Annotated in this window: 48 protein-coding genes, 1 tRNA gene, 1 other RNA gene and 1 pseudogene (2 of these 51 cut by a window edge); 26 read left to right on the top strand and 25 right to left on the bottom strand. The window is 71.0% G+C overall.

What is annotated here, in order from left to right:
• Positions 1-457 carry the 3' portion of an SRPBCC family protein gene (locus EV187_RS10735; RefSeq protein ID WP_130353021.1) on the top strand. It extends 2 nt beyond the left edge of the window, so 457 of the gene's 459 nt are visible here — the last part of the coding sequence; its start codon straddles the left edge of the window (only 1 of its three bases is visible, at position 1); it ends in the stop codon at positions 455-457.
• A gap of 123 nt (positions 458-580) precedes the next feature.
• Here EV187_RS10735 and EV187_RS10730 read toward each other — a convergent pair whose 3' ends face one another.
• Positions 581-1,579, bottom strand: coding sequence for a LacI family DNA-binding transcriptional regulator (locus tag EV187_RS10730; protein WP_130353020.1), 999 nt, complete (start codon positions 1,577-1,579; stop codon positions 581-583).
• Positions 1,580-1,721: 142 nt separating this feature from the next.
• Between EV187_RS10730 and EV187_RS10725 the strand changes: the two genes are divergently transcribed.
• The 4 genes from EV187_RS10725 to EV187_RS10710 all read left to right on the top strand — a co-directional run bounded on the left by EV187_RS10725 (position 1,722) and on the right by EV187_RS10710 (position 9,914).
• On the top strand, positions 1,722-3,065 hold the full coding sequence (locus EV187_RS10725; protein WP_130353019.1) for an MFS transporter: 1,344 nt from the start codon (positions 1,722-1,724) through the stop codon (positions 3,063-3,065).
• A 54-nt stretch (positions 3,066-3,119) separates the two neighbouring features.
• Entirely contained in the window at positions 3,120-8,261 is a 5,142-nt protein-coding gene (locus tag EV187_RS18910) for a family 78 glycoside hydrolase catalytic domain (RefSeq protein ID WP_341272755.1), read from the top strand.
• Positions 8,258-8,398: a hypothetical protein gene (locus EV187_RS18350; RefSeq protein ID WP_165391160.1), complete on the top strand. Its 141-nt coding sequence runs from the start codon at positions 8,258-8,260 to the stop codon at positions 8,396-8,398. Before EV187_RS18910 ends, EV187_RS18350 begins: the two co-directional genes overlap by 4 nt.
• 76 nt (positions 8,399-8,474) lie before the next feature.
• Positions 8,475-9,914, top strand: coding sequence for an NAD-dependent epimerase/dehydratase family protein (locus tag EV187_RS10710; RefSeq protein WP_130353018.1), 1,440 nt, complete (start codon positions 8,475-8,477; stop codon positions 9,912-9,914).
• Positions 9,915-9,929: 15 nt separating this feature from the next.
• Here EV187_RS10710 and EV187_RS18540 read toward each other — a convergent pair whose 3' ends face one another.
• Entirely contained in the window at positions 9,930-10,109 is a 180-nt protein-coding gene (locus tag EV187_RS18540; RefSeq protein WP_207221800.1) for a hypothetical protein, read from the bottom strand.
• Between the two features lie 124 nt (positions 10,110-10,233).
• Here EV187_RS18540 and EV187_RS10700 point away from each other — a divergent pair, with 124 nt between their 5' ends.
• From EV187_RS10700 to EV187_RS10685, 4 genes are all read left to right on the top strand, one after another.
• Positions 10,234-10,953, top strand: a complete 720-nt coding sequence (locus EV187_RS10700) for an ABC transporter ATP-binding protein (RefSeq protein ID WP_207221799.1) — start codon at positions 10,234-10,236, stop codon at positions 10,951-10,953.
• Complete coding sequence (locus tag EV187_RS10695; RefSeq protein ID WP_130353016.1) at positions 10,950-11,282, top strand: hypothetical protein; 333 nt, start codon at positions 10,950-10,952, stop codon at positions 11,280-11,282. The genes EV187_RS10700 and EV187_RS10695 overlap by 4 nt, the downstream gene beginning before the upstream one ends.
• Positions 11,279-11,710, top strand: coding sequence for a hypothetical protein (locus EV187_RS10690; protein WP_130353015.1), 432 nt, complete (start codon positions 11,279-11,281; stop codon positions 11,708-11,710). Before EV187_RS10695 ends, EV187_RS10690 begins: the two co-directional genes overlap by 4 nt.
• Before the next feature lie 305 nt (positions 11,711-12,015).
• Positions 12,016-14,778 (top strand): ATP-binding protein, encoded by a 2,763-nt coding sequence (locus EV187_RS10685; protein ID WP_130353014.1) that lies wholly within the window; start codon positions 12,016-12,018, stop codon positions 14,776-14,778.
• A gap of 47 nt (positions 14,779-14,825) precedes the next feature.
• Here EV187_RS10685 and EV187_RS10680 read toward each other — a convergent pair whose 3' ends face one another.
• From EV187_RS10680 to EV187_RS10655, 6 genes and pseudogenes are all read right to left on the bottom strand, one after another.
• Positions 14,826-15,770 (bottom strand): NADP-dependent oxidoreductase, encoded by a 945-nt coding sequence (locus EV187_RS10680; RefSeq protein ID WP_130353013.1) that lies wholly within the window; start codon positions 15,768-15,770, stop codon positions 14,826-14,828.
• Positions 15,770-16,966 (bottom strand): epoxide hydrolase family protein, encoded by a 1,197-nt coding sequence (locus EV187_RS10675; RefSeq protein ID WP_130353012.1) that lies wholly within the window; start codon positions 16,964-16,966, stop codon positions 15,770-15,772. Before EV187_RS10675 ends, EV187_RS10680 begins: the two co-directional genes overlap by 1 nt.
• 296 nt (positions 16,967-17,262) lie before the next feature.
• Positions 17,263-17,964, bottom strand: coding sequence for a response regulator (locus EV187_RS10670; RefSeq protein WP_130353011.1), 702 nt, complete (start codon positions 17,962-17,964; stop codon positions 17,263-17,265).
• Complete coding sequence (locus tag EV187_RS10665) at positions 17,961-20,444, bottom strand: ATP-binding protein (protein ID WP_130353010.1); 2,484 nt, start codon at positions 20,442-20,444, stop codon at positions 17,961-17,963. Before EV187_RS10665 ends, EV187_RS10670 begins: the two co-directional genes overlap by 4 nt.
• A 10-nt stretch (positions 20,445-20,454) precedes the next feature.
• Positions 20,455-20,655, bottom strand: a pseudogene (locus EV187_RS10660) (potassium-transporting ATPase subunit C); the annotation flags it as partial.
• Between the two features lie 45 nt (positions 20,656-20,700).
• Complete coding sequence (locus tag EV187_RS10655) at positions 20,701-22,680, bottom strand: APC family permease (RefSeq protein ID WP_130353008.1); 1,980 nt, start codon at positions 22,678-22,680, stop codon at positions 20,701-20,703.
• A gap of 428 nt (positions 22,681-23,108) precedes the next feature.
• Between EV187_RS10655 and EV187_RS10650 the strand changes: the two genes are divergently transcribed.
• The 6 genes from EV187_RS10650 to EV187_RS10625 all read left to right on the top strand — a co-directional run bounded on the left by EV187_RS10650 (position 23,109) and on the right by EV187_RS10625 (position 27,171).
• The gene (locus EV187_RS10650) at positions 23,109-23,327 is read left to right on the top strand and encodes a hypothetical protein (protein ID WP_130353007.1); all 219 of its coding nucleotides are present in this window, start codon (positions 23,109-23,111) and stop codon (positions 23,325-23,327) included.
• 178 nt (positions 23,328-23,505) lie between these two features.
• On the top strand, positions 23,506-24,336 hold the full coding sequence (locus EV187_RS10645) for a DUF4397 domain-containing protein (RefSeq protein ID WP_130353006.1): 831 nt from the start codon (positions 23,506-23,508) through the stop codon (positions 24,334-24,336).
• Between the two features lie 14 nt (positions 24,337-24,350).
• Positions 24,351-25,022 carry a class F sortase gene (locus tag EV187_RS10640; RefSeq protein WP_130353005.1) on the top strand — a complete coding sequence of 224 codons (672 nt, stop codon included), beginning with the start codon at positions 24,351-24,353 and terminating at the stop codon, positions 25,020-25,022.
• 5 nt (positions 25,023-25,027) lie between these two features.
• On the top strand, positions 25,028-25,696 hold the full coding sequence (locus EV187_RS10635) for an RNA polymerase sigma factor (RefSeq protein ID WP_242609577.1): 669 nt from the start codon (positions 25,028-25,030) through the stop codon (positions 25,694-25,696).
• Positions 25,677-26,498 (top strand): anti-sigma factor, encoded by an 822-nt coding sequence (locus tag EV187_RS10630; RefSeq protein ID WP_130353004.1) that lies wholly within the window; start codon positions 25,677-25,679, stop codon positions 26,496-26,498. The genes EV187_RS10635 and EV187_RS10630 overlap by 20 nt, the downstream gene beginning before the upstream one ends.
• A 175-nt stretch (positions 26,499-26,673) precedes the next feature.
• Positions 26,674-27,171, top strand: coding sequence for a hypothetical protein (locus EV187_RS10625; protein ID WP_130353003.1), 498 nt, complete (start codon positions 26,674-26,676; stop codon positions 27,169-27,171).
• Positions 27,172-27,231: 60 nt separating this feature from the next.
• On the opposite strand, the gene dinB is transcribed toward EV187_RS10625, so the two are convergent.
• Together dinB and arfB are read right to left on the bottom strand one after the other, a co-directional pair.
• A complete protein-coding gene (gene dinB, locus EV187_RS10620) occupies positions 27,232-28,428 on the bottom strand; it encodes a DNA polymerase IV (RefSeq protein ID WP_130353284.1) in 1,197 nt (398 codons plus the stop codon).
• A gap of 188 nt (positions 28,429-28,616) precedes the next feature.
• Positions 28,617-29,054, bottom strand: coding sequence for an alternative ribosome rescue aminoacyl-tRNA hydrolase ArfB (gene arfB, locus EV187_RS10615; RefSeq protein ID WP_130353002.1), 438 nt, complete (start codon positions 29,052-29,054; stop codon positions 28,617-28,619).
• 505 nt (positions 29,055-29,559) lie between these two features.
• Between arfB and EV187_RS10610 the strand changes: the two genes are divergently transcribed.
• Positions 29,560-30,705: a vanadium-dependent haloperoxidase gene (locus tag EV187_RS10610; protein ID WP_130353001.1), complete on the top strand. Its 1,146-nt coding sequence runs from the start codon at positions 29,560-29,562 to the stop codon at positions 30,703-30,705.
• Between the two features lie 30 nt (positions 30,706-30,735).
• Here EV187_RS10610 and EV187_RS10605 read toward each other — a convergent pair whose 3' ends face one another.
• Together EV187_RS10605 and EV187_RS10600 are read right to left on the bottom strand one after the other, a co-directional pair.
• Positions 30,736-31,398: a VanZ family protein gene (locus EV187_RS10605; RefSeq protein ID WP_242609576.1), complete on the bottom strand. Its 663-nt coding sequence runs from the start codon at positions 31,396-31,398 to the stop codon at positions 30,736-30,738.
• Between the two features lie 5 nt (positions 31,399-31,403).
• A complete protein-coding gene (locus tag EV187_RS10600) occupies positions 31,404-32,060 on the bottom strand; it encodes a M15 family metallopeptidase (protein ID WP_130353000.1) in 657 nt (218 codons plus the stop codon).
• 87 nt (positions 32,061-32,147) lie between these two features.
• Here EV187_RS10600 and EV187_RS10595 point away from each other — a divergent pair, with 87 nt between their 5' ends.
• Both EV187_RS10595 and EV187_RS10590 read left to right on the top strand, forming a co-directional pair.
• Positions 32,148-32,834 (top strand): response regulator transcription factor, encoded by a 687-nt coding sequence (locus EV187_RS10595; RefSeq protein WP_130352999.1) that lies wholly within the window; start codon positions 32,148-32,150, stop codon positions 32,832-32,834.
• Positions 32,827-33,921, top strand: coding sequence for a sensor histidine kinase (locus tag EV187_RS10590; RefSeq protein WP_130352998.1), 1,095 nt, complete (start codon positions 32,827-32,829; stop codon positions 33,919-33,921). The genes EV187_RS10595 and EV187_RS10590 overlap by 8 nt, the downstream gene beginning before the upstream one ends.
• Before the next feature lie 20 nt (positions 33,922-33,941).
• Here the strand turns inward: EV187_RS10590 and EV187_RS10585 are convergent, their stop codons facing one another.
• Positions 33,942-36,500, bottom strand: a complete 2,559-nt coding sequence (locus EV187_RS10585; RefSeq protein ID WP_165391159.1) for a DUF4062 domain-containing protein — start codon at positions 36,498-36,500, stop codon at positions 33,942-33,944.
• A 118-nt stretch (positions 36,501-36,618) separates the two neighbouring features.
• Here EV187_RS10585 and EV187_RS10580 point away from each other — a divergent pair, with 118 nt between their 5' ends.
• The gene (locus EV187_RS10580) at positions 36,619-39,270 is read left to right on the top strand and encodes an ATP-binding protein (RefSeq protein WP_165391158.1); all 2,652 of its coding nucleotides are present in this window, start codon (positions 36,619-36,621) and stop codon (positions 39,268-39,270) included.
• A gap of 62 nt (positions 39,271-39,332) precedes the next feature.
• Here EV187_RS10580 and EV187_RS10575 read toward each other — a convergent pair whose 3' ends face one another.
• The 3 genes from EV187_RS10575 to EV187_RS10565 form a co-directional block, all read right to left on the bottom strand.
• Positions 39,333-40,787: a flotillin family protein gene (locus EV187_RS10575; RefSeq protein WP_130352995.1), complete on the bottom strand. Its 1,455-nt coding sequence runs from the start codon at positions 40,785-40,787 to the stop codon at positions 39,333-39,335.
• A gap of 126 nt (positions 40,788-40,913) precedes the next feature.
• Positions 40,914-41,384, bottom strand: coding sequence for an NfeD family protein (locus EV187_RS10570; RefSeq protein WP_130352994.1), 471 nt, complete (start codon positions 41,382-41,384; stop codon positions 40,914-40,916).
• A 113-nt stretch (positions 41,385-41,497) separates the two neighbouring features.
• On the bottom strand, positions 41,498-42,250 hold the full coding sequence (locus EV187_RS10565) for a hypothetical protein (RefSeq protein WP_130352993.1): 753 nt from the start codon (positions 42,248-42,250) through the stop codon (positions 41,498-41,500).
• An 89-nt stretch (positions 42,251-42,339) separates the two neighbouring features.
• Between EV187_RS10565 and EV187_RS10560 the strand changes: the two genes are divergently transcribed.
• Positions 42,340-44,175 (top strand): bifunctional 3'-5' exonuclease/DNA polymerase, encoded by a 1,836-nt coding sequence (locus tag EV187_RS10560; RefSeq protein WP_423190883.1) that lies wholly within the window; start codon positions 42,340-42,342, stop codon positions 44,173-44,175.
• Here the strand turns inward: EV187_RS10560 and EV187_RS10555 are convergent.
• The gene (locus tag EV187_RS10555) at positions 44,157-44,888 is read right to left on the bottom strand and encodes a PadR family transcriptional regulator (RefSeq protein ID WP_165391157.1); all 732 of its coding nucleotides are present in this window, start codon (positions 44,886-44,888) and stop codon (positions 44,157-44,159) included. The two genes, EV187_RS10560 and EV187_RS10555, sit on opposite strands and share 19 nt — an antisense overlap.
• Before the next feature lie 183 nt (positions 44,889-45,071).
• Here EV187_RS10555 and EV187_RS10550 point away from each other — a divergent pair, with 183 nt between their 5' ends.
• Positions 45,072-45,593: a DUF3145 domain-containing protein gene (locus EV187_RS10550; RefSeq protein ID WP_130352990.1), complete on the top strand. Its 522-nt coding sequence runs from the start codon at positions 45,072-45,074 to the stop codon at positions 45,591-45,593.
• A gap of 151 nt (positions 45,594-45,744) precedes the next feature.
• On the opposite strand, the gene EV187_RS10545 is transcribed toward EV187_RS10550, so the two are convergent.
• The 6 genes from EV187_RS10545 to aceE all read right to left on the bottom strand — a co-directional run bounded on the left by EV187_RS10545 (position 45,745) and on the right by aceE (position 53,421).
• The gene (locus EV187_RS10545) at positions 45,745-46,980 is read right to left on the bottom strand and encodes a beta-ketoacyl-[acyl-carrier-protein] synthase family protein (RefSeq protein WP_130352989.1); all 1,236 of its coding nucleotides are present in this window, start codon (positions 46,978-46,980) and stop codon (positions 45,745-45,747) included.
• Positions 46,981-47,059: 79 nt separating this feature from the next.
• Positions 47,060-47,308, bottom strand: coding sequence for an acyl carrier protein (locus EV187_RS10540; protein WP_056731598.1), 249 nt, complete (start codon positions 47,306-47,308; stop codon positions 47,060-47,062).
• A 66-nt stretch (positions 47,309-47,374) separates the two neighbouring features.
• Positions 47,375-48,379, bottom strand: a complete 1,005-nt coding sequence (locus EV187_RS10535; protein WP_130352988.1) for a beta-ketoacyl-ACP synthase III — start codon at positions 48,377-48,379, stop codon at positions 47,375-47,377.
• A gap of 26 nt (positions 48,380-48,405) precedes the next feature.
• Positions 48,406-49,326: an ACP S-malonyltransferase gene (locus EV187_RS10530; protein ID WP_130352987.1), complete on the bottom strand. Its 921-nt coding sequence runs from the start codon at positions 49,324-49,326 to the stop codon at positions 48,406-48,408.
• Between the two features lie 145 nt (positions 49,327-49,471).
• Entirely contained in the window at positions 49,472-50,683 is a 1,212-nt protein-coding gene (locus EV187_RS10525) for a PucR family transcriptional regulator (RefSeq protein ID WP_130352986.1), read from the bottom strand.
• Between the two features lie 11 nt (positions 50,684-50,694).
• On the bottom strand, positions 50,695-53,421 hold the full coding sequence (aceE, locus tag EV187_RS10520) for a pyruvate dehydrogenase (acetyl-transferring), homodimeric type (protein WP_130352985.1): 2,727 nt from the start codon (positions 53,419-53,421) through the stop codon (positions 50,695-50,697).
• A gap of 172 nt (positions 53,422-53,593) precedes the next feature.
• Here aceE and EV187_RS10515 point away from each other — a divergent pair, with 172 nt between their 5' ends.
• Positions 53,594-54,049 (top strand): peroxiredoxin, encoded by a 456-nt coding sequence (locus EV187_RS10515; protein WP_130352984.1) that lies wholly within the window; start codon positions 53,594-53,596, stop codon positions 54,047-54,049.
• A gap of 25 nt (positions 54,050-54,074) precedes the next feature.
• Here EV187_RS10515 and EV187_RS10510 read toward each other — a convergent pair whose 3' ends face one another.
• Positions 54,075-54,773, bottom strand: coding sequence for a hypothetical protein (locus tag EV187_RS10510; protein WP_130352983.1), 699 nt, complete (start codon positions 54,771-54,773; stop codon positions 54,075-54,077).
• A gap of 77 nt (positions 54,774-54,850) precedes the next feature.
• On the opposite strand from EV187_RS10510, the gene EV187_RS10505 reads away from it, so the two are divergent.
• The 4 genes from EV187_RS10505 (at position 54,851) to rnpB (ending at position 56,991) form a co-directional block, all read left to right on the top strand.
• Positions 54,851-54,923 (top strand) — tRNA-Val (locus EV187_RS10505).
• Positions 54,924-54,969: 46 nt separating this feature from the next.
• Positions 54,970-55,788 (top strand): Nif3-like dinuclear metal center hexameric protein, encoded by an 819-nt coding sequence (locus tag EV187_RS10500; protein WP_130352982.1) that lies wholly within the window; start codon positions 54,970-54,972, stop codon positions 55,786-55,788.
• Between the two features lie 37 nt (positions 55,789-55,825).
• Positions 55,826-56,563, top strand: a complete 738-nt coding sequence (locus tag EV187_RS10495; protein WP_130352981.1) for a zinc ribbon domain-containing protein — start codon at positions 55,826-55,828, stop codon at positions 56,561-56,563.
• A gap of 52 nt (positions 56,564-56,615) precedes the next feature.
• Positions 56,616-56,991, top strand: an RNA gene (rnpB, locus tag EV187_RS10490) — RNase P RNA component class A.
• A gap of 3 nt (positions 56,992-56,994) precedes the next feature.
• Here rnpB and ppgK read toward each other — a convergent pair.
• Positions 56,995-57,671, bottom strand: the 3' portion of a protein-coding gene (gene ppgK, locus EV187_RS10485) for a polyphosphate--glucose phosphotransferase (protein ID WP_130352980.1). 79 nt of this gene lie beyond the right edge of the window; 677 of the gene's 756 nt are visible here — the last part of the coding sequence; its start codon lies off the right edge, out of view — the gene reads right to left on this strand; its stop codon occupies positions 56,995-56,997.

The raw sequence follows: 57,671 nt of genomic DNA, 5'->3' as shown, positions 1-57,671 counted from the left end.
GTCCACCACTGCGCCCGATGGAGTCGCCTCCACGACCCGGACCACGTTCAGCCGCTCCACCCGCATCGCCCGGCACATCGACGCCGACGCCGCCACGGTGTGGCGACTGCTCACCGCTGCAGCCGAGTGGCCGAGGTGGAACTCGACGGTCGTCTCGCTGGATGGCCAGATCGCTCTCGGCTCGAAGGTCAAGCTCGTCTCGACACTCGTCCCGAGCCGCACGTTTTCGTTGAAGGTCAAGGAGTTCGAGCCGAACGCGCGCCTGACGTTCGGCGATGCGATGTCCACTCGCACGTACTCCCTCAGCGGCGACGCCGACGGCACGCGAGTGGAGGTCGTCGAGCGCATCGGCGGTCCGTTCTTCCCATTCTTCGCCCGGCTGATCCCGCCGTTCGACGAGAACTTCGAGCAGTTCACCGCCGACCTGAAGAAGGCAGCGGAAGCCGCGGCCACCTAGGGCGCGTCCCCCAAAGCCCGTCCGTCGGCATTCGGGTGGCAGGATGCGGGTCCGGACGTGAGACCTTCGTGCCGTGCAGCATCGAAGCGAGATCCGCGGCTGGCGATCTGATCGCAGTCGGCGTCAGCCGAGTGGCGCGGTCGACGCCCGTGGCACGAGCGCGACACGCAACTCAGGCCCGGCAGGGGGCAGCGGCCGGTTCTCGACCGCGCTGAGCGCGAGCCCGGCGAGATAGCGGCCCAGCCCGACGGTGTTCACGCTGATGGTCGAGAGGCGCGGTTCGAACATCGAGGCGAGCGGGGTGTCGTCGTGGCCGATGACGGAGAGGTCGCGGGGGAGGGTGAGCCCCATCCGCAGGCCGGCGCCGACGAGTGCCGCGGCGACGTCGTCGTTGTAGGCGGCTATGGCCGTAACGCCCGCTTCGCGCCAGCGGTCGATCGCGTCGCCCGCCGAGGCATCCGTCAACTGGATGTCGGACGACGGCAGCGGCGGAAGGCCGAGCGCCAAAGCGGCATCGTTCGCGCGGCGGCGGCGGAGGGCCACGAGGTCAGCGACGCGGGGATCCGCCGAGCCGGCGAAGGCGATCGACCGGTGCCCGAGGTCGACCAGGTACTGCACCTGCAGCACCGGACCCTCTTCCGGGTACTCCTCGCCGACCGGGGCCTCGGGGTCGGGGATAAGCCTGGTCACGCCGGCGGCGCGGATCGACTCCGCCTGGCCGGGTGCGAATGGCGTCATCGACATGACGACGTCGGGCTGCAGTTTCTCCCACAGTGGGCGGGAGTGGCCGGTGGGGTGCGGTGTGTAGGTGATGAGCGCGTAGCCGGCCTCGTCGAGGGCGAGGGAGGCCTCCTCGATGTTGCGGCGCAGGTTGAAGTCGAGCGGCCAGTCGGGCAGCACGAGCAGCACGATCCGCGAGCGACCGCTGGCGAGGGCTCGTGCCGCGATGTTGGTGCGATAGCCCAGCCGCTTGGCCTCATCGAGCACGCGGGTGCGGGTCGCCTCCGAGATCGTCTGGCCCGGCGTGTCGTTCAGCACGAAGCCCACCGTGGCTCGTGAGATTCCGAGCGAGCGCGCGATGTCCGCCGCCGTGACCCGGCGAGTGCTGGTCGTCTGCGACATCCGCTCGGCCTCCGATTGAAACGTTACTTGCGCGCGCTAGTTCCTCACTGTAGCATCGTCCACATCCGCTAGCACGCGCTAGTGACCCCTTGGTGAGAACCGGCGAGCGGATGCCCAGCCCCGACACGACAACGGAGTCCCAATGAACCCGACCGCCCGCGACGACGAGCCGACCGTCACCCCGGTTCCGTCCCCCTTCCCGACCGCCACCGTCGATCCGGAAGTCATCGCCGAGGAGCACGACTCCGCGCCCGACCTGCCCAAGGTGGACGCCCGCTACATCTGGTTCATGGTGCTGGCCCAGTTCGGCGTCTTCATGGCCTTCATCACCCCACTCGCGATCTCGCTCTCCATCCGTGTGAACGAACTCGCCCCCGGCCGCGAGGAGCTGCTCGGCTACATCACCGGCGCCGGCGCGCTCTTCGTGATGCTCACCGCGCCGTTCATGGGTGTGTGGAGCGACCGAACGCGCACGCGCATCGGCCGCCGCCGCCCGTTCATGATCGGCGGCATGATCGTCGGCGTGATCTCGCTCGTCGTCATGGCGCTCGCGCCGAACGTGTTCGTGCTCGGATTCGGCTGGGTGCTCGCCCAGTGGGGCTGGGGCACGGTGCTCAGCAACCTGCAGATCTCGACGGCCGACCGCCTGCCCGAGGAGCAGCGCGGCAAGGTCGCCGGCCTCACCGGGTTCGCCACGCAGGTCGCGCCCGTCTTCGGTGTCATCCTGACCGTGGGCTTCGTCGGCAACTCGCTGCTCCTGTTCCTGATCCCGGGCCTCGTCGGCGTCGTGCTCGTCACCCTCTTCGTCGCGCTCGTGCACGAGGACGACAGCCGCGGACTCCCGAAGGAGGCCCTCACCGTCGGCGGACTGCTGCGCAAGTACCTCTACAACCCCGCCCAGTACCCCGACTTCTCCCTCAATTGGCTCGGCCGCTTCCTCTTCTACTTCGGCCTCACGCTCAACACCACCTTCACGGCGTTCTTCTTCGCGAGCCGCCTCGGCATGCAGGTCACCGAGGTCGCCGGCATCATCGCAACCCTGGGCGGCGTCGGCGTGCTCGCGGTGACCGCGGGTGCGCTCGGTGGCGGGTTCCTCTCCGACCGGTTCCGGCGTCGCAAGGTCTTCGTCGTCACCGGCGGCGCGCTCATGGCTGGTGGCATGGTGCTCATGGCGGTCTCGTCCGACCTTCCCGCCCTCATCGCGGGCTCGCTCATCGTCTCCACCGGCATCGGCATGTTCTCCGCGGTCGACCAGGCCCTGCTGCTCGACGTGCTGCCCGAGAAGGCCACGGACGCCGGACGCTTCATGGGCATCACCGGCTTCGCCACGTCGATCCCGCAGTCGGTCGCGCCGCTCGTCGCATCGTCGATCCTGCTCGTCGGCGTGACGGGCGACGAGAAGAACTACTCGCTGCTCTTCTTGATCGCCGCGGGCCTCGTGCTCGCCGGCGGGCTGGTCATCCTCCGCATCCGCTCGGTGCGCTGAGCCGCTTCGCCGGCCGCCCGCCACCACCTCCGACCCACCACCGAAGGATCCATCGTGAGCATCACCGTCACCCCCGTCCGCTTCGAGCACCACCGCGAGGCCCTCGGCATCGGCGAAACGACGCCCCGCTTGAGCTGGCTCGTCGCGTCGGCCCCGTCCGGCTGGCAGCAGGCGCACTACGAGGCCGAAGGGCGGGCAGCGGATGCCGCGGGGCCGGCGTCGTCGGTCGTCGCGGTCGACAGCGCCGATTCGGTGCTGGTGCCGTGGCCGTTCGCGCCGCTCGCGTCGCGCGAGCGCCGCGAGGTGCGCGTGCGCGTCGTCGGCGAGGATGGCACGGCCTCCGCGTGGAGCGACTGGTCCGCCGTCGAGACGGGCCTGCTCGAGGCATCCGACTGGACGGCGACCATGGTCGGCCCCGACGCCGACGGTGCGTTCGCGGCCGAGTCCGCGCCGCTCGTCCGCACGGCGTTCGAGGTGACGGATGCGGCGATCCGCCGCGCCCGCGTGTACGTCACCGCGCACGGACTCGTCGAGCTCGAGCTCAACGGAGTCCGCGTCGGCGACCACGAGCTCACGCCCGGATGGACGGCCTACCAGGGCCGGCTCCGATACGCGACCTTCGACGTCACCGACACCGTGCGCACCGGCGGAAACGTGCTCGGCGCATGGCTCGGCGACGGCTGGTGGCGCGGCCACCTCGGCTGGGACGGAAAACGTGAGCTGTACGGCAGGGAGCTCGGCCTGCTCGCCCAGCTCGAGATCGAGTACGCCGACGGCACGCGGCAGGTCGTGGCATCCGGACCCGACTGGACCGTCGGCGCCGGCGCCATCCGCTCGGCCGACCTCTACCACGGCGAGGACTTCGACGCCCGGCGGTACGACGCGGCCTGGTCGACGAGTGCGTACGACGCCGTCGGCTGGGAGCCGGCCGCGGTACGCGAGCTCGACACCGCAACGCTCGTCGCGCCCGACGGTCCGCCCGTCCGACACGTCGAGACGGTCGCCGTGCAGGAGGTGCTGGCGAGCCCCTCGGGGACGGCCATCCTCGACTTCGGACAGAACCTCGTCGGGCGGCTGCGCATCACCGTGACCGGCGCCGCGGGCGATGTCGTGACCCTGCGGCACGCCGAGGTGCTCGAGCACGGCGAACTCGCCACCGGGCCGCTGCGCACCGCGAAGCAGGTCGACACGTACATCCTGCGCGGCGACGGCGAGGAGACCTGGGCGCCGCGGTTCACGTTCCACGGGTTCCGCTTCGCCGAGGTCACCGGATGGCCGGGCGAGTTCGACCCCGCCGCGGTCGTCGCCGAGGTGCTGCACTCCGACATGGAGCGCACCGGCCGGTTCGCGGCATCCGACCCGCTCGTGAATCGCCTGCACGAGAACGTCGTCTGGGGCATGCGCGGCAACTTCGTCGACGTGCCCACCGACTGCCCGCAGCGCGACGAGCGCCTCGGCTGGACGGGCGATCTGCAGGTGTTCGCGCCGACGGCGTCGTTCCTCTACGACAGCGCCGGGTTCCTCACGTCCTGGCTGCGCGACCTCGAGTCCGAGCAGCGCCGACTCGGCGGTGTGCCGATGATCGTGCCCTCGCCGATCGAGGTCGCCGGTTCGGGGGCGATGGCCGGGTGGGCGGATGCCGCGACCGTCGTGCCGTGGACCATCTACCAGCGGTTCGGCGACCTCGAGGTGCTGCGCCGCCAGTTCGACAGCATGGCGGCGTGGGTCGACCAGGTGGCCGAGCTCGCCGGCGAGACCCGGCTCTGGGACACGGGCTTCCAGTTCGGCGACTGGCTCGACCCGCTCGCGCCCGCCGGCCGGCCCGAGGCGGCGCAGACCTACGCCGAGATCGTCGCGACGGCCTACTTCGCCCGCTCCGCCCGGATCGTCGCGGATGCCGCGGCGCTGCTCGGTCGCGGCGAGGACGCCGCACGCTACGGCGCCCTCGCCGACGAGGCGCGCGCCGCGTTCCACCGCGAGTACGTCGCCCGCTCGGGCCGGGTCCTCTCCGATTCGGCCACCGCCTACGCACTCGCACTGCAGTTCGATATCATCACCGACGACGACGAGCGCCGCCATGCCGCCGACCGCCTCGCGCAGATCGTGCGCGACAACGGGTACCGAATCTCCACGGGCTTCATCGGAACCCCGCTCATCACCGACGCCCTGAGCTCGAACGGGCACACGGATGTCGCCTACCGACTGCTGTTCGCGACCGAGAACCCGTCGTGGCTCTACGCCGTCACGCATGGCGCCACCACCATCTGGGAGCGGTGGGACTCGCTGCTGCCCGACGGGACCGTGCACCCCAGCGGCATGACCTCGTTCAACCACTACGCGTTCGGCGCGGTCGCCGACTGGCTCCACCGGGTGGTCGCGGGCCTCGCCCCTGCGGCGCCGGGCTACCGTCGCCTGCGCATCGCCCCGCAACCGCCGCGCCGCGGGCTCACCGAGGCGTCCGCTTCGCTCCACACCCCGTACGGCGAGGCCAGCTCGGCATGGACGCTCGCCGACGGCGCGCTCGAGCTGCGCGTGACCATTCCCGTCGGCGCGACCGCCGACGTCGTGCTGCCGTCGGGCGTGACGCACGTCGTCGCCCACGGCGAGTACCGCTTCGCCGAGCCGTTCCAGGTCGACCCCGACGAGCGACCCGCGGTGACTGTCGACACGCGCTTCGGCGACCTCGTCGACGACCGCGCGGCCATGGCGGTGTTCATGGGGGTCGTCACCAAGTACGTGCCCGAGGCGGCCGAGCACATGACCGGCGGCCTGCGCGGACAGGACGACATGACCCCACGCCAGGTCGCCGGCATGCTGCCGCGCTCGGAGGAGGTGCTCGCCGACCTCGAGCGCGGCTTCGCGGCCGTGTCGGCAGGCGAGGAGGCGCCGGCCGATGTACCGACCGCGTCCGAGCCCGCAGCCGAGGAGGCCGCCGCGGAGGATGCGGAGCTCGAGGCGATGGCCACGCTGCTCACGGGCGAGGACTTCTGGCGCACCCGTGACGGCAGCGGCATCCGCTCGCTCACCGTCAGCGACGGCCCGCACGGCATCCGCCTGCAGCGAGAGGGCGAGGACCACCTCGGGCTCAACGCGAGCGTACCGGCGACGTGCTTCCCGCCCGGGGTCGCGCTCGGCTCCAGCTGGGACCCGGCGCTCGCGCGCGAGGTCGGCGCCGCGATCGCCCGTGAGGCGCGCGCGCTCGGCGTCGACGTCGTGCTCGGTCCGGGCGTGAACATCAAGCGCTCGCCGCTGGGCGGCCGCAACTTCGAGTACCTCTCGGAGGACCCGCGCCTCACGGGCGCGATCGCGACCGAGTGGATCCGCGGGGTGCAGGGCGAGGGCGTCGGCACGTCCCTCAAGCACTTCGCGGTCAACAACCAGGAGACCGCTCGGATGCGCGTGAGCGCCGAGGTCGACGCACGTACACTGCGCGAGATCTACCTGCCGGCGTTCGAGCAGGTCGTGAGGGAGGCCGCGCCGACGACCGTCATGAGCGCGTACAACGCGATCAACGGCGTGTTCGCCTCGGAGAACCGCTGGCTGCTCACCAGGCTGCTGCGCGACGAATGGGGCTTCGACGGACTCGTCCTCTCGGACTGGGGGGCGATCAAGGACCGTGTCGAGGCGCTCGCCGCCGGGCTCGACCTCGAGATGCCCGGGACCGGCGACGAGGGCACGGCAGCGATCGTCGCCGCAGTGCGCGAGGGACGGCTCGACCGGGCGATCGTGGAGCGCGCGGTCGAGCGGCTGCGCAGGCTCGCCGAGCGCACGGCGCCGGCCGAGGGCGCCACCGAGCCCGGCGATGTCGCGCAGGCCGACGCCGAGGCGCACCACGCACTCGCGCGGCGTGCGGCCGCGGCGTCCGTGGTGCTCCTGCGCAACGAGCACGAGACGCTTCCGTTGCGCGCCGGACAGCGGGTCGCCGTCGTCGGCGAGTTCGCGGTCGCCCCGCAGTACCAGGGCGGCGGCAGCTCGAACGTCAACGCGATCCGGGTCGACCGGCCGCTCGACGAGTTGCGCCGCGCGCTCGGCGATGCGCACGTGGTCTACGCGCCCGGCGTGTCGCGCGCGGCCGACGCCGACGCCGACGCCGACGCGCTGCTCGCCGAGGCGCGCGACGCGGCCGAGGCCGCCGAGGTCGCCCTGGTATTCGTCGGCCTGCACGAGCATGACCAGTCGGAGGGCTTCGACCGCGAGAACCTCGACCTGCCGGCCGATCATGTCGCGCTGATCCAGGCGGTGGCGAGCGCCGCCCCGAGGACCGTCGTCGTGCTCATGAACGGCGGTGTGGTCTCGCTCGAGCCGTGGCACGACCGCGTCGACGCGATCGTCGAGGGCTGGGCGCTCGGCCAGGCCGTGGGCGGCGCGCTCGCCGACGTCCTCACCGGCGCGGTGTCTCCGTCGGGCCGGCTGGCGGAGACCATCCCGCTGGCGCTCTCGGACAGCCCGTCGTACCTCAACTTCCCCGGCGAGAACGAGGTCGTCCGCTATGGCGAGGGCGTCTTCGTCGGCTACCGGTACTACGCGACCGCCGATCGGCCCGTGCGGTACCCGTTCGGCCATGGCCTGAGCTACACGACGTTCGCGCACGAGTCCTTCGAGGTCGAGGCGACCGGACCCGACACCGCGGTCGCTCGGGTCACCGTGCGCAACACCGGCGCGGTGACGGGCGCCGAGGTCGTGCAGCTGTACGTCTCGCCCGCGTCGTCGGCCGTGCGGCGGCCGGTTCGCGAGCTGGCGGGCTTCGCGAAGGTGCACCTCGAGGCGGGCGAGGCATCCGCCGTCGAGATCGCGCTCGAGCGCCGCGCCTTCGCGTTCTGGGACGTCACGGGCGACCGCTGGTGGGTCGAGCCCGGCACGTACGCGGTCGAGCTCGGTCGCTCGGTCGCCCACATCGTCGAGCGCCGTGAGCTCACCCTCGAGGGCGACGTCGACCGGCCCAAGCCGCTCAGCCTCGAGTCGACCGTCAAGGAGTGGTTCGGCCACCCCGTCGTCGGGCCTGCGCTCATGCACGGCATGATGGCGAACGCCACGCCCGAGCAGCAGGCCGCCGCCGAGGCGAACGCGGACATGCTCAAGTTGGTCGACTCCATGCCGATGGGGCAGTTCGCGAGGTTCCCCGGCGTGGAGATCCCGGACGAGGCGCTCGAGCAGCTCATCGCGCTGAGCCTCGCGGAGTCGGGTGCGCCGGCATGACGCTCGCGGACGTCGGTTCCCGGGCCGACGTGCACCAGGTCGTGCCGGAGTCATCGCACGGGTTCCTCGACCGACCGCGCACCGCGGGTTTCGACGACGGCATCGAACACGCCGTCCGCTGGCTCGAGCGCTGGTAGCCCGGCCGAACCTGGACCGCCCGACCGAACGGCAGGCCGCGGCATCCGTCGAACCCAACAATCCGAAGGAGATCGCATGACCGACGACCGCGGCGACCGCACGCGCGTGCTGCTCACCGGCGCCACCGGCAACTGGGGGCGAGCCGCCCTTCGCGAGTTCTCCAAGCGCGCCGACCGCATGACCGTTCTCGCGTTCGCGATGCCCACCGATCGCGACCGGGCGGCGCTCGCCGAGTTCGACGGCATGGAGAACCTCGAGGTGGCATGGGGCGACCTGACGGATGCCGCGGCCGTCGCCGCCTGCGTTCGCCGGATCGACATCGTGCTGCACGTCGGCGCGATCGTGTCGCCGCTCGCCGACGAGCAGCCGGAGCTCGCGCACCGCGTGAACGTCGGCAGCATGCGCAACATCATCGCCGCGGTGAAGGCACTTCCCGACCCTGCCGCCGTCGCGGTCGTCGGCGTCGGCACCGTCGCCCAGACCGGCAACCGCAACCCGCCGCACCACTGGGGCCGCGTCGGCGACCCGATCCGTGTGTCGCAGTTCGACGAGTACGGGCAGAGCAAGGTCGTCGCCGAGCGACTCCTCGTCGACTCCGGCCTGCCGAAGTGGGCGCAGCTACGGCAGACCGGCATCTTCCACCCGGGCATGCTCGAGATCCGCGACCCGATCATGACGCACTCGCCGTTCGGCGCGGTCATGGAGTGGGTGAGCGCCGAGGACTCCGCACGGCTGCTCGCGAACGTCTGCGAGCCCGATGTGCCCGACGAGTTCTGGGGCGGGATCTACAACATCGGCGGCGGCGACGGATGGCGCCTGGCGAACTGGGAGCTGCAGACCGCGATCGGCGGCGCGATGGGCGTGCGCGACATCCGCCGCTGGTACGACCGGAACTGGTTCGCAACCGGCAACTTCCACGGCCAGTGGTACGCCGACAGCGACCGGCTGGAGGAGATCGTGCCGTTCCGGCGGGACACGTTCGACGATGCGCTCGATCGGGCGATCGCCGCCGCGCCGGCGTCGGTGCGCTCGGCGGGCCGCGTGCCCGCCTGGATCGTCAAGCACCTCGTCATGAAGCCGCTCACTCGCAAGCCCCGCGGCACCATGCACGCCATCGCCCGCCGCGACGAGGCCGAGATCGCCGCGCACTTCGGCTCGTTCGAGGCGTGGGAGGCGATCGGCGACTGGTCGACCTTCGAGGACCCGCAGCCGTCGCGCATGCCGACCCTGCTCGACCACGGCTACGACGAGCACACGCCGCCGCCCGAGTGGACGTCGCACGACTACGCCACGGTCGCGGCACACCGCGGCGGGGCCCTGCTGACCACGCGGTTCCAGCGGGGCGACATCGCTAGCCCGCTCACCTGGTGCTGCGGCTTCGACCACGAGTTCGCTGCGAGCCCGCGCCTCGTGCTGACGGGCGGCCACTGGTGCCCGGCGTGCGTGACGGATGTCGCGGGGTACGCACGGCAGGCCGAGCGCAACACGTTCCTCGCCCAGGTCGTCGATGCGTAGGGTGGATCCATCGGGTCACGGGTTCAGGTTCTGTCGCCAGTGCCACCCGTCGGTGAGCGGGTCGGCGCCGTAGGCCCAGCTGAAGGGTGAGTAGTCGTGCAGCCAGTTCAGATCCTCGGTCTGGTTGCCGAGCGCGTTCACGGTGCGATCGGTTGCGGGGGACAGCGATTCACAAGCAGCCTGCGCCGCAGCCATGACCGGTAACGACGCCTCGCGACGGCCGCGGGAAGACGATCGCAGGTAGTGTCGCCTGTGGAGCGCCGGGAAGTCTGGTCGGCGGGTGGTCGATCGATCACTCATGTTCGACATCGGAGTTCCCATGACGCGACTCGAGACGAGAGCTGTCTCACGCGCCTTCGCGGGAGGCGTCGGCGTGAAAAATGTATCGATCGTTGTCGAGCAGGGCGAGGTGCACGCGCTCGTCGGGCTCAACGGCGCGGGCAAGACCACACTCATGCGCCTCATGCTCGGCATGCTGCGGCCCGATAGCGGCAGCGTCACGATCGATGGCGTCGGCGTTGGTGCCGTCGTATCGTCCGCGTGGGCGAGCGTCGGCCACCTCGTCGAGACGCCGTTCGCGTACGCCGAGCTCGACACCACCTCCAACCTCAAGATGGCCGCGCAGCTCAGACTCACAGCTCCGTCAGCTGTCGGCAACATGGTCGGCGCAGCAGTAGAGGAATTCGGCCTCGCATCGTTCGCGAATGTGCGCGCCGGCCGGCTCTCGCTCGGAAACAAGCAGCGGCTGGGCGTCGCGGCGGCATTGCAGCACAACCCAGGGCTCGTCGTGCTCGATGAACCCACCAATGCACTCGACCCGGCCGGAGTCATCCTGGTGCGGGAGGCGATTCGCCGGCGGCGGAACGACGGAGCAGCTGTGCTCGTATCGAGCCATCACCTCGACGAGGTCACCCGCGTCGCCGACCGTATCAGCGTCATGAACCGTGGCTCGATCATCGGAACACTCGAACCTTCCACCCCTGACATCGAGCGTGCTTTCTTCGCCGCGGTGCTCGCGGATGACGAGACCCGCGCATGAACAGCCTCGGAATCGCCATCGCAACAGAGACACGTAAGGCCGCGGCCTCCCTCGTCTTCCGCATGATCAGCCTGCTACTGGTCATCGGGACTGCAGCACTGACCGTCAGCATGGTGCTCGCGTTGCGATCAGGTAACGAGCAGATCATCGCTCGGCTCGCCCCATTCGGCCGGCACGAGGGCTGGCCACTGCTGACGAATGTCGTCACCCAGATCGCCGCCGCGGGTGGGCTCATCGCCTTCGCCGTGGCACTCAGCTGGATCGTCGGTCGCGAATTCGCGGACGGCACGATCGCGGCCCTGTTCGCTCAGCCGATCAGCCGGGGGTGATCGCATCGGCGAAGCTTCTCGTGTTCGTCATCTGGGGTTCGGCGACCGGCGCCATCCTGGTGCTCGTGGTCGCGGTAGTGGGCATCGGCCTTGGGTACGGACTTCCGGACCGAACCGCATTCGCCTCCCTGGGCCGGATCTTCCTACTCACGGTACTGTCGACGTTCATCGCGATCCCTGTCGGTTGGGTATCCACGCTCGGGCGCGGCCTTCTCTCCGGGATCGCGTCCGGTGTCGGCATCGTCGTGATAGCCCAGTTCGGTGTGGTGTCAGGGGCAGGCGGCTGGATGCCCTTCGCGGCGCCAGCGATGTGGGCGATCTCGCCGGAGACGGTCAACCTGGTCCAGCTCGCGTGCGCCATGATCGTCCCCGTCGCCTTCTGGCCGGCTACGGTACTCGCCTGGCGCCGCCTGCAGCTCGATCGTTAGGACGCCGGGGGTGGGTCGCCAACCGTAGGTCGTGCGAATGACGCGGGGAACGATGCCGGCGCGGTGTGATGTGGATGCAGCCTCGCCGCTGGACCGCCGGGCTCGCACCCGGTGAAGCCACTGGCCGTCGGACGTGTTTGCGGCGGATCATGCCCTCGGATTACACTCCGAGCCAAGCGAGACTTCCTCATCTCGTGCCCTCGGTGCCGCCGCCCGCCGGCTCGGCTCGACAGCGATGCAACGTCGTGTATCAGCCGTTCGGCGGCCTCAGGGTCGTGAGGAGCGGTTGGCAAGGAGGCCTCCGCATGGGCGTACACGATGACCGGCTGCTGCTGGGTCGTGCGCGCGAGCTGAAGCTGCTGGAGGATCTCCTTGCCGAAGCACGAGGCGGTCATGGGGCAGTCCTGGTGATCCGCGGCGAAGCCGGGGTGGGCAAGACGAGCCTTCTGCGCCACTGCGCCGATCACGCCGCTGGCCTCCAGCTTCTCCGTACGGCCGGCGTGCAGTCGGAGATGCAGCTGCCGTTCGCGTCCCTGCATCAGCTCTGTCGGCCGATCCTCGAACGAGTGGGCTCGCTCCCTCGACCGCAGGAGGTGGCGCTGAGCGTTGCGCTGGGGCTCATCGACGGCGCGACCCCCGACCCGTTCCTCGTGTCGCTCGCTGCGCTGAGCCTCCTCTCGGAGTCCGCTGCGCAGCAGCCGATGCTTTGCCTGATCGATGATGCGCAATGGGTCGACAGCGCCTCCGGGCAAGCCTTCGCCTTCGTTGCAAGACGGCTGCTCGCGGATTCGATCGGCATGGTCTTCGCCGTGCGGGAGCCCGCCGCGAATCGCGAACTCGACGGACTGCCGGAACTGCGGCTGGAAGGTCTCGCCGAGGACGACGCTCGCGAACTCCTCCAGACGGTCATCCCCGGCCGACTCGACGCGCGCGTGCGCGATCGCCTCCTCACGGAGACCCGCGGCAATCCGCTCGCGTTGCTCGAGCTGCCGCGGCGACTGAGCTCGACGCAGCTCCCGGGTGCCTTCGTCCTGCACGACGAGCGCGAGCTGCCCGAGCGAATCGAAGAGGCCTTCGTCGCTCGTCTGGAGGCACTCTCCACGGAGGCGCGACTTCTGCTCCTCCTCGCCGCGGCCGAGCCCACTGACGATCCGATACTGCTCTGGCGGGCCGCGGAACGTCTCGGCATCGATGCCGCGGCTGCGGAGGCCGTGGAGAGCGAGGGCCTCCTGGCCGTCGACAGCGGCGTGCGCTTCCGACATCCGCTCGTGCGTTCCGCGATCTACCGAGCGGCGTCGGCGCAGGACCGGCGCGCCGCGCACCTCGCCCTCGCGGAGTCCATCGACCCGGAGGCCGATCCCGATCGGCGCGCGTGGCATCTCGCTGCTGCGACCGTCGTGCCGGACGAGGCCGTCGCCACGGAACTGGAGCGATCGGCGGGGCGCGCGCGCGCCCGAGGCGGTCTCTCCGCAGCTGCAGCATTCCTCGCGCGCTCGGTCGAGTTGACGAACGACCCCGCCGTGCGGGCGGAACGCGCCCTCGCGGCAGCCCAGGCGAGCCTGCACGCAGGCGAGTTCGCGTCCGCGCTGCACGTACTCCAGACGGCCGACGCATCCGGGCTCGACGAGCTTCAGCGCGCTCGCGCCGACCTGATCCGGGCCCAGATCGTGTCGGCCTCGGGAGCGCTCGAGGAAGTGCCCGCTCTCCTGGTCGCCGCGGCCGAGCGGCTGGAGCCCCTCGATCCGGTTGTGGCTCGCGAGGCCTATCTCGATGCATGGGGAGCGGCGCTCTTCGCCGGCGATCGGGCCGGAGCCAACATGCGCGAGGTCTCGCGCGTCGTTCGCGGACGGCGACTCTTCCGAGACGATCAGCACGGTACGGATCTCCTCCTGCACGGGATGTCCGTGCTGATGACCGACGGTCGCGAGGCGGCAGCACCCGCGCTCCGTCGCGCGCTCAGCGAATTCCTCGTCGAGAACCTCCCGGTGGACCGGGGGATGCGGTGGAGTGTGATCGCGTCATGCGCCGCACTCGAGCTCTGGGACTTCGAGGTCCGGAACGAGATCACGACGCGGCAGTTGCAGCTGGCGCGAGATGCAGGCGCACTGACCCCCCTCGCGTTCGGTCTGAACGGTTCCGCGATCACGATGGCGCTGACGGGGCAGTTCGAAGCCGCCCTGCGACTGTGTGCCGAGGCGGATGCCGTGAACCAGGCGATCGGCAGTCGGGTTCCCCCATTCGGTGCGATGCTGCTGGCAGCACTTCGCGGTCGTGAATCCGCGGGCTTCACCCTGCTGGAGGAAGCCACGCGGAAGGCCCGCGCGAGCGGATCCGGCTTCGGGCTCCAATGGGCGCACTGGACCGGCGCCGTGTTCCTGAACGGCCTGCGGAGATATGACGAGGCCCTGGATGCCGCTCAGCGAGCATGGGATGCATGGCCCGACTGGTTCGTCTCCATCTTCGCCTCGGCGGAGCTCATCGAGGCGGCCGCGAGGCTCGGCCAGCCGGAGCGAGCGGCGGATTCCCTCCGGCGACTCACGGCGAGCGCGAGCGTGGGCGGCACCGAATGGGCGATCGGCATCTCGGAGCGGTCGACCGCCCTGCTCAGCGACGCAGCGGAGGCGGAACCGCACTACGTCACGGCGATCGAACGGCTCAGCACGACTCGTCTGCGTCCGGAGGTGGCGCGTGCGCATCTCCTGTACGGTGAGTGGCTTCGACGCGAGGGCCGGCGGGTCGACGCCCGCGAGCAACTCCGGACGGCACACTCGATGTTCACCGACCTGGGCGCTGAGGGCTTCGCGGAACGCGCCCGGGATGAGCTGCTCGCGACCGGAGCGACGGTGCGCAAGCGCACGGAGGCACAGCACGAGGGGCTCACCCCTCAGGAGGCGCACGTGGCGCGACTGGCTGCCGACGGGAGGACGAACGCCGAGATCGGCGCCACGCTGTACCTGAGTCCCCGTACGGTCGAATGGCACCTCAAGAAGGTCTTCATGAAGCTCCAGATCAATTCGCGCAGGGCGCTGAGAACCACCCTCCCGAAGTACGAGCCGCTCGCCGGCTAGCGCTGTCAGAGGGGCGGCGCCAGCCGGCGGTGGGTTCGGTCTCTCAGTCAGTCGCCGGCCACGGACAGCACCACCTTGCCCGGCCCGCTGCGCCGGGCGCCGGGCCCGTAGGCCTCTGCGCCACGGGCGAGCGGCAGGATGTCAGAGACGATCGACCGGACGAGCCCGGCGTCGAGCAACCGGCCGATCTCGACCAGCTGCCGGACATCCGGCCGGACGACGAACCAGACCGCCCGGCGCCCGTCGGCTTCGTCGCGGTCGGGTGGACGCGGGACGGCGATCGACACGAGTCGCCCCCCGGGGCGGATCACGTCCCATGATCGCGACCACGTGTCTCCTCCCACCGTGTCCAGGACCAGATCCACCTCCGCCACGGTGTCCTCGAACCGCGTGCCGCGATAGTCGATCACCTCGTCGGCTCCCAGTTCGCTCACGAACGAACGATCGCGCTCGGAACTCGTCGCCACGACGTGGGCGCCCCGCCAGCGGGCGAACTGGACGGCGAACGTCCCGACGCCCCCGGCACCGCCGTGGACGAGCACTCGCTGGTCGGGTTGCAGGTCCGCGTGATCGAAGAGCGCCTGCCACGCCGTCAGGGCGGACAGCGGGACCGCCGCCGCCTCCGGGTGGGTCAGCCTGCTGGGCTTCGGAGCGAGTTCGCCGGTGTCGGCCCGGACGGCGACGTACTCCGCGTCGGCTCCGTCACGATGGACGTCGATGTAGCCGAAGACCTCGTTCCCGACGGCGAAGCCCGTCGCGTCCGAGCCGACCGCCTCGATGACGCCGGCGACTTCGTGCCCCGGGACGATCGGCGGCACGCGGGGCGTGGCGTCGTGGTCGAGCCACGCCCCCGGCCAGTCCAGCTCGCCCGGGCTGACGCCGCTGGCGTGCACTCGGACCAGGACATCCCGTGGTCCGAGGTCGGGCGAAGGGGCCTCGTCGAAGGCGAGTCGTGCCGGCTCACCCGGTGCGTAGGCGCGGAGCGCGAACATCAGCGCAGCGACCTGAACGCAGCACGCACCTCGGCCGTGAAGAGCTCGGGCTCCTCCCAGGCCGCGAAGTGACCACCGCGGTCGACCTCGTTGAAGTACGTGGTGGTCGGGTAGACCGTCTCGACCCAGGTGCGCGGAGATGGGAAGAGCTCGCCCGGGAAGGTCGTGAACGTGACCGGGACCTGCACCGGCGGCGGGGTGTGGCCGTGGGACGCGGCCAGGAACCGGCCGAACTCCCAGTACCACCGGGCGGCCGACGCGCCGGTTCCCGTCATCCAGTACAGGGTGATGTTGTCGAGGATCTGGTCACGGGTGAGGTTGCCGACGGGGTCGCCGTCGACGAACGCGCGGGTGATCTTGAGGTAGCTGTCGGTGTCGTGGTCGAGCATCCAGGCGGCGAGGCCGATCGGCGAGTCGAGCAGCGAGTAGCCGATCGTCTGCGGACGCGTGGACTGCTCGAGGAAGTAGCCGAAGCCGTCCGTGGTGAACGTGTCGAGGGCGGCGTGCGCGGCGCGTTCCGGCTCCGACTCGGCCGGGAGGATGTCCTTGACGCCGATCGCGAGGGCGAGCAGGTTCATGTGGATGCCGATCAGCCCGTCGGGTCCCTGGCGGCCCATCGCGTCGGTGACCGCGGCGCCCACGTCGCCGCCCTGGGCGACGTAGCGCGTGTAGCCGAGGCGGTCCATGAGCTTGGCCCAGGCGCTCGCGATGGGGCCGTTCTCCCAGCCGAGCTCGGTCGGTTCGCCCGAGAAGCCGTAGCCGGGCAGGGACGGCAGCACGACGTGGAACGCGTCCTCGGCGGAGCCGCCGTGCGCGGTCGGGTCGGTCAGTGGGCCGACGGTGTCGAGCAGCTCGATGACCGAACCAGGCCAGCCGTGCGTCATGATCAGCGGCATCGCGTTCTCGTGCGGCGACCTCACGTGGATGAAGTGGATCTCGACCCCGTCGATCTCGGTCGTGAACTGCGGCAGCGCATTCAGCCGTCGTTCGACCCTGCGCCAGTCGTACTCGTCCGACCAGTACCGCGCAAGCGCGTGCAGCGTCGCGAGCTGCACCCCCTGCGAGCGATCCTGGACGAGCTCCCGGCTCGGGAATCGCGTCGCCGCGATCCGCCGGCGCGCGTCGTCGATCTGTTCCTGCGAGAACTCGACCGCGAACGGCCGGATGCTGGTGATGCTGTCGATGATGGTGCTCATGATGCTGTCCTTTCATGACCTGGGTGGTCGGTGACAGCAACGAGCCTGCCCGTCCCCTCGGCTCGTCGCGCCCGTCGTCGCTACTGGCCAGGGGTACTGGTGACCCCCGGGGTGCTTGGTGGAGAAGACACTGACGTGTCACACGCGAGAGCGGTACCGACATGACAGGCGAGATCAGCGCGAGCACCGTCGAGCGGGTGCGAGCGAGCGTTGCGCGGGGTCCTCCCATGACGTCACCGCGGTGCTGCATTGCGTCGGTAGTCCAGCTCGGGCCCTGGCGCGGCACCCTCAGTGAATCAGGGTTCGAACCGGTACCCCATCCCGGGCTCGGTGAGGAAGTGCGTCGGCTCGGATGGGATGGGTTCGAGCTTGCGGCGCAGTTGCGCCACGTAGAGGCGCAGGTAGCCGGCGTCGTTCGCGTGGTACGGCCCCCACACCTCCGAGAGCAGCATCTGGCGCGTGAGGAGCTTGCCGGGGTTCTTGAGGAACTGTTCGAGCAGCCGCCATTCCGTCGGTGTCAGGCGCACGGATGCCGCGGCGCTGCCGTCGGCGTTCGTCGACGTCGCGCGTCGGATCGTCCTGGCCGCGAGGTCGACGACGAGGTCGCCGATCGCGACCGTCGCGGCATCCGACTCGTCGGCCCCCGTGGCACGGGCTCGGGCCCGGATCCGGGCGAGCAGCTCGTCCATGGCGAAGGGCTTCGTGACGTAGTCGTCGGCGCCGGCGTCGAGCGCCTCGACCTTCTCGGCCGAGTCGGTGCGTCCCGACAGCACGAGGATCGGCATTCTGGACCACGCGCGCACCGCCCGGATCACGTCCATGCCGTCGACCTGGGGCATCCCGAGGTCGAGCAGGAGGAGATCGGGATGGGCGCTTGCCGCGAGCTCGATCGCCTCGGCACCGTCGCCCGCGGAGACCACCTCGTACCCGCGCGAGGCGAGCGTGATGCGAAGCGCCCGCTGGAGCTGGGCGTCGTCGTCGGCGACGAGGATCCTCATGGCGCCTCCTCTGCGGTGGGGAGCGTGACGACCATGGTGAGCCCGCCGCCTGGCGTGTCCTCGACGTCGATCGTGCCGTCCATGCCTTCGACGAACCCCTTCGAGAGCGCAAGGCCCAAGCCGAGGCCCGTGTCGTTGTCGGTGTCGCCGAGCCGTTGGAACGGCGTGAACACCCCGTCGCGTCGCTCGGCGGGAATTCCGGGTCCGCGGTCGACGACCCGCAGCTCGGTACGGCCGCGGAACGAGCTTGCGGCGACCCGCACCCGCTCGCCGTCGGGGGAGTGGCGCACCGCGTTCGCGAGCAGGTTCACGATGACGCGCTGCAGGAGCCCCGCGTCGGCGAGCACCGGCCGCAGTTCGTCGGCAAGGTCGAGCTCGACCTCTCCGGGGCCGAACTCGAGCTCGTCGAGCGCCGGGAATACGACGTCGGCCATGTCGGTCGGTGCGAGTGTGACGGCGAGCGCGCCCGCCTGGAGCCGGCTCGCGTCGAGCAGGTTGGTGACGAGCGCGGCGAGGGAATCGAGGCTCTCGGCGGCGGTGTCGAGCAACTCCGTCCTCTGCTCTGGCGGGAGCGAGACCTCGGGCGAGCGCAGCGCGCTGATGGCGGCCGACGCCGACGTGAGCGGGCGGCGCAGGTCGTGTCCAACGGCGGCGAGGAGCGCCGAGCGCACCTTGTCCGTCTCAGCGAGCTCGTCGGCAGCTTCGGCGGCGCTCGCGAGGGTGCCGTGTTCGATCGCGGCGTCCAGCTGGGTGGCGATGACCTGCAGCAGGCGGCGCTCGGATGCTTCCAGGTCGGGTCCGTGCAGCTCGAGCACGCCCCGCGTGCCGATCGGGATGTTCGTCACCCGGTCGTCGCGGGTCGGCTCGCCGTCGGCAACTCGCGGCTCGCCGTCGACGAGGAGGCGAACCCCGGTGAGGCCGAACGCCTCGCGGGTGCGGGTCACCATCGCCTGCAGCGCATCTTCGCCGCGGAGCACGCTTCCTGACATCGTGGCGAGCAGCTGCGATTCGGCGGCGGCACGCCGGGCCTCGCGGGTGCGCCGCGCCGCCTGGTCGACCACGATGCTCACGAGCAGGGCATTGGCGACGTAGAGCACGAGGACGAGCAGCTGCCGGGGCTCGGCGATCGTGAGCGTGTGGAGGGGCTCGATGAAGAGGTAGTTGAGGGTGACGCCCGAGAGCACGGCGGTGAAGAGCGCGGGCCAGAGCCCTCCCACGAGCGCCACGACGATGACGAGCAGCTGGTAGGCGAGCACGTCGCTCGTGATCGAGGACTCGGTATGGAAGATCGTGAGGACCCAACTGAGCAGCGGGCCCACGACGAGCGCGACGACGAAACCCGCGACGAGCCTCGTGCGGCTGAGCGCGCCGCCGAGCCGGGGAAGCGAGAATGCGGAGCCGGCGGCCGCGTGCGTCACGATGTGCACGTCGATGTCGCCCGACTCGCGGATGACGGTCGCGCCGATGCCCGGCGCGGTGAAGGCGGCGGCGAGGCGGGATCGGCGGCTGACGCCGAGCACCAGCTGCGTGGCATCCGACGCCCTCGCGAAGTCGACGAGGGCTCGCGGTACGTCCTCGCCGACGACTTGGTGGAAGGTGCCGCCGAGCTGCTCGACGAGGGCACGCTGTCTGGCCAGGGCCTCAGGGTGACGGGCCCGCAGCCCGTCGGGGGTCGTGACGTGCACGGCGAGCAGCTCGCCGCCGGAGCTGCGGGCGGCGATGCGTGCGCCGCGACGGAGCAGCGTCTCTCCTTCGGGGCCGCCGGTCAGTGCGACGACCACTCGCTCCCTCGCCTCCCACTTGCCCGTGATGCCGTGCTCGGCACGGTAGGCCTTGAGCGCCTTCTCGACCTCGTCGGCGAGCCAGAGCAGCGCGAGCTCGCGGAGCGCGGTGAGGTTGCCGAGCCGGAAGTAGTTCGACAGGGCGGCGTCGATGCGCTCGGCGGGGTAGACGAGTCCGCTCGCGAGTCGATCGCGCAGCGCTTGCGGGGCGAGGTCGATCACCTCGATCTGGTCGGCGGAGCGCAGCACCGAGTCGGGGATCGTCTCGGGTTGGGGCACGCCCGTGATCTGCAGCACGACGTCGCCGAGCGACTCGATGTGCTGGGCGTTCACCGTCGAGAGCACGTCGATGCCCGCGGCGAGCAGGTCCTCGACGTCCTGCCAGCGCTTCGGATGCCGCGAGCCGGGCGCGTTCGTGTGCGCGAGTTCGTCGACGAGGGCGATCTCGGGCTTGCGCGCCAGCACGGCGCCGACGTCCATCTCCTCGAGGGCCATGCCCCGGTGCGTCTCGGAGCGGCGGGGCACGACCTCGAGGTCGCCGATCACCGCGGCGGTGGCCGCCCGGCCATGTGTCTCGACGAAGGCCGCGACGACGTCATGGCCGTCGTTGCGAAGGCGTCGGCCCTCCTCGAGCATGGTGTAGGTCTTGCCGACGCCGGGAGCGGCGCCCAGGAACACCCGAAGCTGCCCCCTCTTCATGCGCCTGCTCCTAGCCGAGTTCCGCGAGGGCGAGATTCAGTTGCAGCACGTTCACGGTGGGTTCGCCCAGGTACCCGAGGTCCCGTGCCTGAATCCTAGACTCCACGAGTTCGCGCAGTTCGGATGCCTCGAGACCCCGCGCCTCCGCAACGCGGCCCACCTGCAGCAGCGCGTACTCGGGACTGATGTGCGGGTCCAGGCCCGAGCCCGATCCCAATGATCACCTCACGCACCATGGATGAGGTGCGTCGGTCAGCTACCCGCCCACGTGGATCACGGGTCGCTCGGCTGGATCCTTCTCCACCTCGCGGATGATCTCACGCACGACCGGAGGAGTGTCACCGCGTCCGAGGAGGATGTAGCGGACCATGTGCAAGAGCGGATTGCCCTCGGACCACTCGAAGTAGGCGTGAGGTTGCACGCCGGTCGCATCGCGCATCGCCATCAGGATCGCAGCGATCGCGTTCGGCGCAGCGGGACTCTCGGCACGAAGCACCCGATGACCGTCGACCTCGACGCCACGAACCTGCAGCACCTCGCGGAACACGGATGGGTCGACGACGTGGATCTCGAGGAATATCACGTCGGCCATACCGGGCACCGGATTGAGGCGGCGCTGATTGAGTTCCTTCTCGGCGTATTCGGCGGCGTCGCCGACGCCGGGTCGATTCGCGATCAGGTTGAGCTGGCCGTCGTACGCGAGCGAGTCCGCAATGAACCGGCGGGCAGTCTCGTCGAACTCGATCCGTTCGGCGCGTATCTCGGTCGTGCGTGACACCCGGGAGATGATCGACACCACGACGATGGCGAGGATGAACATCGCCGAGATCGCAAGACCGTCGGGCCTCTCGATCACGTTGGCCACGAGCGCGTAGCCGAGGATGACGGTCAGCGCGGCGAACCCGACGATCGAGAGCGGCTGGCGACGGCGGACCGCGGAGATCAGCACAGCGACCGAGGCCGACACCATCATCGCCAGGATGCCGGTGGCATACGCACCTGCCTGCGCATCGACATCCGCGTCGAACGCGATCGTGATGATGATGCTGATCGTCGTGTACACCAGCACGACGGGGCGGATCGCGCGGCTCCATTCGGGCGCCATCCCGTATGCCGGGAGGTACCGCGGCACGATGTTGATCAATCCGGCCATCGCCGACGCCCCGGCGAACCAGAGGATCAGGATGCTGCTGATGTCGTAAACGGTTCCGAACGCGTCCCCGAAGAACCCATGAGCAAGGTACGCGAGCGCTCGGCCGTTCGCCTCCCCGCCCGGCTCGATCGCCTCCGGCGGGATCAGCAACGTCGTGACGAAGCTGCTCGAGATCAGGTACACGCTCATGATCAGCGCTGCCGTAGTGAGGAGCTTCTTGGTGTTCCGGATCCGTGATGCAAGCCGTTCCTGCGGGGTCTCACCTGTCGCGCTGACGAGGGGCATCAGGCTGACACCGGTCTCGAAGCCCGAGAGCCCGAGCACGAGCAGGGGGAATGCGAGCAGGGCCGGGAGCAGGACGCCGGAGAAGCCCCCGCCGCTCGAGGTCAGCACCGCCCACCAGTCGTCGACCACCACCGGGTCGGCGGCCAGATCGATCAGGCCCGTGATGATGACGATCGCGTTGAGCCCGAGGAAGACCGCCACGAGGGGAATGGCGACATTCACCGCCTCCGTGAATCCGAGCAGGAACACGCCGCCCAGTATGAGCAGCAACACGATCGTGATCGTGACCGCCTGCCCGTCCAGCGCCTCGGGCGCGAGGGGATTCTCGATGAGGTGCACCGACGCATCCGCGGATGACAGCGTGATGGTGATGATCCACGACGTCGCGACGAAGCCGAGCAGCGCGAGGACGAAGATCTTTCCCCGCCAGAACGGGAGCAACCGCTCGAGCATCGCGATCGAGCCCTGTCCATGGGGACTCTCCTCGGCAACCCGCCGATACATCGGCAACACGCCGAGCAGGGTCAGCGCGACGATCAACAGCGTGGCGATCGGCGAGACCGCGCCGGCGGCGAGGACGGCGATCGAGGGAAGGTACGACAGTGTGGAGAAGTAGTCGACGCCCGTCAGGGACATCACCTTCCACCAGGAATGCTGCGGGACCGTCGACTCCCCGATCTCCGGGCCGGCGGGCGGCACCTTGTGCTGGAAGAGCCATTGCGAGAGCGGCGTCCTCGGGCGGCCCACGGCCGGGCCGGGCACGGTGGCCGGGAACTCGAACTCGGTCCAATCGCGCATCTGCAAGCTCCTCCTGCAATACCTCGGCGGACCGACGTCATCGCACCTGCGATGCAACACCCGAGCACATGTTGCGGAGCCCATCCTCACGGATCCCTAACGCCCACCCGCCCGATCCTCACGGCGCCCTCACGCTCAATCAAATGCGGGGATGAAGCGCGACACGGCCAGCTCGTCGTGTTTGCGAGCCCGCTGCAAGATCCGCGAACCCGCGTCGCAGACCACATGCGCGGGCGGACCCAGCCGTGACCGAATCGGTCGGCACGAAGTTCCCATGAGGTCCTGCGCCGGCCGAGTCCTGTTGTCGTTCGGGAATCACATGCGCGGATTTCCGGATCGCAGCTGCGGCAGGTGCATCCGAAACCGGGCTTCCGGTGGAAGTACAGGTATCGGGTGAATACGCACCCGCCGATTGAAGGAGAAGTTCAATGAAGCGCATTCTCGCCACCGGATTCATCGCCGCTCTCGCCACGTTCGGCGTCGCCGGCACCGCCCACGCTGCGCCCGCCGACGCTGCCTGCTTCGGCCAGGTGCACAAGACCATCAACACCGAAGGGGCCCTCGGTTTCACGAATGTCGGCGACGTCGTCAAGGCGATCGGCGGCGCGGGCAAGAACGAGACCGCCAGGGGGATCTGCGGCGACTGACACACCCTGACGGGTCAGTGCTCCCGTCGGCGGCTCGGAACCTCGCGTCCGGGCCGCCGACTCGAGTCCGAGCGTTGCGCAAGAAGTTCCATGCAGGTGCATCCAATTCCGACCGGGCGGCGGAAGTAGGTGGTGAAGGCAACTCGCGCCCCACCACGGGGCAGACTTGGAGGGAACCATGAAGAAGATCCTCGCCGCCGCAATCGGCGCCGGAACGCTCGTCGCCCTCGGCGCCGTCGGGCCGGCCAACGCGGCTGAAGGCCCCGCTCAGCTCTCCGTCCTACACGGCGTGCCGGGCCTCACCGTCGACGTGTACGTCGACGACGCACTCACGCTCGACGACTTCGAGCCCGGGGACCTCGCGGGCCCGCTGGAGCTCCCAGCCGGCGCGTACTCGGTCGCCATCACGGCGTCGGATGCCGCGGACGCCTCGTCGCCTGCGATCGGACCGGTGGACCTCTCGCTCGAAGCGGGGAAGAACTACACCACTGTGGCCCACCTCACGGAATCGGGTGATCCGACGGCCACGCTGTTCACGAACGACATCGCGCAGACCGCAGCGGGTGAGGGCAGGCTGACCGTCCGGCACGTCGCCGCCGCGCCCGCAGTCGACGTGCTCGCGGGTGGTGCCCCGGTGATCACGAACCTGACCAATCCGAACGAGCAGGTCCTCAACCTGCCGGCCGGCGTCGTGTCCGCGTCGGTCGCCGCGGCCGGCACCACGGAGCCCCTCATCGGGCCCGCCGACGTCGACGTCGCCGAAGGCGCGAGCACGATCGTGTACGCGTGGGGCAGCCTCGAGGACGACAACCTCGACCTCGCCGTGCAGACGATCACCGGCCTGCACTCCACCCCCAACGGTGTCCCCGCTGGTGTGGCCGGCCTCGCGGCGACCAACGCTCCCGGGTCCGACGGCGGGACGTGGGTCGCCATCGGCGGCGCCGTGCTCGCGGGTCTCGCACTGGCCTTCACGGCGCTGCGTCGCCCGGCGGCGGAGAGCCGGCGCTGAAGGGGGATGAGCTGGTGAAGGCCGCGACCAAGGTGGTGGGAACCCTGATCGCGGCCTTCGCCATGCTCGTCGCGCTGTCCGCGTGCGGTGTTCCTGACGGGCGGGCCGCCGACATCGCATCACCGGCGGAGGAAACCGGAACCCGGTCGATGCACCAGGCGCCGACCGCGACGCCTCCGGCCGTGCCACGCAGATCGGCCGCACTCGAGGACAACCGTGCTCTGACGGCGCCCCCGCCGAGTCGAATCGAGATCCCAGACCTCGGCATCGATGTGCGCGTGCAGCCCGTCGGGCTGGATGCCCAAGGTCGGATGGGCCTTTTCGACGATCCGTCCATCGCCGCGTGGTATCAGTGGGGGTCGGCCCCGGCGAGTGCGACCGGATCGACCGTGATCGCGGCGCACGTCGACTCACTCGAATACGACCTGCTTCCTTTCGCTCGGCTCAAGGACGCGATCGCTGCCATGCCGGTGTTCGTCACGGACGCCGCAGGTACCGTGCATGCGTACGCCGTGGAGCGCCTCGAGATCACGGGCAAGGCCGACGTGGACTGGCCGGCGGCCTTCGACCGCTCCGGGCCACCTCGACTCACCCTCGTCACGTGCGGCGGGGAGTTCGATGACGAGAACCGTCGCTACTTGAGCAATCTCGTGCTCACCGCAACCCCCACAGGCGGAAGTGAGTGATCGATATGCTGGTCGAAGCGCCTCGGGAGCAGGTTGCGAACCCGTTGCAGGATTCTGCTTCGGAAGATCGCGTGCGACGATCGCGAAGGGGTGAGCGTCAGCTGAGCAATTCGATGGCTTCGGAATCCGTCGACGACCAGGCGCTCGGCACGAACTTCGCGGCCGGCGACGAGTGGGCGCTGCGCGAAGCGTACGCACGCTGGTCGCCGCTCGTCTTCCGGCTCGCGATGCGTTCTCTCGGCGATCGGACCGATGCGGAGGACGTCACGCAACAGGTCTACATCTCGGCGTGGCGCACGCGCGAGGGCTTCGATCCGTCGCGCTCCGCGCTCAGTGCCTGGATCGTCGGGATCACGCGGCATCGCATCGCCGACGCGCACGAAGCCCGCTCCCGCGTGCGGCGAATCGAGCAGGCGCTCGTCGCCGAGGCGTCCGTTCGGCCAGCTGGTGAGGGCGATGAGATCGTCCAACGCGTCATGGTGGCCGAGGAGCTCGAGCGGCTCGAGCCAGTCCCGCGTCGGGTCATGCAGCTGGCGTTCTATGAGCAGCTGAGCCACTCGGAGATCGCCGAAACCCTCGGGCTTCCCGTGGGTACTGTGAAGAGTCACGTGCGACGCAGTCTCAGCAGGCTCAGGACGCGATGGGAGGTGGGCGATGAACCATATCGAACCTGACGACCTCGCGACGCTCGCGCTCGATGGAGTCACGCCGGAGGGTGTCACTCGATCCCACCTCGACGAGTGCGCTGCATGCCGCGCGGAGTACGGCGCGCTCGTTCGCACGGTCGAGCTCGGTCGCCACGACCCCGTCGAAGATCTCGAATCGCCGCCTTCATCCGTGTGGACGGCCATCCACAGCGAACTCGGTCTCGCTCCCGGTCTCGCCGATGATCCGTTGGCGTCGCGGTCGACGGAAGCCGAACCGCTCGACGGGGAGCACGAGCCCCACCGGCGCCAGGCCGTCGTCACGCGGATGCCCGACACCTCGGCCCGTGCACGCGACGTCTCTGCATCGGAGGCCGCTGCATCGCGGCGCCACTGGTGGCCCATCGCGGCTGCGGCCGCGGCCGTGGGCATCGTGGCCGGCATCGCGCTGGGTGTCGCGCTCTCCGGTCTCGGCGTCGGACAGGCGGGGCGGCAGACGATCGTCGCGAGCGCATCCCTGGATGCGTTCCCGGGCTGGTCGACGTCAGGCACGGCCCTCGTCGAGGAGGATGATGACGGGGTCCGCTCGATCGTCGTCACCCTCGACGCCGACGTCCCGTCGGACGACGTGCGCGAGGTCTGGCTCATCCGTTCGGATGCTTCAGGGCTCGTCAGCCTCGGGCTGCTCGAGGGCTCGGAAGGCCGCTTCGCCGTGCCGGCCGGCATCGACCTCGACGAGTACACGCTCGTCGACGTGTCCGCGGAGCCCGTGGACGGAGACCCAGCGCATTCGGGTGACTCCATCGTGCGTGGCGAGCTCCGCGAGGCGTGACGCCGCATGCCCGTCGTCGCGTCCCCGAGCCGCGAACGGGCTGAAGCCGACCACTCGTTCGAGCGGCCGGCCACAATGGCGTCGAAATCGGTCGAGGGTTCCAGTTGCGACTCGAGCTGCTCCATCGTGCGCGCCTGCCGCCGACGTGAGGCTGCACGCTCGATACGCTGGCCGGATGACCGCCGAGCTCGAACTGGACCTGCGTCGAAAGTACGTGAACCTCGGCGTCGGCGAACTGGTCGCCACGCTCGTCTTCACGCTCATCGCCGCCGCGGTCGTCGCGCCCCGCCTCGAGCATCGGTCGGATGCCGCGGCGCTGTGGTCGGCCCTGATTCCGTTGCTCGTGATACTCGTGCAGGCGGGCGTCTACTGGCTCGCGGCCCGCGGATGGGTGGAACGCCGGCCGATGCCGCCGGGATTCGCCGCCACGTACCGGGCGTTCCGCGTGATCGACGTGGTACTGCTCGTGGCCGGGCTCGTCGGGCTGGTCATCTGGTGGCCCTCGTCCATCGCCGCAGCGCTCGGACTGTCGGCGGTCTGGCTGTTCGGCGTACTCGAGTACGTGAACTACTTCGTCGTGCGCCTCTCGTATCCGATCGGGCGCTGGTTCACGACGGTGGGCCAGTGGCGCACGCCCCGGCTCATCCAGGACCTGAGAAGCGCCGCACGGTGACGGCCAGGCGGAGCGAGGCGGGCGCGCACCCGGAACGGCCGCCGGCATCGTTCATCGTGTTCACTCGTGTTCGGGCAGTAGCGGCGGCGACCAGCCCGGATCGCGACCGAGGTGCGCAGCTCGGGCGACCGACGCGGCACCGAAGCGATCGCGCACCGCGTCGAGCACCGTGTCGAGGCGCACCCCGTCGTCCCAGTCGATCGGCAGCTCCGGCGGGAGGCTGTCGGCACGCGCCAACTGCGACAGCGAGACGCCGATCAGGGTGATGCCGCGCTCCGCGATCTCGGGCTGCGCGCCGGCGAGCAGCCCTCGAGCGACGATCAGCAGCACGGCGGTCCGGTCGGACGCGGAGCGGAGGGTGCGCGATCGGGTGGCCTTCCCGAAGTCGCCGTAGCGAAGACGCAGCACGACCGTGCGGCACACGCGGTCCCCATCGCGGAGACGGCGGGCGAGCCGATCGACGAGCTGGGTGAGGATGAGGTCCAGTTCGTCGGCCGTGCGAGAGCGGCTGCCGAGCGCACGCTGGGAGCCGATGGAGCCGCGGCGGTGCGTGGTGTCGACCGGGCGCGGGTCGCGCAGCCGGGCGAGCGCGTGCAGATGTGCGCCGGTCGCCTTGCCCAGCAGTCGCTCGGCGGTCGCGGCTTCGAGCTCGGCCAACTGCCCGACCGTGCGGATGCCGAGCCGATGCAGCTTCTCGGCGGTCACGGCACCGACTCCCCACAGCCGTTCCACCGGGAGCGGGAGCAGGAACTCCTGCTCCCGCTCGGGTTCTACCACCAGCAGCCCGTCGGGCTTGCTGACCGCGCTCGCGACCTTCGCGAGGAACTTGGTCCGCGCGACCCCGACCGAGATGGCCAGCCCGACCTCCGCCCGAACCCGCTCACGCAACCGCACCGCGATCTGCTCGGGCGTGCCAGCGATGCGTCGGAGACCCCCGACTTCGAGGAACGCCTCGTCGATGGAGAGCCCCTCCACGAGCGGCGTCGTATCGCGGAAGATCGCGAACACGGCTCGACTGGCCTCCGAATACGCGTCCATGCGTGGTGGTACCACCACGGCATCGGGGCACAGCTCGCGCGCCTGCCGGCCGCCCATCGCGGTGCGCACCCCACGTGCCTTCGCCTCGTAACTCGCCGCCAGCACGACACCGCCGCCGACGATGACGGGACGGCCGCGCAGCTCGGGCGCGTCACGCTGCTCGACAGAGGCGTAGAACGCGTCGAGATCCGCGTGCAACACCGTCGCCTCGCCCCGCATCCCGTCCTCCCGCCGATCGTCCCTCCTGCGGATCGTCGCACGCACCGGGGACACGGGATGCTCCGTGCCTGGCGCCCGGACCAGCGGGCGCATGCATGCGCTCGATTCCCGCCGCGCGAGAGGATCCCGAGGGGCGGAGCCCGCTCAGGTCGATCGCGTCCTTCCGTCCCGGAGTGCCACCTTGGTGGTCAGTCACCCGGTGGGCGACGCAGTCGCTTGACGTCGGTGCGCCGCTTCTTGGCTTCCAGGCGCCGTTCCTTGGCACCGCGACTGGGACTCGTCGCTCGTCGCGACGGGGACGGCGGCCGCAGCGCGTCGGCAACGACGGCGGCGAGCCGAGCGCGCGCAGCATCCCTGTTGCGCAATTGCGAGCGGTGCTCGGACGCGGTGATCGTCACTACCCCGTCGACGACGCGACTGCGCAGACGCTCGAGGAGTCGTTCCCGCTGGAGCGGAGTGAGGACGGCCGAGCCTGCCACATCCCACACGAGTTCCGCCCGGGAGTCGGCGGTGTTCACGCCTTGCCCGCCGGGGCCGGATGACCGCGAGAACCGCCACGACAGCTCGGACTCGGGGATCGTGAGGCCTGAGTCGACCCGAAGACCGGGGCGGTGGGCAGTGGGCATGGATCCATCATCCTCCGCCGGGCATGCGTGGGGGAGGAGGACCAGTCGATGGATGCCGCCGCCGCGCGGGTCGAGGATTCGTCCCCGAGTACGCTGCCCGAACCGCTTGGATTGCGCCGCGGCGTGCACTCGGGCGAGCGCGACATCCGCCCGAACGCGACGCGCTCGAGAAATCGATGGAATTTTCAGCCGTTCTGTGCTATAGACAAGCTCGCGCTTTAGTGGGACAGTCGGAGGTACCCGGGGCTTCGCCTCGGATCGCGACACGTGGGGGGACATCATGACCCGTCGTCGATCCTTCAGCCTGGTGGCCGCAGCGCTCGTCGCATCGGTCGCTCTCGGTGCATACGGCGCATCGGCCGGACCGCTCGTCGCATCGGCCGCACCGCCCGTTGCAGCCGACGCCACTGAGGTCACCCATTGGAACCAAGTCGCGGTATCGACGCTCGTCGCCGTTCCGGGACCGGACGGCGGTGCGCCGCCAGCGTTCCAGATCAACATGGGCATGACCCAGGGCGCCGTGTACGACGCGGTGAATGCGATCGGGCCGAAACAGCATCAGCCCTATCTCCTCCAGAAGCGTGTCGGGGCGACGGCCTCGACGGACGCCGCCGTGGCGACTGCCGCCTACGAGGTGCTCTCGAATCTGGTTTCGACCGCACCGGAGCGAGCGCCGTTCCCCGGCCGCGCGGCACTCCTGCAGACGCTGTCCACCGTATACGCCGCCTCGCTCGCGGCGATCACCGATGGCCCCTCGAAGCAGCAGGGCATCGCCGCAGGGCACGCAGCGGCCGTCGCCATGCTCGAGGCGAGGGCGGACGACGGACGGTTCGGTCCGTCCCAGTGGGTGCCCGACACTCGGCCCGGACACTGGTGGCCGCTCCTCAATGCGGCTGGCCAGCAGATCCTCGACCCGACTCCGTGGGTGGGCGGCGTCGAGCCGTTCCTCATCCAGAGCTCCTCGCAGTTCCGCACCACGCCACCGCTGGCACTCGACAGCGCCGCGTATGCGGAGGAGTTCAACGACGTGAAGGATATCGGCAGGGCCACGGGGTCCACCCGGACCGATCACCAGACGTACGTCGCCAAGTGGTGGCAGAGCGCGCCCATCCTGAGCTGGAACGAAGTGGCTCGGCAGCTCATCGTTCGGAACGACCTCAACGCCGCCGACAGCGCGAGGCTCCTAGCGCTCCAGAACCTGAGTGGGGCGGATGCCGCGATCAACTGCTGGAACGACAAGTACTACTACGACTTCTGGCGGCCCTGGAACGCGATACCTCGGGCGGGTGAGGACGACAATCCCGCGACGGATGCCGAGACGGGCTGGACCGCGCTGATCACGGCGCCGTATCCCGACCACCCGTCGGGGCACAACTGCCTCGATGGCGCACACGTCACGATCCTGCGCATGTACTTCGGCGACGCGATCGACGGTGGCTTCCAGATCACGAGCGCTTCCGCACTCCTCGGCCCCGCTGAGCCGAAGGTGCGCACGTTCGACACGTTCTCGCAGCCCCTCGCCGAGCTCATCGACGCTCGCATCTGGGCGGGCCTGCACTATCGCCATGCCGACGTCGAGGGCCAGCTGCTCGGCGTGAACGTGGCGGACTACGGCGCCGCGAACCACCTCCAGGCGGTGGGCCGCCACTGACCCATCCGCAACCGCAGGCCGACGGAACGTTCACCGTCCCGGTGTTCCGGTGTCCGGTACGGCCACGGAGTGCATCGAGGAAACGGGCAATTCACGCGGCGGCCCGTAGCGGAGCTGAGACGCGACGAGGATGCCGCACGCGAGCACGGCGAGCACTGTCCCGATCGAGCAGATCCGCCCCATGACGGCTGCCGTCCTCGCCTGGAGCCTGCGGCGCGCCAGGGCGAGCACCCCGATCCCGACCAGGCTCCCGGCGGCGTTGACGATGAGGTGGGTGACGTCGGAGCTCCCGATGGCGAGGACGTACTGGGTGGCTTCGAGGGACAGGCTCGCCCCGGCGACCGTGCCCGCGACCCTCCACCACGGCCACGACGGCGCGAGGAGCCCGAGGTAGACGCCGAACGGGACGAACAGGAGGAGATTCGCGACGACCTCGGACGGTGCGCTGGCACCATCCCCTCCGCTCGGGACGAACGGGACGAGCTTGATCACGCGCTGCACACCGCCGATCCACGGGACGTCGAGCTTCCACAGCACGATCCAGGCGAGCAGGACGAGGTAGACCGCGAAGACCGCGATGAGGGCGGGCATCGGGTTCCGCACGCCGGCGAGCGGGGTCTCCCGGGTAGCCGGCTGGGGGGTCGGCATGAGGGCGCCCCCGGTGGCTGGTCGGGGCTCGGGGGCGTGGGACATGCTGGTCACCGGTGCATCCGCGGATCGTGCGTGGGGTCGGCGTACCTGGCCGGGCAGCCGTCGTCGACGGCTTCGGGGCGCAGCTCGTAATGCCACGGCTCGTTGTCGTAGACCTGGCACAGCCCGTACCCGGCGCCGTGCTCGGACAGCCACGTCGTGGCATCCCACTGCCCGACGTCGATCGCGTGCCCCTGCACGTGAGGGGAGGTGTCCGCGGTGGCCACCCATCGGGCCGCCTCGGTTGTCGAGCCGTACTGCGCGACGGCTTCGCGCAGCAGCTGATCCTGGTACTCGGGGGAACGCCAGCCGCTGTTGACCTGGAACACGACCCCGTCGACGGCCGCGTCGGTCGCCGCCCGTTGGAGTGCATCGAGCAGGTCGGGGTCGAGGTTCGCCACGGCCGGCACGTCGTCGAAGACCGTCACGCCGTCGGGGACGTCGCCGTCCGCCCCGAGATCATGACCATGGTCGCTGCCGGGACCATCGGCTGCGTCGAGGCGTGGCGCATCCGGTACCGCCGGAGGAGACGAGGCAGACGACTGCTGCCCGCCGAGGACTGCGCCGATCCCGGCGACGACCACTGCCACCGCGGTCGCCACCGCGACGGTGACGACCGATCGGGTGCGGTGGGCTGCCGTCGGTGCTGATTCGCTGGAGGACATGCCTCCAGCCAACGCCGCCGCGTGTTGCGGGCGCGTCAGCGAATCTCGATATCCCGACCATATGCGGCGGCTCGTAGCATGGCGAGTGTGCGAGTGCTGATCGTCGAGGACGAGCCATACCTGGCCGACGCCATCCGCGACGGCCTGCGCCTGGAAGCGATCGCCGCCGACATCGCGAGGACGGGCGACGCCGCCCTGGAGTTGCTGAGCATCAATGCCTACGACATCGCCGTGCTCGACCGCGACATCCCCGGGCCGTCGGGCGACGAGATCGCCGAGCGCATCGTCGCCTCCGGCAGCGGCATGCCGATCATCATGCTCACGGCCGCCGACCGGCTCGACGACAAGGCGACCGGGTTCGAGATCGGCGCCGACGACTACCTCACCAAGCCGTTCGAGCTGCGAGAACTGGTGCTCAGGCTCCGGGCACTCGACCGCAGGCGCGCCCACAACCGGCCACCCGTGCGTGAACTCGCCGGGCTGCGCGTGGACCCGTTCCGCCGTGAGGTCTACCGGAATGGCCGCTACGTCGCGCTCACTCGCAAGCAGTTCGCCGTGCTCGAGGTCCTCGTCGCCGCAGAGGGCGGTGTCATCAGCGCCGAAGAGCTCCTCGAGCGGGCGTGGGACGAGAACGCCGACCCGTTCACCAATGCCGTGCGCATCACCGTCTCGGCGCTGCGCAAGCGGCTCGGCGAGCCCTGGCTCATCGCCACCGTCGCCGGCGTGGGCTACCGCATCGACACGGGACCGGACGCAGGAGGCCGGCATGGATAGGGAGCCCGGGCTGAGCGTCCGCCTCAAGCTCGCCCTCAGTTACGCCGGCTTCCTCATCCTCGCAGTCGTCCTGCTGCTCGCGGTCGTCTGGGCGTTCCTCCTTCGCTACGTTCCCGCCGACGCGATCAACACCATCGAAGGCTTCGTACCCGGACGCGACGACCTCGTGCGCGCCTTCGCCCCGGCGGCGGTCTGGGCGGTGCTCTTCCTACTGGTGTTCGGGCTGCTGGGAGGGTGGATCCTCGCCGGCCGCATGCTCGCCCCACTGATTCGGATCACGACAGCCACACGCAAGATCGCGAACGGTTCGCTCTCCCACCGAATCCGGCTGCCGGGTCGCCGCGACGAGTTCCGCGAGCTCGCCGACGCCTTCGACGCCATGCTCGACCAGCTCGAGGCCCATGTCGCCGAGCAGCGGCGATTCGCGGCCAACGCCTCGCACGAGCTGCGGACTCCGCTGGCGACCACCCAGGCGCTGCTCGACGTCGCCCGCAACGACCCCGACCGGGACGTCGGGGTGCTCCTCGAACGCCTGCGCGCCGTCAACACCCGGGCGATCGACCTGACGGAAGCACTGCTCGTGCTCAGCCGAGCCGACCAGCGGTCCTTCACTCGCGAACGCGTCGACCTGTCGCTCCTGGCGGAGGAGGCCACCGAGACGCTCCTTCACCTCGCGGAGAAGCGCGGCGTCACCCTCACGACCTCCGTCGAGGTCACCCCGGCGATCGGGTCACCGGCGCTGCTGCTGCAGATGACCACGAACCTCGTGCACAACGCGATCATCCACAATCTCCCCGAAGCCGGCACGGTGTGGGTCAGCACCGCGGCCCGCCGCGGGTCGGTCACGCTCATCGTCGAGAACACGGGGGAGCAGCTCGCACCGGGACTGGTCCCGACCCTCACCGAGCCGTTCCAGCGCGGCACCGAGCGCGTGCACGGCGACCATGCGGGTGTCGGCCTCGGCCTGGCGATCGTCACGAGCATCACCCGAGCACACGACGGAACCCTCACCCTCAGTCCCCGAGCCGCCGGGGGACTCCGTGTCGAGGTGGACCTCCCCGCCGCTCCATCGCGAACCGACACGTGACGTCGGCATCGGTCACGGGTTCACGTGTCGTGCTGCCGACCGTGCTCGGGTGGTTCGTCGGCGAGTGCATAGGCCGCTGCCGCTGCCGTCCCGAGGTCCGCTCCGGCCGACACCCACGAGGCGAACTGCGGATCGCCGGCGTGCGACTCCGCCAGGCGGCGCGCGGTCTGGTCGAAGTGGGGGAGCGGCGGGCTGTTGTAGACGCCGCTGATCCCGCGTGCGGTGCGCGCGGCACCCAGCAACGTCGCCGCCCGCTCGATGTCGCGTCGTTGGGCCGCGATCGCGCACAGCGCCTCGAGGCCGTGCGCGATCCCCTCCACGTACGAGAGACGCACGGACCGTCTGAGGCTGTCGCGCAAGTGCGGCTCCGCGGTCGTCAGGTCTCCGGCGAGCACCTCGGCGACGCCGACGAAGTGCTCGCTCATCGCTCGGCTGAACTCGTCGCGGCCCGCGGTGGCGATCTCGTCTCCCAGGAGGAATCGTCGGTGCGCTTCGTCGACATCGCCCACGGCGAGCCCCATCAGCCCGTGGATGACGTGGGCGAGGCTCTCGCCCAGCCCGTTGCGGCGCTCGTCGAAGAGCTCGAACGCCCGCGCGATCTCCTGTTCCGCCGCGGGCATGTCGCCCACGCTCGGATCGGCGAGCGCCAGTGCGAGCGAGTTCCGTGCGAACGCCTCGCCGAGCACGTCGCCGGCGGCTGCGAATCCCTCGGCGCTGGCCCGCAGCTCCCGCACCGCGTCGGTGCGATCGGCATCGCCGAAGGTGATGGAGCCGCTGAAGTACAGCGCCGCGGCACGCGGCCTCCCCTCGAGCGAGCGGGTCGCGAGCAGCTCCCGCATCCAGGCGCGTACCTCGCCCTGGCGCCCGGTCGCCCACCAGTAGGGGAAGAGGCGCCTGGCGACGACGGTGAGCTCCTCCGCGCGGCCCTGGTCGAGCAGGGTCCGCGCCGCCGCCCGCAGGTTCTCGTTGTCGGCTCGGAGCCGCCAGAGCGTGTCGACGCCGTCGGGCCCGTACAGCCGCGGACCCTCCCGGCGCGCGACGGTGATGTAGTGCGCCGCGTGGAGGTCGGCGAGGGCGGTTGCGCGGCCCTGCGCGGCCGCTCGCTCCGCCGAGGCCGTCTGCACCGTGGTGAGCATCGTGAACCGGCTCGACCTGCCCGATGCCTCGTGCACCACGAGGCTCGCGTCGACGAGCCGGGCGAGCGGTTCGAGCGCATCGTGTCCGACGACGGCGGATGCCGCATCGAGGTCGAATCCGCCTGAGAACACGCCGAGCGCGTCGAAGACCGTGCGCGCCTCCTCGTCGAGGAGGTCGATGCTCCACTCGATGGTGCGAGCCAGGGTCCGTTGTCGTTCCGGACGGTCGGGACCGGCGGCCGGCAGCACGTCGAGGCCGCGTCCGAGCCGTTCCCAGAGCTCCGCGGGCGTCAACAGACGGGTGCGGGCTGCCGCGAGCTCGATCGCGAGCGGCAGCCCGTCGAGTGCGCGGCAGACCGCCCGGATGTGCGCCAGGTCGCTGCCGTCGAGCTCACCGCCGCCGACGGCGGCCGCGCGGTCCAGGAAGAGCTGCTCGGCCGGACCGACGGTCGCGGCATCCGCGTCGTCGCCGCGGACCGCGAGAGGCCGGACCTCGAAGCGGTGCTCCCCGGCGACCCCGAGCGCCACGCGGCTGGTCGCGAGCACGACGGCGCCGGGCGCCGCGGCGAGGAGCCGGACGAGCTGCGGGGCGGCGTCGAGCAGGTGCTCGACGTTGTCGATGACGAGGAGCCTCGGTCGCTCGCCGATCGCCGAGGCGACGCGGTGCTCGAGCCGTCCGTCGCCGACGTCGATGACGCCGAGTGCGGCCGCGATCGCGGAGATCACGAGGGACGGGTCGTGCAGCGGCGTCAGGTCGACGAAGTGCACGCCAGCCGGGAAGGCATCAGCGGCGGCCGCGGCGGCCGCGACCGCCAGCCGGGTCTTGCCGACCCCACCGGGGCCGATCAGGGTGACGAGGCGATCACGGCGCTCCTGCAGGAGCGAACGAACGGCCTCGACCTCGTGCTGCCGCCCGACGAACGAGTCGAGCGGTGCGGGGAGGAGGCCGGCCTCGTGGGTCGCGTCCGCGGCGCGCGCCCGATCGAACCGCTCGCCGATCATCAGGGCGAGATCGCGGGCCACGAGCTCGCCGAGCTCCTCCGGGTCGCGGAAGGTCGCATAGGCGACGTCGTCGTACTCCCGGATGCGGTCGATCAGGGCCTCGAGCCGCGCCTCCCGCGGTCCGTGAACGGAGGTGAGGTAGACCAGTCGCGGCATACCCTCGGCGAGCCGGTACTCGTCCTCGAGGCCCGAGAGCTCCTCGCCGGGTGCGATCCAGCCGTAGCTGGCCCCGTAGATGCCGACGAAGATGTCGCTCTGCGCGAGATACGCGCGGTAGAGCTCACGCGGCGGATGCGGGCGCGAACCCGTCTCGAACATGACGGGAGTGAGCATGAGGCGTTCGATGGCCGCCCGAGTCGCCGCGCGTTCCGCCTCGAGTTCCCGAAGCGTCGAGCTGACGAAGACGCGAAGTCGCTGGTCGGGAGTCCGGATCGTCGTCATATCCACCGCCATGACCTCCCGAGGGCCGCCGACTGGGCAGCAGTCTAGCCCTGCGGGCGCGTCGGGCGTCCCTGGCGCACTGGACGCGGCCGTGCGCGGCGGCCCAGAATGGCACCATGTGGCACCCGTCGTGGTCCACGCGCTGGTCGGCGGCCTCGCCGTGAGCGGTCCCTCAGTCGCGCCGGTGATCCGGACGCCAGACCACCGGCTGCGGGTCTTCGTCAGTTCCACGCTCCGTGAGCTCGAGCCGGAGCGGGTGGCCGCGCGCCGCGCGATCGAGCGGCTGCACCTCGCGCCCGTGATGTTCGAGCTCGGGGCGAGGCCGCATCCGCCTCGCGAGCTCTACCGCGCGTATCTCGCGCAGAGCGACGTGTTCGTTGGCGTGTACTGGCAGCAGTACGGCTGGATCGCGCCCGGTGAGGAGCTCTCGGGGCTCGAGGACGAGTACCGGCTCGCCCCGAGGGAGATGCCGAAGCTCATCTACCTCAAGCAGCCCGCCCAACGCGAGGCACGCCTCGCGGGACTCATGTCACGGATCCGGGACGACGACACCGCGTCCTACACGCCGTTCGCCACCGCGGACGAACTCGAACGACTCATCGAGGCCGACCTCGCGACCCTGCTGGCCGAGCGGTTCGACGCGTCGCATGCGTCGAGTGCCTCGAGCGCGTCGAGCACGTCGGGCGCCGACGACGTGCCGATGGCGGAGGCCCTCCCGATGCCATCGACCGGCGTCGTCGGCCGTGATGCGGAGGTGGCGACACTCCTCGGGTGGCTCGCTCAGGATGCCGGTCGCAGGCTCATCACGCTCGTGGGCCCCGGTGGCATCGGCAAGACCCGCCTGGCACTCGAGGTCGCGCGCCGCGCACACGACCGGTTCGACCGCGTGACGTTCGTCGCGCTCGAGCACGTGCGCGAGGACCGCGACGTGCTCCCGGCGATCGCGCGAGGTCTCGGGGTGCGCGACATGGGCGACCGGCCGCTGCTCGACCGCATCGCGATCGCCCGCACCGGCCGCCGCGACCTCATCCTGCTCGACAATTTCGAGCAGGTGGTCTCGTCCGCCCCACTGGTGGCGACGTTGCTGACGGCGTTGCCCGATGCGAAGGTGATGGTGACGAGTCGCTTCCGGCTCCGGCTGCGCGAGGAGCACGTGTTCGACGTCGATCCGCTGGACCTGCCGTCTGATCCGGTCGGCGCGGCGTCTGCCGAGATCATGGCCGCTCCCGCTGTTCGGTTGTTCCGCGACCGCGCGAGAGCGGTCGATCCTCGATTCGACGTCACCGACGACAACGCCGCTGATGTCGCACGCATCTGCCGGGCGCTGGACGGGGTGCCGCTGGCGATCGAGCTCGCGGCGACCCGCATCCGGGTGCTCACGCCGTCGGCCATGCTGGAACGACTCGACCATGTGCTTCCGCTGCTGGTGACGAGCGCACGCGACGTGCCGGAGCGCCAGCGCACCATCCGCGCGACCGTGGAGTGGAGCGTCGACCTGCTCGGCCCGGACGCCCGAGCCCTGTTCACGCGCCTGGGCGTGTTCTCGGGCGACTTCAGCCTCGCGGCCGTCGAGGCGGTCGCGGCCGGAGCCAGGTGGACCGCCGACGTGCTGGAGGCCCTCCTCGAGCTCGTCGACGGGAGCCTCCTGCGACAGCGCGACGCCGCAGGGGTGCCGTTCTTCTCGATGCTGGTGCCGGTCCGCGAGATCGCGGCCGCCCGGTTCGAGCACGATGCGGATGCGCCGTCCGTGCGCCGCGCGCACGCCGAGCACTACGTGCGTCTCGCCGTCGACACCGAGCCACTCCTCCGTGGAGCCACTCAGCTCGGGGCGCTCGACCGGCTCGAGGCGGAGCGGGACAACATCCGATCGGGCTATCGCCACCTCATCGCCCTCGGGGACTCCGACGCGGTCGTCGACGCGGTGTGGCGCCTGCTGCTGTACTGGTGGATCCGGAACCTGCTTCCCGAGGCGAAGGCATGGATGGCGGATGTCCTCGACGCAGGCGCGCGGCTCGCGGACCGGACCCGGGCCATCGCCCTCGCGCTCTCGGCGTGGGTCTCGCTGCTGCAGCCCGGCCCCGAGGTCGACCTGGCGCCGATCGAGGAGAGCGCCGCGCTGTTCCACGCCGACGGCGATGCGTTCAGCGAGGGGTGCGCGCTCACGGTCCTGAGCATCGCGTGCACCTACCGGTCGCCACCCGATCTCGACCGCGCGGAGGCGGTGCAGCGACGCGCGCTCGAGCTGGTGACCGCCGATCGGGACCCGACGTTCCACGCGTTCTTCCACGCCGGCCTCGGCACCATCGAGCTCTTCCGCGGGCACGGGCAGGCCGCCCTCGCGATCGCCGAGGACGTGGTCGCAGCTGCGGTCGACTCCGGCGACCGCTTCGTCGAGGCCGTCGCGCTCACGAACGCCGGCTGGGCGCGGCTCGCCGTGGGCGACGCGCGGCCCGAGCTCTTCGTGCGAGCGCTGGAGCTCTCGCTCGGACTGGGATTCGAGGACGGTATGGGGTACGAACTGGAGGGCCTTGGCGCGTGCGCGGCCCTCCTTGGCGACATCGGCCGAAGCGGGATTCTCCTCGGGGCGGCGGAGGCGGCTCGAACGCGCACCGGCATGAGCGACCTCCGGGCGCGGATCACCCACCTGCCGTTCGTGCGGCAGATCCTCGCCTCGGACGGAGCCGAGCGGTTCGAGGCGGCGAGGGCGCAGGGCCGCGCGATGTCGCGGACGGAGGCCGTGAGCCTGGCGCTCGGACCGGCCGCAGGGTAGCTCGCACGACACGGCGGCGGCCGGCCGGAACCGATGCTCCCGACCGGCCGCTGCCGTTCGGCTCAGTCCTTGGCGAGCTCGCCCTGCACGAGCTTGCCCCCGGCGAGCCCGGCGAGGAGCGAGTGGACGTCGAGGCCGGTGAGCGACTTCACGACCTCGGTGCCCTCGCCGAGCACCTGGCCGACGGTCTTCGTCACCGCGCTCGCGCCGTCGGTGGAGACGACCGTGAGGGTCTTGATGTTGGAGATCGGCTCGGCGGCGGCGCGCACGATCTCGGGCAGCCGGGAGATGATCTCCTGCGCGAGTGCGGCCTCGCCGTACTTCTTCAGGGCGAGCGCCTTCGCATCGGTCGCGGCGGCGTCCGCGAGGCCCTCCGCCTGCGTGGCGGCGGCTCGCGCCTCGCCCTCGGCGCGGATACCCGCGGCGAGGGCAACCTGCCGGTCGCGCTCGGCCTCGCCGGCGAAGCGCACGGCGCTGGCCGCGGCTTCGGCGTCCTGCACGGCCGCGACCTTGTTCGCCTCGGCGATCTTCGTGCGCTTGTACGCGTCGGCCTCGGTGGCCGCGTTCGCGGCGTCGCGCTGTGCGGTGGCCCGCTGCACCTCCGCGTAGGCGTCCGCCTCGGCGGGCTTCCGGATGTCGATGTCGAGTCGCTCCTGCGTCACGAGCGCCTGCTCCGACAGCGCGTCGCGCTCCTGCACCGCGACGAGCTTGTCCTGCTCGGCCTTCGCGAGCTGGCCCGCCGCGGCGGCCTCGGCGTTGGCCCGGTCGGTCTCGGCCTTGATGACGGCCTGCTTGAGGTTCAGCGCCTTCTGGCGTTCGGCGATCTGCTCGGCCGCCTCGATTCGCGCGAACTCGCTGGCACGAGCGGCCTCTGCCTCGCTGACCTCGGCGACCTGGCGGGCACGGGCCGCCTCGGCACGGCCGAGGTTGGCGAGGTAGTCGCTGCCGGGCGTGGAGATGTCGGAGATGTTCAGCAGGTCGACCTGGAGTCCCTGCTCGACGAGGTCGGTCTTGGTCTCGGCCACGACGCGGTCGGAGAGGCTCTTGCGGTCGGAGATGATCTGCTCGATCGTCATGTCCCCGACGATGGAGCGCAGGGATCCCTCGAGCGACTCCTTGATGATCTCGGTGAGGAGCTCCTGCTGCGAGAGGAAGCGCTGCGCCGCGCGCCGCACGCCGTCCTCGGTGCCGCTGACCTTGAAGTTGATCGACGCCTTGATCGCGATCTTGATGCGGTTCTTGTCGACGCCCTCGACGGTGATGCCGATCTGGCGCTGCTCGAGCGAGATCGAGAAGCCCTGCTGGAGGATCGGCCAGACGAAGGTGCGCCCGCCGATCACGACACGCTGCCCGACGGCGCTCTCGGGCGCGGCACGGCCGGCGCCGCGGCCGACGATCACGAGCGCCTCGTTGGGGGGCACGCGACGGATGCGCCGGGCGATGAACACGAGCAGGGACAGCAGGGCGACGACGATCGCGATGATCGAGATCACCTGGATCGCGAAGGGGTCGAGCATGAGGGGACCTTTCGTGCGTTCGGGGTGGGCCGACGTGCGGGGAGCGCGTCGGTTGACGGGTGGTGCCGGACGTGCGGGGGAGCGCGTGAGACGAGCGTGGTGCAGACGTGCGGGGGCGCCGCCCGGTCAGTCGGCGGCGACCTTCACCCGGGTACCGGCGTGCTCGACGACCCGGATGCGTGCGCCCTCGGCGATCGGCGAATCCGAGTAGGCGAGCCGGCGCTCGATCTCACCAGGACCGTCGAGGCTGACCTCGCCCCCGGCCGACGACACATCGGACTTCGCGACGCCCGTGAGCCCGATCGCGGACTGCGGCGTGCCGTCGGAGCTGCGGGTAAGGCTCCGCACGGCCAGCACGCTGAGCGCGTAGGCGACCACCGCGAGCACCGCCGCGAGCACGTACGCCCAGACCAGGTCGAGGCCAATGCTGATCGTCAGCGCTCCCGCGGCGCCGAAGACGACGAGGCCGACGGCGAGCGCCGTGCTGGAGATGGCGCCATCGCCGATCTCGAAGTGGTCGAGCAGGTCGCCGAGCACGAGGGAGACGAGCAGCAGCACGAGGCCGACGCCTCCGGCGATCAGGAACGGGAGGAGCAACGAGGGGCCTCTCTGCGCGCGAATCCCGCGGGCGAACGCCCGCGGGTGGACCAACACTATCGGCGCGCGAGCCGCATCGCATCAACGGTGTGCGACCCGTTCGCCGCGACGGGTCACGAGGCCGCCGGATGCCCCGTGGCGATCGCATCGACCGCCGCGTCGCCCCGGATGCGCCGCATGCAGGCGACGACTTCGTCGACGGCCGCGGGGGTGAGCGCGTGGCACACCACGCTGTGGGGTCCGAGTGATCGGAGACCGCCCGCGCGGATGCGCACGACCTCCCAGCCGACCTCGCGCAGGGCTTCGTCCTTCTCGAGGTCGGAGGCCTCCTTGAGGCCCAGGTGGGCGCGCCGGGAACGCCCGGGGTCGTCGTACTCCACCGCGATCCGCAGCTGCGGCACGAGGATGTCGGGCCAGACCTCCTGGCGCCCGTAGAACGTGCGGGCGATGCGCACGGCGTTGACGCCGTGGTGAAGGCGGATCCGTTCGCCGAGCAGGACCTTCAGGCGCTGCTCGGTCTGCGAGGTGCGTGTCCGCAGGCCGGGGTTCATGAACGCGACCCCGGCCTCGCGCGCCGAACTCGGCCCGGCGGCGTTGACGCCGCACTTCGGGCAGCCGGGGCCCGTGAGCACGGCGCGCACCGTCGCGGCGTAGCGGTCGTGGCCGCGTGCGCACCTCCAGTCGTAGGTCGCGCCCACGCGTGTCTCGTCGGCGAGTGCCGAGCGCTGCGCGGGGGCGACACGGCGGAGCAGCTCGCCGCGCGACCGGTGCGTCTCGTCGAGCAGCATGCAGAGCGGGCACACGCGCCGGAGCGCGACGACGCCGGCGTCGTCGCCCGCTGCGCCGTGTCCGCAGCGGAAGCTCACGGCGACCACGATCGCCTCACCATGTCATCCATGCATCAATGGTGGCGGTGCCCGCCGACAGTGTCGTCGGCGCCCGCGAGAATGGACGCGTGCAGATCGTGGTCGGGGCGGGGGAGGGGGACCGCGTCGTCCTCGTCGACCCCGACGCGGGCCCCGCCCCGATCGCCGTGGTCGCAGCCGACGCCCTCCCCGAGGCGGTGCGAGACCTCGAGGAGCGCGAGCATCCGCGCTGGGTGTGGGTCGAGACCCGGCGGTGGTACCCGCGACTCCTCCAGGCCGGCGTCCGGGTCGAACGCTGCCACGACCTGCGGCTGTGCGGCGCGATCCTCGACCGGTCGACGTCGACGTCGGCCGCGCGCGCCTCCGGTGGCATGCCGCGGCCGGCGTGGCTGCCCCCGGGCCCGGCCGATGCTGCGACCGCGACGGCGACCGGCCCGGTCGTCGCGTCCGCCAGTCCCCACAGCACGTTGTTCGACCTCGACGACTTCGACGCGGTGGGCGTTCCCCGCGGCACCGAACCACCGGTCGACCCGACCCGCCGGGTCGATACGGCGACGGACGATGCGCCGAGGTCGGGTGGATCCACGCCCACCGCGACGCAGGTGGCCGATGAGCTCGCGCGACAACTCGCGCTCGTCGAGGGGAGCACCGACCCGGGCGCACTTCGGCTGCTCCTCGCCGCGGAGTCGGCGGGCGCCCTGATCGGCGTCGAGCTCCAGGCCGCCGGGCTGCCGTGGGATCGCGCGGTGCACGAGGCCGTGCTGGAGGAGGAGCTTGGCCCGCGTCCCGCTCCGGGGTGGAAGCCGACTCGGATGGAGGCTCTCGCGTCCCGGGTCCGCGACGAGCTCGGCGCGGCATCCGTGAACCTCGATTCGCAGGTCGACCTGCTGCGCGCGCTGCGTGGCGCGGGCATCCAGGTCGGCTCGACGGCGCGCTGGGAGCTGCGGGAGCACGACCACCCGGCGATCGACCCGCTCGTCGCGTACAAGAAGCTCGCGCGACTGCTCAGCGCGAACGGATGGGCCTGGCTCGACGAATGGGTCGTCGACGGTCGGTTCCGCCCCGAGTACGTCCCGGGCGGCACGGCGACCGGTCGCTGGGCGACGTCGGGGGGCGGCGCCCTCCAGCTCCCGAAGAACGTGCGGAGCGCCGTGGTCGCCGACCCGGGCTGGACGCTCGTCGTCGCCGACGCGGCACAGCTCGAGCCGCGAGTGCTCGCCGGCATGGCCCGCGACGCGGCGATGGCCGAGGCGAGCCGGGGTCGCGACCTCTACCGCGGCCTGGTGGACGCGGGGGTCGTCGCCACCCGTGATGAGGCGAAGATCGCGATCCTGGGCGCCATGTACGGGGCGACCACCGGTGAGAGCGGGCGACTCGTGCCGCGGCTCGCCCGTGCGTTCCCGCGTGCCATGCGACTCGTCGACCAGGCGGCACGCGACGGCGAGCGCGGCGCGGCGGTGACCACGCTGCTCGGGCGCTCGTCGCCGCTGCCGCCGGCGGAGTGGCGGGCGGTGCAGGCACGGGCGACCGAGCCCGACGCGACGGCGGCCGATGAGCGTCGTGCACGGTCGACGGCGCGCGACTGGGGCCGCTTCACGCGGAACTTCGTGGTGCAGGGCAGTGCGGCCGAGTGGTCGCTCTGCTGGATGGCCGCGCTCCGCGGCCGTCTCCACGCGATCGGGGCCGACGTCCCGTCGACCACGCCCGACGCCCGCGGCGCCGGTCCGGTGTTCGGCCGGTCGCCGCATCTCGTCTACTTCCTGCACGACGAGATCATCGTGCACGCACCGCGCGAGGTCGCCGACGAGGTGGCCGCCGCCGTGCGGGACTCCGCGCGAGGCGCCGGGCGACTGCTGTTCGGCGACTTCCCGGTCGAGTTCCCCCTCGACCTCGCGGTGGTCGACAGCTACGCGTCGGCCGGCTGAGCGCCGGACGGCTGGGCTCCCGCGGCCTGAGCGCCAGCGGCCTGAGCGCCCGCGCGCTGGGCTCCCGTCGCGACCCCGCCCGGCCGGCGGCCCCGTCTCGGGCGGTCGGCGCGAGGGGCGTAGGCCGTGCGCGGCTCCGCGGCGACCGCGTCGAGCCAGGCGAGCGCGGCGTCCGCACGCGAGAGATCCGCGGATGCCGCCAGCCGCACGAGGGCGGACTCGGCGCGTTCCTCGTCGGTCGGTTCTGCACCCGCCCGATCGACGGGGTCGGGCTCCAGCGTCGTCCCGGTCGCGGCGGATGCCTCGCGGCGTCGCTGCGTCCACCGTCGCCGCTCGGCGGACACGACGGCGTCGGCGTCGCAGTCGGGCAGCGAGCGGGCGATCAGCACGCGGTCGACCGTCTCGTCCCACGGATCGGCGCCCGCGGCATCCGCCCCCTCGAGCCATGCCGTGGCCGCCGTCGCCCCCGCCGTGGTGAGGCGATGCAGCGGGAGCCCGTCGTCGGTGGTGCCGGCCGGTTCGACGAGCCGTTGCCTCGTCAGTCGCTCGAGGGTCGCGTAGGTCTGGCCGACGTTGATCGTGCGGCGCCCGCCGGTGCGCGACGCGAGGCCGCCGTGGAGTTGGAACCCGTACGCGGGCCCCGCCGTGAGCAGGGCGAGCAATGCGTCGCGCACGGCCATGGTGCCTCCGGGAGGGATGAGGGAACGCTTCACCGAGCATACTGTTCCCCGCGGCGCGCCGCGGTGGGTACCGGCCCGACCCGCGCGGGAACCTTGTCCTGCGCGGGATTCCGGGGCATAATCGCCCATGACGGCTCGCCGTCCACAACCGAACATGTCGCCGTCCGGCGGTTCCGAGGTCGTAGGGGAAGACGCACCTCGAGAACGGAGACGGAGATGGCGGAGAAGGTCACGCGGGCCGTGCGCGCCGCGCGAGGCGTGCTGTTCGTGCACTCCTCGCCGCGGGCGCTGTGCCCGCATGTGGAATGGGCAGCAGGCGGCGCCCTGGGCGGGGCGGTGAACTTCGACTGGGTGGAGCAGCCCGTCTCGCGCGGGCTCATGCGCGCCGAGTTCTACTGGGAAGGCGAGGCCGGCAGCGGCGCGAAGCTCGCGTCGGCACTTCGCGGCTGGGAGCAGCTGCGGTTCGAGGTGACCGAGGATCCGACGCCGGGCACCGACGGTGCCCGATGGATGCATACGCCCGAGCTCGGCGTGTTCTACGTCCAGACCGACACCGCGGGCAACGCCGTGATCCCCGAGGATCGCATCCGCTACGCGATGGAGGTCGCCGGCAACGACGCCCTCGAACTGCACCGCGAGCTCCGCCTCGCGCTGGGACAGGCGTGGGACGACGAGCTCGAGCCGTTCCGCCACGCCAGTGATTTCGCCCCGGTCGTCTGGTTGCACCAGGTGGGCTGAGGGCGACGCGGTCCGCGCGGTGGCGTGACGCGAGGTCGGTGGTGGCTTCCCGGCGGCGCATGAGACGAAACCCCGCGGACCATGACGAGAAGACCCCGGCGCCTCACGGCGACCGGGGTCTTCTCACGGGCGTGCGCCCCGCGGCATCCGCTCAGGCGGTGCGGAACGCGGCGACGGCATTGTGGCCGCCGAAGCCGAACGAGTTCGAGATGGCGATGAGCTCGCCTTCGCCGAGCGCGCGCGGCGAGGTGACGACGTCGAGCGGGATCTCGGGGTCCTGCTGGGTGAGGTTGATCGTCGGCGGAGCCGTGCGCTCGTGCAGGGCGAGCACCGTGAAGAGCGCCTCGATCGCGCCGGCGCCGCCGAGCAGGTGCCCGGTCGAGGCCTTCGTGGCGGTGACGGCGATCCCGTCGAGGAGGTCGCCGAAGACGCGACGCACGGCGTTGTACTCGGCGATGTCGCCCACCGGCGTGCTCGTGGCGTGCGCGTTGACGTGCCGGACATCGGCGAGCGATGCTCCGGCGCCCTCGATGGCCGCCTTCATCGCGCGTGCGGCAGCGGAGCCCTCGGGGTCGGGAGCGGTGATGTGATAGGCGTCGCTCGTGACCGCGCCGCCGAGCAGCTCGGCGTAGATGCGTGCGCCTCGGGCCTTGGCGTGCTCCTCGGTCTCGACCACGAGCGCGGCCGCGCCCTCGCCGAGCACGAAGCCGTCGCGGCCCAGGTCGTAGGGGCGCGACGCGACCGCCGGGTCGTCGTTGCGACGCGACAGCGCCTGCATCGAGGCGAACGCCGCGATGGGAAGCGGGTGGATGGCCGCCTCGGAGCCGCCGGCGATGACGACGTCGGCGAGGCCCTGCTGCAGGTGGTCGTACGCGTTCACCAGCGCCTCGGTGCTCGATGCGCAGGCCGAGACCACGGTGCGGATTCCCGCGCGGGCGTGCAGGTCCATGCCGATCGCCGCACCCGGCCCGTTCGGCATGAGCATCGGCACGGTCATGGGCAGCACTCGCCGGGGGCCGCGCTCGCGCAGGGTGTCCCAGGCGTCGAGCAGCGTCCAGACCCCGCCGATGCCGGTCGACCAGTCGACGGCGAGGCGCTCGGGGGCGACCTCGGGTGCTCCCGCGTCGGCCCAGGCCTCACGGCCGGCGATCAGGGCGAACTGGCTCGACGGGTCGAGCCGCTTCTGCTCGTGGCGTTCGAGCACCTCGGAGGTCGGCTGCTTCGCGGTCGCCGCGAAGGTCACGGGCAGTTCGAGTTCGGTGACCCACTCCTGCTCGAGGTGGCGGGCGCCGGACTCGCCGGCGAGCAGCGCGTTCCAGCTGTCGCGGGCTGTTCCGCCGAGCGGCGAGGTCGCGCCGATGCCGGTGATCACGATCTTCTTGGTCATAACGAAAGCACTCCGTGGGAGGGAAGGGTCACGCGGATGGGCGGGCGGCACGCATCGTGCCCGCCCGCCCGATCAGCGACTAGGCCTGGGCCTTGACGATGAAGTCGACGGCGTCGCCGACGGTCTTGAGGTTCTTCACCTCTTCGTCGGGGATCTTGACGTCGAACTTCTCCTCGGCGTTGACGACGATCGTCATCATCGAGATGGAGTCGATGTCGAGGTCATCGGTGAACGACTTGTCCAGCTCAACCGTGTCGGTCGCGATGCCGGTCTCGTCGTTGATGAGCTCGGCCAGGCCGGCAAGCACTTCTTCGGTGGACAATGCCATTGGTTCTTCTCCTTGAGGGTGTCTCGTTTGACCGAGAGACAGTCTAGATGGACAGAGGTCGGTGGTTCAGGGCAGAACCACCACTTGGGCGCCGAACACGAGGCCGGCGCCGAAGCCGATCTGGAGGGCCAGTCCCCCCGAGAGTTCCGGATGCTCCTCGAGCAGCCGGTGGGTCGCGAGCGGGATGGACGCCGCCGACGTGTTGCCGGTCGTCGCGATGTCGCGCGCGATCACCACGGATTCGGGGAGCTTCAGCTGCTTCGCGAACTCGTCGATGATGCGCATGTTCGCCTGGTGGGGAATGAACGCGGCGAGGTCGGCGCTCGTGACGCCCGCGGCGTCGAGCGCCTGCTTGGCGACCTTCGCCATGTCCCACACCGCCCAGCGGAAGACCGTCTGGCCCTCCTGGCGCAGCGTCGGCCACTCGGATGCCCCGTCGCGGAACTCGGTGAGCGTGTAGTTCATGCCCACGGCGCCCGCCTTCGAACCGTCGGAGCCCCAGATCGTCCGGGCGATCCCGGGGAAGTCGCTCGGGCCGATGACGATCGCGCCCGCCCCGTCGCCGAGGAGGAAGGAGATCGAGCGGTCGGTCGGGTCGATGACGTCGGAGAGCTTCTCCGCTCCGATGACGAGTGCGAAGTGGGCGGCGCCCGCGCGGATGAGCGCATCGGCCTGGGCCACCGCGTAGGCGTAGCCCGCGCAGGCCGCGTTGGTGTCGTAGGCGGCGGCGGGGTTCGCGCCGACGCGGTCGGCGACCACGGCGGCCATCGACGGCGTCTGCCGGACGTTGGAGATAGTGGCGATGATCACGAGGTCGATGAGCTCGGGCGCGATGCCCGACTTCGCGATCGCCTCCTGCGCGGCATCCGTCGCGAGGTCGGTGGCCGAGACCTCGGCGCCGGCGCGCGTGCGCGTCACGATGCCGGTGCGCTGCTGGATCCACTCGTCGGACGAGTTGATCGGGCCGATCAGGTCTTCGTTCGGCACCGCGTTCTCGCCGCGGGCCGCGCCGACCGCGTAGATGCGGGTGTAGGCGGGTCCGTGGGACTGCTGGAGGGTGTGCTTCGTCATGCTCGGCTTTCTCGTCGTCGCCCGGTTCAGGCGGCCTGCTCGATGAGCTCGATGGCGGCGGGCAGGTCGTCGGGCGTCTTCACGGCGACCGCGGGCACGCCCTTGAGCGCACGCTTGGCGAGGCCGACGAGCGCTCCGGCGGGCGCGACCTCGATGATGCCGGTCACGCCGGCCGCCGCGAACGACTCCATGCAGCGGTCCCAGCGCACGGGGGAGGAGACCTGTCCGACGAGGAGGTCGACGAACGCGGCGCCGGAGGTCACGACGCTGCCGTCGTTGTTGGTCCACAGGGTGACGCCGGGGTCGGACACGTCGTGCGCCGCGGCGACGGTCGCGAGTCGCTCGACGGCGGGCCGCATGTACCGGGTGTGGAAGGCTCCGGCCACCTGCAGGGGGATGACGCGCGCCCCGGCGGGCGGCTCGGCCTTCAGCTGCTCGAGCGCGTCGAGGGCGCCCGCGACGACGACCTGGCCGCCGCCGTTGAAGTTCGCGGGCTCCAGGCCGAGCTCGTCGAGGCGCGCGACGAGGGCGGCTTCGTCGCCGCCGAGCACGGCGCTCATGCCCGTGGGCTCGAGTGCCGCGGCATCCGCCATCGCCCGGCCCCGCTCGGCGACGAACTGCATGGCGTCGGCCTCGGCCAGCACGCCGGCCGCTGCGGCGGCCGTGATCTCGCCCACCGAGTGGCCGGCGATGCCGCCGATGCGCTCGGCGCGGCCGTCGGCGAGGAGGGGTCGGAGGGTCAGCAGGCCCGCCGCGACGATGAGCGGCTGGGCGACGGCGGTGTCGCGGATGGTGTCGGCGTCGCTCACGGTGCCGTGTGTCGCGAGGTCGACGCCGGCCGCCTCGGAGTACGCGGCGAGCTGCTCGACAGCGGCGGGGTCGGCGAGCCAGGGGGCGAGGAATCCGGGGGTCTGCGAGCCCTGTCCAGGGCAGACGACGACGATCACCCTCCCTATCCTGCCAAGCACGGCCACCTCGGGTGTGTGTCGATGCCACAAGCTCTCGCCGGAAGCCTTGTGCGTGCCCGACATGCCGCAGCGGGCGGCGAGCTCCCGGATGCCGCGCGGGCGCGCCATCCTCGGGGAGGCGGGATCAGCTCGGGCGGCGTCGCGGCTGGTGCTCGTGGTCGCTCATCGAGCCGATGATGAGCGCCGCCTGGAGGATGAGCGCCTCCCGCGCGCCGGTGGCGTCCCACCCGATGACGTCGGAGACCCGCTTCAGGCGGTAGCGCACGGTGTTCGGATGCACGAACAGCTCGCGGGCGGTCGCCTCGAGCGAGCGACCGTTGTCGAGGTAGCTCCAGAGCGTGGTCAGCAGTTCGGTCGAGTGCGCCTGCAGCGGTCGGTAGATGCGGTGCACGAGGGTCGCTCGTGCGAGGGGGTCGCCGGCCAGGGCGCGCTCGGGCAGCAGGTCGTCGGCGTGCACGGGCCGCGGGGCGTGCCGCCACGACCGCGCCACGGCGAACCCCGCGAGCGCCGCCTTCGCGCTCTTCGACGCGTCGACGAGGTTGGGCACCTCGTGACCGAGCACCAGGTGGCCGGGGCCGAAGTGCGGCTCGAGCTGCGTCGCGATCTCCATGAAGGTGAGCGCGGGAGCGGTGCCGATGGTCTCCTCGGGCTCCTGGCCCAGCGGGTCCGATCGGCCGATCACGAGCACGAGGCGGTTGCCCTGCACGCCGATGAGCACATCGGCGTGCATGTGCCGGGCGGCGCGGCGCACGTGGTCGACGTCGAGCTGCTTCGGTGCGGTGCCGACGAGCACGGCGACCTCCCCGTGGCCGTGCCAGCCGAGGGCGGCGATCCGGCTCGGCAGCTCGTCGTCGTACTCGCCGGAGAGGATCGAGTCGACCACCAGCGCCTCGAGGCGCGCGTCCCAGAGCCCCCGCGCCTCGGCGGCCCGGGCGTAGACGTCGGCGGCGGCGAAGGCGATCTCGCGCGAGTAGAGCAGGATCGCCTCGCGGAGCGGCTCGCCGCCGTCGCGGACCCGCTCCTCGACGACCTCGACCGTGACGCGGATGAGCTGCAGCGTCTGCTGCAGGCTCACGGAGCGGAGCAGCTCGCGCGGCGCCGCGCCGAACACGTCGGCGGCGATCCAGGGCGTCGACCGGGGATCCTCGAACCAGGCGATGAACGACGAGATGCCGGCCTGCGCGACGAGGCCCACGGCCGATCGGCGGCTCGGCGGCATGTCGCCGTACCACGGCAGCGTGTCCTCGAGGCGCTTCAGCGTCTGGGTGGAGAGCTCACCCGCGATGGTCCGCAACCACGCGAGCGTCTCCGCCTTCGTCCTGGGCTTCGTCGCCACCTCGTCGCCTGCTAGCTCTCGCCGCCGGCCGATCCGGTGGTGCCGGCGTTCACGTCGTGCAGCCGGTACTTCTCGATGGCCTGCGCCGGGAGCGAGCGGTCGACCTCGCCGCGGTCGGCGAGCACCTCCAGCGCGCGCACCACGACCGACGGTCCGTCGATCTTGAAGAAGCGGCGCGCTGCGGGACGCGTGTCCGAGAACCCGAACCCGTCGGCGCCGAGCGTCGCATAGTCGCCGGGCACGTAGGCGCGGATCTGGTCGGGCACCGCGTGCATGTAGTCCGACACCGCGACGAACGGACCGCCGACACCCGACAGCTTCTGCGTGAGGTAGGCGGACCGACGCTCGGCGTCGGGGTTCAGGAAGTTGTGCTCGTCGGCGGCGAGGCCGTCGCGGCGGAGCTCGGTCCAGCTCGTCACCGACCAGACATCCGCCGACACCCCCCAGTCCGACTCGAGGAGGTGCTGGGCCTCGAGGATCCACGGCACCGCCACGCCCGATGCGAGGAGCTGGGCCTTCGGTCCCTGCACCGTCGACTCCGAGATGCGATGGATGCCGCGCACGATGCCCTCGACGTCGACGCCCTCGGGCTCGGCGGGCTGCACGATCGGCTCGTTGTAGACCGTGAGGTAGTACATGACGTTGGGATCGGGGTGCGCGCCGCCGTACATGCGATCGAGGCCCGACCGCACGATGTGGCCGATCTCGTAGCCGTAGGCGGGGTCGTACGACACGGTCGCCGGGTTCGTCGACGAGAGCAGCAGCGAGTGGCCGTCGGCGTGCTGCAGGCCCTCGCCCGTGAGCGTGGTGCGACCGGCCGTCGCGCCGATCATGAAGCCGCGCGCCATCTGGTCGCCGGCCGCCCAGATGGCGTCGCCCGTGCGCTGGAATCCGAACATCGAGTAGAACACGTAGATCGGGATGAGCGGCTCGCCCTCGGTGGAGTACGAGGTGCCGATCGCGGTGAACGCGGCGAGCGCGCCCGCCTCGTTGATGCCGACGTGCACGATCTGGCCCTGCGGGCTCTCCTTGTAGGCGAGGAGGAGCTCGCGGTCGACGGAGGTGTAGTGCTGGCCGTTCGGGTTGTAGATCTTCGCGTTCGGGAAGAACGCGTCCATGCCGAACGTGCGGGCCTCGTCGGGGATGATCGGCACGATGCGGTTGCCGAAGTCCTTCGCCCGCATGAGGTCCTTCAGCAGTCGCACGAACGCCATGGTCGTGGCGATCTCCTGCGTGCCCGAGCCCTTCTTCGCGATGGCGTACGCCGAGTCGTCGGGCAGCGCGAGCGCGGTGTGGTTCGCGCGGCGCTCGGGCAGGTAGCCGCCGAGCTCGCGGCGACGCTCGTGCAGGTACTGGATCGCCTCGTCCTGCTCGCCCGGGTGGTAGTACGGGGGCAGGTACGGGTTCTCCTCGAGCTGCGCGTCGGTGATCGGGATGCGCATCGCGTCGCGGAACGTCTTGAGGTTCTCGAGCGTCATCTTCTTCATCTGGTGGGTCGCGTTGCGGCCCTCGAAGCTCGGACCGAGGCCGTAGCCCTTGATCGTCTTCGCCAGGATGACGGTGGGCTGGCCCTTGTGCTCGATGGCCGCCTTGAACGCCGCGTACACCTTGCGGTAGTCGTGGCCGCCGCGCTTGAGGTTCCAGATCTGCTCGTCGGAGAGGTCCTTCACGAGCTCGAGCGCCCGCGGGTCGCGGCCGAAGAAGTTCTCGCGCACGTAGGCGCCCGACTCCGCCTTGTAGGTCTGGTAGTCGCCGTCGGGAGTGACGTTCATCAGGTTGCGCAGCGCGCCGTCGTGGTCGCGCGCGAGCAGGTCGTCCCACTCGCGGCCCCAGACGACCTTGATGACGTTCCATCCGGCCCCGCGGAAGAAGCTCTCGAGCTCCTGGATGATCTTGCCGTTGCCGCGCACCGGGCCGTCGAGGCGCTGGAGGTTGCAGTTGATGACGAACGTGAGGTTGTCGAGGCCTTCGTTCGCGGCCACCTGCAGCTGGCCGCGGCTCTCGACCTCGTCCATCTCGCCGTCGCCGAGGAACGCCCAGACGTGCTGGTCGGATGCGTCCTTGATGCCGCGGTTGGTGAGGTACCGGTTGGCCTGGGCCTGGTAGATCGCGTTGATCGGGCCGAGGCCCATCGAGACCGTGGGGAACTGCCAGAACTCGGGCATGAGCCGCGGGTGCGGGTACGACGACAGGCCGTCGGGGGCGTGCGACTTCTCCTGGCGGAACCCGTCGAGCTGGTCGGCGCTGAGGCGGCCCTCGAGGAAGGCGCGCGCGTAGGTGCCGGGGGAGGCGTGCCCCTGGATGAAGATCTGGTCGCCGCCGCCGGGGTGGTCCTGCCCGCGGAAGAAGTGGTTGAAGCCGACCTCGTAGAGGGCGGCGGACGATGCGTACGTCGAGATGTGGCCGCCGACCGCGATCCCCGGCCGCTGCGCGCGGTGCACGAGCATGGCGGCGTTCCAGCGGATCCACGCGCGGTAGCGGCGCTCCACCTCTTCGTCACCGGGGAACTCGGGCTCGTTCTCGGGCGCGATCGTGTTGAGGTAGTCGGTCGTGGGGACCATCGGCACGCCGAGGTGCAGCTCCTTCGAGCGCTTCAGCAGGCTGAGCATGATCTCGCGCCCGCGCTGGTGCCCCTTCTCGGCGACGAGAGCGTCGAGGGATTCGGCCCATTCCGATGTCTCGTCGGGATCGGAGTCCATCGCCTCGACCGAGTAGGGGTCCTGGTCGTTGACAGTCACACTCGACCTCTCTCTTCAGCAGGTTCTGCCTGCGGGTGTGGGGCGTGCGCACGACGGAGGGACCGGATCACGGTCGCGTGGCACCACGCCATCCTAGTGATTCTATGCCTCCCACGTCGGGGCTAGGCTGGGCGCCGTCGATGCCGCACGAACACCCGGGAGCCGAACCACGATGATCCTCGAACCCGGCACCGCGGCGCCCGACTTCGCGCTCCCGAACCAGTTCGGCCGCACGGTGGCCCTCGGCGACTTCCGCGGCGTGTCGCCGCTGACGCTGGTCTTCTTCCCGCTCGCCTTCTCACGCACCTGCCAGGGCGAGCTCTGCGAGCTGCGCGACCACCTCGAGCTGTTCGCCGACGCCGGCTCCCGGCTCGTCGCGATCTCGGTCGACTCGAAGCACTCGCTCCGGGCGTGGGCGGAGGAGCAGGGGTACGACTTTCCGCTGCTGGCCGACTTCTGGCCACACGGCGAGGTGGCGCGTGCGTACGGCGCGTTCAACGAGGAGCGCGGCTACGCGAGCCGGGCGACGTTCGTGATCGACGTCGACGGCGTCATCCGCTCCAGCTTCGCGACCGCGCCGGGGGAGGCGCGCACGCTCGAGCAGTACCGCGCGGCCCTCGCGAGCTGACCGGATGCCGCGGCATCCGGCATCGCTAGTCGAGGATGCCGACCGAGCGCGCGATGACGAGCGCCAGGATGACGAACCCGCCGAAGGCCTGCAGGCCCATGAGGAGCTTCGTGCGCTGTCGCAGCGGCATCGCGTCGCTCGCGCTGAACGCCATCGAGTTCGAGAGCGACGTGTAGAAGTAGTCCATGAATCGCGGCGTCCAGTCCACCCGCGCTGCCGAGCCCTTCGCGACCTCGTCGATCGCGTCCCGGTCCTCGTCCTGCGAGAAGCGGAAGTCCGCCGCGGGCAGCTCGGTCCGCGCCCACGTCGTGCGCACGACCGGACCGCCGCGATCGATCTCCCAGTAGAGCAGCGCGAATCCGATGACGTTCGCGACCCAGACCTGCAGGGCGGCGAGCAGGAGTCCGGGGGCGTCGTGCCGGCCGCTGACGAGCTTGAACACGAGGATCACGAGCGTGACCTGGTTGGCCAGCACGAGCACCAGCGACAGGGCGACCGACAGCACCCTCGACCAGGTCGTCTGGCGGGTCAGCCGGTGCGGATTCACGACGGAGAGCGGGATGAGCAGCAGGACCCCGGCGGTCACCACGACGAATCGCTGGACGCCGACGAGCTCGTTCGGCAGGAACGCGTACAGCGCGAGCGCCACGAGCAGCGCGCCGACGGCGGGCCAGCGGTACTCGGGTTCGGCGGTGCGAGTCGCATGCTGCGTCACCGGCTCCATGCGCAGGAGTCTATGGACGCTCCGATATCATGGGCGTGCGCCGCGCGGGGCGGGCGTCCAACCCGCGCCGCGCGTGGGGGCCTTTAGCTCAGTTGGTAGAGCGCCACGTTTACACCGTGGATGTCGTCGGTTCGAGCCCGGCAGGGCCCACCCCTCCCGACCTCGGCGCGGTGCGCTGCGACGCTAGGCTGGGCGGGTGCCAGCCGTTCTCGCCGAGGTCATGACGACGATCGATCGACTCTGGCCGATCGAGGGCGCGGAGCCGTGGGATGCCCCCGGCCTCGTCGCCGGCGATCCGGCTGCCGAGGTGGAGCGCGTGCTCCTCGCCGTCGACGCCGTCGGCGCGACCGTCGACGAGGCGATCGGGCTCGACGCCGACCTGTTCATCGCGCACCATCCGCTGCTCCTGCGGGGCGTCACCAGCATCGCGGAGGACCGGTACAAGGGCGCGCTGCTGGCGCGGCTCATCCGTGCCGACTGCGCCCTGCTCGCCGCGCACACCAACGCCGACGTCGTCGAGCGCGGCACGTCGGCGGTCCTCGCCGCGCGACTCGGCCTCGTCGACCCGCGCCCGATCGTGCCGGGCGCCGACCCGGCCCTCGGCCTCGGCCGCGTCGGCCGACTGCCCGAGCCCACCACGCTCGGCCGGCTGGCGCGCCTGCTCGCCGACCTCCTGCCGCCCACCGCGACGGGGGTCCGCGCCGCCGGCGGATACGACGATGTCGTCGAGACGGTCGCCCTCTGCGGCGGTGCCGGCGACTCGCTGCTGGGCGACCCCGCCGTGCGGGCCGCCGACGTGTACATCACCGCCGACCTGCGGCACCACCCGGCATCCGAGGCCCGAGAGCAGGCGCTCGTGGGCGGGGGTCCCGCGCTCGTCGACGTGTCGCACTGGGCGAGCGAGTGGCTCTGGCTCGATGCCGCCGCCGCCGAGCTCCGCACCGCCCACGCTGAGCTCGACGTGCGCGTCAGCGAGCTCCGCACCGATCCATGGGACTTCCAGGTCGTGCAATGATGACCACTTCCACCCCGTCCCCCGCGAGGAGCACCACGTGAAGGCAAGCCCGTCCGAACAGCAGGAACTGCTGCGGCTCCAGTCCCTCGACACCCGCCTGCAGCAGCTCGCCCATCGCCTCGGGTCCCTGCCGCAGGCGGCACCGCTCGCCGAGCTCGCCACGCGCGACACGGCCGTGCGCGGCACTCGCGCGGAGGCGATCGGCGGCCTCGAGGACGCACGCGCCGAGCTGAAGCGCCTCGAGTCCGACGTCGCCGTGGTCGAGGCGCGCATCGCGCGCGACGGCGACCGCCTGCAGCACACCTCCTCGACCAAGGACGTCGCCGCACTCGAGGCGGAGCTGGCCTCCCTCGCGAAGCGCCTCTCCGACCTCGAGGACCAGGAGCTCGTCGTCATGGAGCGCGTCGAGGCGGCTGAGGCGGCGGTCGACGGCATCGACGCCGAGCGCGCGACGATCGCGGCCGAGGTCGCGACCCTCGAGTCCGAGCGCGATCAGGCTGCGGCCGGCCTCGCCACCGAGCGCGACGCGGCCGAGCGCGACCGTCGCGTCGTCGCAGGCGGCATCCCGGCAGACCTGCTCGCGCTCTACGAGCAGCGCCGGGTGCGCGGCGGGGGAGTCGGCGCCGCCCTGCTGAGCCATCGCACGTGCGGCGGATGCACGATCACGCTCACCGGATCCGCGTTCGAGAACGTGCGGCGCGCGGCATCCGACGACGTCCTCCTCTGTCCCGAGTGCGACCGCATCCTGGTGCGCACCGACGAGTCGGGGATCTGACCGCCGACGTGGAGGCGGGCCTCAGCTGCGGCCTGTAGCCTGAGAGGGCGAGCGGGTCGGCAAGACGGTCGCGTCATCCGAGTGATCGGATGCCGAGGAACGTCCGGGCTCCGCAGGGCAGGACGGTGGGTAACACCCACCCGGGGCAACCCGCGAGACAGTGCCACAGAAAGCAGACCGCCTCGGGCGAGAGTCCGGGGTAAGGGTGAAACGGTGGGGTAAGAGCCCACCAGCGGCCGCGGTGACGCGGTCGGCTCGGTAAACCTCGTCCGGAGCAAGGCCAGACAGGGAACGATGGGGCTGCCCGTCCCGTTCCCGGGTAGGCCGCTGGAGGGCTGCGGCAACGCAGCTCCGAGAGAGATGGCCGTCCAGCCGGTGTCGCGCAAGCGCCCGGTGAACAGAACCCGGCGTATCAGCCGGCCCGCTCGCCCCTACCTGATCGCCAGCGCCGCGGCGCCCAGGATGCCCGCGTTGTTGCGATGCACGGCCGGCACGATCGGGGTCTTCAGGTCGAGGAGCGGCAGGAACTCCTCGTGGTGCTTCGAGACGCCCCCGCCGACCACGAACAGGTCGGGGGAGAAGATGGACTCGACGTGGGCGTAGTAGCGCTGCAGGCGCTTCGCCCACTTCTCCCAGGTCAGCTCCTCGCGCTCCCTCGCCGAGTAGGCGGCGCGGCTCTCGGCGTCGTGGCCGTCGATCTCGAGGTGCCCCAGCTCGGAGTTCGGCACGAGCACGCCGTCGTAGATGAGCGCCGATCCGATGCCGGTGCCGAGCGTCGTCAGGATCACGAGGCCGTCGACGCCCGCCGCCGCGCCGAAGCGCGACTCGGCGTAGCCGGCGGCATCCGCGTCGTTGATGAAGTGGATGCGGCGGCCGAGCGCCTCCTCGAACAGCTCCTCGGCGGGCAGCCCGATCCACTCCTTCGAGATGTTCGCCGCCGACAGCGTGCGCCCGCGCTTCACGATCGCGGGGAAGCAGACGCCCAGCGGCAGCTTCTGCTCCCCGACCATGGCGTCGATCGTCGTGAGCAGCTCCTCGGTCGCGCGCAGGAGGTCGGCGGGCCTGCCGCCCTCGGGGGTGCGCACCTTGCATCGCTCCGTGACGAGCT

Origin of the sequence: Agromyces ramosus, from assembly GCF_004216665.1 — a bacterium.
Taxonomy (GTDB): domain Bacteria; phylum Actinomycetota; class Actinomycetes; order Actinomycetales; family Microbacteriaceae; genus Agromyces; species Agromyces ramosus.
Note: the sequence above shows the minus strand (reverse complement) of the source record. Positions and strands in the feature narration are given on the sequence as shown.

Bases quoted from the DNA above. Each gene is read 5' to 3' on its own strand.
- EV187_RS10730 (WP_130353020.1), bottom strand. From the start codon at position 1,579: ATGTCGCAGACGACCAGCACTCGCCGGGTCACGGCGGCGGACATCGCG.
- EV187_RS10725 (WP_130353019.1), top strand. From the start codon at position 1,722: ATGAACCCGACCGCCCGCGACGACGAGCCGACCGTCACCCCGGTTCCG.
- EV187_RS18350 (WP_165391160.1), top strand. From the start codon at position 8,258: ATGACGCTCGCGGACGTCGGTTCCCGGGCCGACGTGCACCAGGTCGTG.
- EV187_RS10710 (WP_130353018.1), top strand. From the start codon at position 8,475: ATGACCGACGACCGCGGCGACCGCACGCGCGTGCTGCTCACCGGCGCC.
- EV187_RS18540 (WP_207221800.1), bottom strand. From the start codon at position 10,109: ATGGCTGCGGCGCAGGCTGCTTGTGAATCGCTGTCCCCCGCAACCGAT.
- EV187_RS10700 (WP_207221799.1), top strand. From the start codon at position 10,234: ATGACGCGACTCGAGACGAGAGCTGTCTCACGCGCCTTCGCGGGAGGC.
- EV187_RS10695 (WP_130353016.1), top strand. From the start codon at position 10,950: ATGAACAGCCTCGGAATCGCCATCGCAACAGAGACACGTAAGGCCGCG.
- EV187_RS10685 (WP_130353014.1), top strand. From the start codon at position 12,016: ATGGGCGTACACGATGACCGGCTGCTGCTGGGTCGTGCGCGCGAGCTG.
- EV187_RS10680 (WP_130353013.1), bottom strand. From the start codon at position 15,770: ATGTTCGCGCTCCGCGCCTACGCACCGGGTGAGCCGGCACGACTCGCC.
- EV187_RS10675 (WP_130353012.1), bottom strand. From the start codon at position 16,966: ATGAGCACCATCATCGACAGCATCACCAGCATCCGGCCGTTCGCGGTC.
- EV187_RS10670 (WP_130353011.1), bottom strand. From the start codon at position 17,964: ATGAGGATCCTCGTCGCCGACGACGACGCCCAGCTCCAGCGGGCGCTT.
- EV187_RS10665 (WP_130353010.1), bottom strand. From the start codon at position 20,444: ATGAAGAGGGGGCAGCTTCGGGTGTTCCTGGGCGCCGCTCCCGGCGTC.
- EV187_RS10655 (WP_130353008.1), bottom strand. From the start codon at position 22,680: ATGCGCGATTGGACCGAGTTCGAGTTCCCGGCCACCGTGCCCGGCCCG.
- EV187_RS10650 (WP_130353007.1), top strand. From the start codon at position 23,109: ATGAAGCGCATTCTCGCCACCGGATTCATCGCCGCTCTCGCCACGTTC.
- EV187_RS10645 (WP_130353006.1), top strand. From the start codon at position 23,506: ATGAAGAAGATCCTCGCCGCCGCAATCGGCGCCGGAACGCTCGTCGCC.
- EV187_RS10635 (WP_242609577.1), top strand. From the start codon at position 25,028: ATGCTGGTCGAAGCGCCTCGGGAGCAGGTTGCGAACCCGTTGCAGGAT.
- EV187_RS10630 (WP_130353004.1), top strand. From the start codon at position 25,677: ATGAACCATATCGAACCTGACGACCTCGCGACGCTCGCGCTCGATGGA.
- EV187_RS10625 (WP_130353003.1), top strand. From the start codon at position 26,674: ATGACCGCCGAGCTCGAACTGGACCTGCGTCGAAAGTACGTGAACCTC.
- dinB (WP_130353284.1), bottom strand. From the start codon at position 28,428: ATGCGGGGCGAGGCGACGGTGTTGCACGCGGATCTCGACGCGTTCTAC.
- arfB (WP_130353002.1), bottom strand. From the start codon at position 29,054: ATGCCCACTGCCCACCGCCCCGGTCTTCGGGTCGACTCAGGCCTCACG.
- EV187_RS10610 (WP_130353001.1), top strand. From the start codon at position 29,560: ATGACCCAGGGCGCCGTGTACGACGCGGTGAATGCGATCGGGCCGAAA.
- EV187_RS10605 (WP_242609576.1), bottom strand. From the start codon at position 31,398: ATGTCCCACGCCCCCGAGCCCCGACCAGCCACCGGGGGCGCCCTCATG.
- EV187_RS10600 (WP_130353000.1), bottom strand. From the start codon at position 32,060: ATGTCCTCCAGCGAATCAGCACCGACGGCAGCCCACCGCACCCGATCG.
- EV187_RS10590 (WP_130352998.1), top strand. From the start codon at position 32,827: ATGGATAGGGAGCCCGGGCTGAGCGTCCGCCTCAAGCTCGCCCTCAGT.
- EV187_RS10585 (WP_165391159.1), bottom strand. From the start codon at position 36,500: ATGACGACGATCCGGACTCCCGACCAGCGACTTCGCGTCTTCGTCAGC.
- EV187_RS10575 (WP_130352995.1), bottom strand. From the start codon at position 40,787: ATGCTCGACCCCTTCGCGATCCAGGTGATCTCGATCATCGCGATCGTC.
- EV187_RS10550 (WP_130352990.1), top strand. From the start codon at position 45,072: ATGGCGGAGAAGGTCACGCGGGCCGTGCGCGCCGCGCGAGGCGTGCTG.
- EV187_RS10545 (WP_130352989.1), bottom strand. From the start codon at position 46,980: ATGACCAAGAAGATCGTGATCACCGGCATCGGCGCGACCTCGCCGCTC.
- EV187_RS10540 (WP_056731598.1), bottom strand. From the start codon at position 47,308: ATGGCATTGTCCACCGAAGAAGTGCTTGCCGGCCTGGCCGAGCTCATC.
- EV187_RS10535 (WP_130352988.1), bottom strand. From the start codon at position 48,379: ATGACGAAGCACACCCTCCAGCAGTCCCACGGACCCGCCTACACCCGC.
- EV187_RS10515 (WP_130352984.1), top strand. From the start codon at position 53,594: ATGATCCTCGAACCCGGCACCGCGGCGCCCGACTTCGCGCTCCCGAAC.
- EV187_RS10510 (WP_130352983.1), bottom strand. From the start codon at position 54,773: ATGGAGCCGGTGACGCAGCATGCGACTCGCACCGCCGAACCCGAGTAC.